This window comes from Arthrobacter antibioticus (assembly GCF_030063205.1).
GTDB lineage: Bacteria > Actinomycetota > Actinomycetes > Actinomycetales > Micrococcaceae > Specibacter.
Genome location: NZ_JASISQ010000001.1, coordinates 408,178 through 465,848, shown reverse-complemented (window position 1 = coordinate 465,848; position 57,671 = coordinate 408,178). Strand labels below are relative to the sequence as shown.

The window sequence follows — 57,671 nt, the reverse complement described above, 5'->3', positions numbered from 1 at the left end:
GGGGACTGGCGCGATGGAAAAATTGGCGAGTCGCTGGTCCTTGATGTACCCGACGGCACAGTCGTTAAAGATAAGGAAGGCAACGTGCTTGCCGACCTTGTCGGGATTGGCACCGAATACATTGCTGCCCAGGGTGGCCAAGGTGGCCTGGGCAACGCGGCCCTTTCCTCGCAGAAGCGCAAAGCTCCCGGCTTTGCGCTGATGGGAATCGAAGGCGACGAGCGCGATGTTGTCCTTGAATTGAAATCGATTGCAGATATTGCCTTAGTAGGGTTCCCCTCAGCCGGGAAATCCAGTTTGATCGCCGCCATGTCCGCGGCGCGGCCAAAGATTGCCGACTACCCGTTCACCACCTTGATCCCCAATTTGGGTGTTGTGCAGGCAGGGGACGTCCGGTTCACCATGGCTGATGTGCCCGGCTTGATTGAAGGAGCCAGTGAAGGCAAAGGCTTGGGTCATAACTTCCTGCGCCACGTTGAGCGGTGTGCGGCCATTGTGCACGTTTTGGACTGCGCCGCACTGGAAGTTGATAGGGATCCCATCAGTGACTTGGCTATAATTGAGCGCGAGCTGGATAACTACTCAGTGGATATGAGCTTCGCCGGCGCCGACGGAGACGTTGTCCCCTTGAATGCACGCCCGCGTCTCATTGCCTTGAACAAGGTAGATTCCCCCGATGGACGGGACATGGCAGGATTTGTCCGCGGTGATTTGGAATCGCGTGGCTACAGAGTCTTTGAAGTTTCAGCGACCAGCCACGAAGGCTTACGACAATTGGGCTTTGCTATGGCTGAGATCGTCAGTGCCGCCCGCCAGAGCGTAATCGACCAGCCTGCAAAGGTTGCGCCGGTCATTCTGCGCCCGCGAGCAGTGAATGAAGCCTCGTTTACAATACATCGTGAAGAAAAGAATTTGGAGCCGTTGTTCCGTGTTCGCGGGGACAAACCTGAACGTTGGGTGCAGCAATGTGACTTCCAAAACGAAGAGGCCATTGGCTACTTGGCAGACAGGTTGGCTAAGATCGGCGTGGAGACAAGCTTGTTTAAAGCTGGTGCCACACCGGGAGACACGGTTGTCATTGGCGGCGAAGACGGCATTGTCTTTGATTGGGAGCCAACCATGATGGGCGGTGCCGAGCATTTGGCGGCACCTCGCGGCACCGATCTACGCCTGTTGGACTTGGGCGACCGCCCAACACGTCAACAGAAGCGCCAAGAGCAGCAGGATCGTCGAGACGCCAAGGCTGCGGCACGAGCGGAACTGGAATCCGAGCGTAAAGCTGGCATCTGGACCGAATCAACCGACCGTCACACAGCCAAAAGCCACGAGATCAAGGCAGACATGGCTGCTGACGAAACCGGAGAAAACACTACCCCTAAGGATCTATGAGCCCGGAAGCTACAACAACTATGGAATATGATCAGGCACTCTCACTGCCGGAACGACAGAGCATGGCGACCGCATCGCGAATCGTGGTGAAGGTCGGATCATCCTCCTTGACCTCAGTCGCTGGCGGCATTTCGGAAGAAGCCCTCAAAGGGCTTGTTGACGTTCTTTCGCAGCGGCATTTGGCGGGAACAGAGATCATCTTGGTTTCCTCCGGCGCTATCTCCGCCGGACTGTTGCCTTTGGGCCTGTCACGGCGGCCCAAAGATCTAGCTACCCAGCAGGCTGCTGCCAGCGTTGGTCAAGGATTGTTGATGGCGCGCTACAGTGAGGCCTTCACCTCGCATGGAGTGACTGCCTCTCAGGTGCTCCTGACGGCCGAGGATTTGGCCAAACGGCGCCAACACGTTAACGCCCACCGCGCCCTTGAACGCCTATTGAACCTAGGCGTCATCCCCATTGTGAACGAAAATGACACAGTGGCTACACGTGAGATTCGCTTCGGCGACAACGACAGGCTCGCTGCCCTGGTGGCGCACCTGATCAAGGCAGACGCGCTGCTGCTACTTTCGGATGTGGATTCCCTGTATGACGGTCCACCGTCGAAGGGCGCAACGCGTATCAGCCAAATTGACTCACCCGATGACCTTGACGGGATTGTTATTGGCAGTGCCGGCGAAGCGGGCGTGGGGACCGGAGGAATGGCCACTAAGGTCCAGGCCGCCATGATTGCAGCAGAAACCGGTATCCCCGCCTTGGTGACGTCCACAGCGCAGGCTGGTGCCGCCCTTGCCGGTGAAGACGTGGGGACATGGTTTGGGGACCACGGCAACCGACGCTCAGTGCGTATGCTTTGGCTTGCCCACTTAGCTGACATTCGAGGGCGCCTGGTCCTGGATGATGGTGCCGTGCGCGCTGTCAGTGAACGTCATAAATCGGTGCTCCCCGCCGGAATCACCGCAGTCTCTGGCATGTTTGAGGCCGGTGACGCCGTTGAGATCTGTGATTCCAGCGGTAAGGTTTTTGCCCACGGCCTGGTTAACTTCCGCAATTCGGACCTACCTCAGATGCTTGGCTACTCCACCAAAGCGCTGGCAAAAGAATTGGGCCAACAGTTTGAACGTGAAGTGGTTCATGTGGACGATCTGGTGGTCCTGAGCATTTAGCTTCTAGCGCAGGGAGAGCTGTGCCACAGCAGCACCGACCCGAGTGCCGTAGGCTTGATGGATGACTGAACCGATTGTTAAAGAAAACATTTCCGCTGAAGTCCAGGCCATCACCGACCGTGCCCGCAGGGCTGCCCGTCGTATGGCCGGAGTCAACAGGGCCTGGAAAGACAAGGGTCTGCGGGCCATTGCCAAGGCGCTGTTGGAAAACCAGGAAACCATCCTCAGCGCTAACGCCAAGGACGTGGCGAACGGGAAAGAAAACGGCACCTCAGTGCCCATGCTTGACAGGTTGACACTGACAAAAGCGCGAGTTCAGGGATTGGCTGATGCTCTTGAGAACTTAGCCACCCTGCCCGATCCCGTCGGGAACGTTGTACGCGGACAAACACTGCCCAACGGTCTGCGGATGCGCCAGATCAACGTTCCCATGGGGGTTGTGGCAGCTATCTACGAAGCCAGGCCCAACGTCACGGTTGACATCGCTGGATTGGCGCTGAAGAGCGGCAACGCCGTCATCTTGCGCGGTGGCACGGCAGCTGCCAACACCAACAAGGCACTGTTGGCAATTTTGCGTGAAGCACTCGATGGCGTTGGCCTACCTGCCGACGCAGTGCAGTCGGTTGACCAGTTTGGACGCGAAGGCGCCAATCTCATCATGAAGGCACGCGGTGCCGTTGATGTGCTCATCCCTCGTGGTGGCCGCGAACTCATCCAGACTGTTGTTGCGAACTCCTCCGTTCCCGTTATTGAAACGGGTGAAGGAAATGTTCACATCTTCATTGACAGTAGCGCCAAAGAAGAGATGAGCGTGGAGATCGTATTGAACTCCAAGACTCATCGCCCCAGCGTATGCAACACGGTTGAGACGCTGATTGTGCACAGGGAAGCTACTGTGATCCCCGCAGTGCTGAGCGCACTGAGCAAGGCGGGGGTGCGCCTACATGTAGACGAGCGTATCCAGGCAATGCTTCCTGCAGGAGTCACGGCGACCTTGGCTACCGATGAAGATTGGGCTACCGAGTACATGGACCTGGATCTTGCCGTGAAGATGGTTGATTCCTTGCCCGAAGCCATCAAACATATCCGTACGTGGACAACGGGTCACACCGAAGCGATTGTGACCAACGACCTAGCCAACGCAGAGAAATTTATTGCTGAAATCGATTCTGCAGCAGTAATTGTCAATGCAAGCACGCGTTTTACCGACGGAGGCGAGCTGGGGCTGGGTGCCGAAGTGGGCATCTCAACGCAAAAGCTACATGCACGTGGTCCCATGGGGCTCACCGAGCTGACAACAACAAAGTGGATTGTCCAAGGTGAAGGCCAAGTACGTAGCTAATACCCGTACCGTCCCGGGTGGCAGCTTAACTGCGGGTCGATGTGCCGGTGTACGCAGATACCACGTACTATTAGAGGGAATTCAAGGAACAACTTGTCTGGCGCAGGCAACACTGCCGCGCTGGCCACGCACCCAAGGGGAGAAATAATGCTGACCCAGCTTGCCGGCGTCGTACTAGCTGCCGCAGAAGAACATGAGCTTGCACCGTTGATTGCACCGCCGCTTGTGATTGGTGGTGTCATGCTTGCGGTGTTGTTGACACTGATGCTTGTCACCGTCTCTTTCATGAACCTGGGCAACCGCCATGAAGCTGTCCAGGCATCTGAGGACCCGCACCGTCAGCACACCAATAAGCACATGCACGACGACGATTCGGCGTCATCCAATCACTGAGGAAACACTTCGGGTGCCTTTGCATGAAGGCACCCGGAACCGTCTCCGAATCGGAGTCATGGGCGGCACTTTTGATCCGATCCACCATGGTCACCTTGTCGCAGCCAGCGAGGTTGCGAGCGTTTTTAAACTTGATGAAGTCATTTTTGTGCCCACCGGCCAGCCATGGCAGAAAGTCAAGAGTGAAGTCAGTGCGGCTGAACATCGCTATTTGATGACTGTTATTGCTACTGCGGCGAACCCACAGTTCACTGTCAGCCGGGTTGATATTGACAGGCCAGGGCCCACGTTTACCATTGATACTTTGCGGGATTTGCGCAGGCTGCGCCCGGATGCGGATCTGTTCTTCATCACAGGAGCCGATGCGATGGCTAAGATCATGTCGTGGAAAGACAGCGACGAACTGTGGGATCTGGCCCATTTTGTGGGAGTCACCCGGCCCGGGCATGTGCTCGATAGCAGGGGCAGGAAGAATGTAAGTTTGTTGGAGGTCCCCGCCATGGCGATTTCCTCCACTGATTGTCGCAAGCGTGTGGCAGAGCAGAACCCTGTCTGGTACCTGGTGCCGGACGGCGTGGTGCAATACATTGCCAAGTACGGCCTATACGTACAACCCGGCGCGTCTGCCAGCGCAGGTCTAGTGCCGGTAGCCTCGAGAACCGAATGAGTATTCAATGAGTAAGGAAAAGGAGCCGATTCGCAGCCGCAGACAATTGCGGGAAGAATCGGCACAAGCAGCGAACACCGTTGGCATCCCCGCGGTGCCGCCCCGCCCTGCGCCCAAAAAAAGTGCTAGTGCCAGTCCGAGCGATCCGGCGAGTGCCTCCAGCGGCGAATCGGCGCCTCCCCGCGGTGAGCGGCAATCCCAGACCAGGGCCCGTGACAGGGCTGCGCTGCGTGCCTACAAGGAACTCGTTGATCCGCCCGGTCTGAATCCGCTACCTTCCAGGCGGGCACTGCGCCAAGCCCAGCTCGACGCCGAACGGGCACCCATCACAGCAATCAACCCGGTTGTGTCCGCAACTGCAGCCCCCAGCGCCGATGCTGGCTCCCCTGTGACGAAGCAGTCACCACAAGTTGAACCGTTTACGCAGCCGGAGCCGGAATCGGAAACAGCGCCAGAGACAGCGCCAGAAACAGCGCTAGAATCGGAGCCAGAAGCCGTAGCTCAGGAGACTGCCGCTGAGCCCGAGGTTGTTGCCCCGGCACCGCCTGTTAAAGCGCCAAAAACGGTATCGCCAACTGCTGGCCGACCCCAAGCCGGCCGACGCGCTGCAGTGTCCACGGCGTCGAATCAGCAGCGCAACCGCCACCCATCGTCACTAGATCAACTACCCGCGGCCAAAACTAAAACTCCAACAGGTGCGCCAGAATCTCCCGTGCCGGAATCTCCCGTGCCGGGGGATTGGCCCAGAACCCGGGCAAACTCCGCGAGTACTCCCGCGGTTGAACAGCCGGATGTACAGCAGCGTGAAGGTAATCCTGCAGGAACCGAGCTGCCAGCGGCCGGTGAGCCAGATACCGCTGCCGATGCGCAGTCCTGGAAGTACCCGCCGTTGCCCGGGCTGGTGCCTGGCGGGAACTATTATCCTGTCTCAGCGGGTCCGCCCGAGGATGGTCCTGCTGTGGTTGCGCCAAGCACAGAAGAACTGCGGATCATGGCTGCTGAACGCGCAGAAGCGGAACGCTCCGCGATCCTTAGCCAGCGCGCATCCGCACGCGAGCGATTAGCCCAAGAGAGCGCTAAAAACCGCAAATTGGCTGCTGATCCAACGGCAACCGATAACCTGGCCATGGTTACCCCCCTGGAGTTCATCGAAGTGGCCGGTACCGACCGTCCCGTCCTACGGCCCCCAACCACCACCCATGTCCCGATCGTCACCCGGTCAACGCCGCATCAAAATGTTGCTAAAACACCTTCGAAAAAAGCGCCTGTACTGCGTGCGGAAGCACAGAGCGGTCAGTCAGGTGCCCATGCCCGCTCCGAAGAAGTCCAGTCAGAGGCTACCCACCTCAGTGCTGAGCGTTTCGATGCCGCACTGGCTGCGCGCCCGGCGGATCACTCACAACCGGACAACCGTTCGCTGACAGGTGGTCACAGCAATACACTTAAGCGGGCACAAGAGATGGCGACAGGTGGGCAAGCAACCGTGCGCCCCGACGCCGGACAGGCGCAGATCATGCGGTCGCAAATGCCGCCCATGCCAGCAGATTATGCCCATGGTCTTGAGCCGCTGGATGCTATTACGGCGGGATTGGGCAGGACTAAACGCAATCTGCTGATCCAGTGGGGCAGCATTATCGTTGGAGGCGCGGCACTTGTTGCCGGCGCCGTCATGTTTATCACAGCACTAGTACGCTAAATTTTCACCAATCAAAGGAAACAGTAGTGACCGCAACAGAACAGTCAATCGAACTAGTACGCGCAGCGGCGCGTGCGGCTTCGGATAAATTGGCCCTCAATGTGACAGCCATCGACGTCAGTGAGCGCTTGGCAATCACGGATATTTTCTTCATTGCCTCGGCGGCTACCGAACGCCAAGTCAATGCCATTGTTGATGGCATTGAAGATGAACTGCACAAGTTTAACTTGCGCCCTGTGCGCCGTGAAGGCCGTTCAGGTGGCCGGTGGGTGCTGCTTGACTATGCGGACATCGTGGTGCATGTCCAGCATGAAGAAGATCGTGTTTTCTACGCTCTGGAACGTCTTTACGGGGACTGCCCCGTCATTGACTTACAGCTTGCTGAGTCGGATCCATCCGCCAAGCACGCTCAGGCAGACGCTGAAGAACCGGTAATCGAAAACTAACCCCTGCCAAGGGCTCAGGAATGGATATTGTCATTTGATGGCTTTTACTTCACCCGAAGGCTCTGTTTTGCAGCCCGTCGGTCCACGCCGGCGGGTCATTTTTTGGCGCCATGGACGCACCTCTTGGAATGCTGCACGCCGTTTTCAAGGTCAAAGCGACATCCCTCTTGATGAGGTGGGAACTTCCCAAGCCAACCGTGCCGCCGCATTGTTGGCTGGGAAGCTTGGCTCCCCAGGCGAGATGGCACTGCCTGTAAGGATAGTTTCCTCGGATCTGGCGCGCGCGTTCTCCACAGCACAAGCGCTGGCGGCACTCACAGGAAACGAGGTGGGTGTAGACCCCCGTCTACGCGAAACCTTCGGTGGAGAGTGGGAAGGGAAAACCTTTGATGAGATCACCACGGATTTCCCTGACCAGATCCACCGATGGCAGCAGGACGAACCCGGTATACGCGCCGGGGGTGGGGAAACCCGGGTCGAAGTAGCTCAACGAATGGTCGATGCCATCTTGGAAGAGGTTCAACTACTGGCCGATGGCGGCACCCTCGTTGTCACAACCCACGGTGGTGCTACCCGAGTTGCGCTGGCTAAACTGCTGGGCTTGCCTGAACACCTTTGGCGGACACTCTCCGGACTCTCGAACTGCCACTGGTCGGTTGTTGAAGCGTCAGCATTGGCGGACTCAGGATCGAATGAAGCACAGTGGCGCTTGCTTGAACATAATGTTGGTACGCTCCCGGAACCGTATGAAAGACCCGAAGATTTAGCCGAGCCCATTGAGGACTAATCTGGTGTTGAGCGCCGATTTGGCAGCAGGCCAGCAGGTGTTCTAAGATAGATAAGTTGCTTCAGCCTAGACCGATGAGTCAAAGCTTTTAGGGCAAGATTGTAAAGTGTTTGGGGCTGTGGCGCAGCTGGTAGCGCACCTGCATGGCATGCAGGGGGTCAGGGGTTCGAGTCCCCTCAGCTCCACCAAACACACTGTTGGAGATAGTTCCTGTGCAGTGGTTTATAACTAAATAGTTTTTATTGTTTTGGGGCTGTGGCGCAGCTGGTAGCGCACCTGCATGGCATGCAGGGGGTCAGGGGTTCGAGTCCCCTCAGCTCCACAAAAATACGGTCCGGTCATCCCTTGTGGGTGGCCGGATTTTTTGCCCTCCGCCAGCAACAGCGCCACACCATTACCGCTTCTGGCACTTCTGGTACTGCAGGAGAAAAGCACACGCAAAGAATGGGACAATGATGGCGTGTCCACGCTAAATCCCGCACCCACTCCCGCCCCCCGCAGTTACGACGCCGTTCTGAACAGTATTGAGGCCGATCTGAGGGATGGGAGGATCAAGGTGGGCGACCAACTGCCCGGTGAGCGCGCGCTGGCGTTGGCCCATGGCATTTCCCGGGCCTCCGTACGGGACGCCATCCGGGTTCTTGACGCCATGGGTTTGGTGCGCACCGGGGTGGGTTCCGGGCCTAACTCAGGGGCGGTGGTGATAGCCAATCCGAGTGCCGGTCTCGGGGCCGCCTTGCGCCTGCATATGGCGACTAACCATTTCCCGGTCGCTGACATAGTCCAGACCCGCATTATGATGGAAAGTTGGGCCGCCCTTGAAGCAGCAGGGCGGGACCGCAATGAGGAACAGGAAAAAAGATTGGCCGAACTGCTCACAGCCATGAATGAGCCGGAGCTGGGTCGGGAAGAATTTCATATTCTCGATGCGGCCTTCCACGTACTTCTGAGTTCCTTGGCCGGAAACACTGTCATCACGGCCATGATGGAATCACTACGCTCGGCGGTGCAATCTTACGTCAGCGGCTCCATTGACAGCGATGCCATGTGGGCCCGGATAGTTCCCTCCTTGCGCGAACAGCACCACGGAATCATGGCTGCTGTATTGGCGAACGACGGCGCTCAGGCAGCCCAAGCGATCAAGGATCACATCGAATTCTTCCACGCCCAAACTCATCCGATGCAATGAGTTGTCCATGCAGAAGTGGCGAGTCGTATGAGAACTGCTGTGCCAAATTCATTGTGACGGCGGTGTTAGCGTTTCCCATCTACCCGCCCACCGCTGAGGCGCTCATGCGCTCTCGTTTCACGGCCTTCGCTATAGGTGACGCCAGCTACCTTCGCCACACCTGGCACCCGGACACCGCACCAGGGACACTTGACCTTGATCCCGACCAGCAGTGGTACTTGCTGGAAATCCTTAGCACCAGCAAAGGGGGGTACTTTGATCAAGAAGGTGTTGTGAGTTTCCGGGCACACTACCGCTCTGCGGCAAACCGAAAACTCAAGGACTCCCTGACGGAAACCAGTGCCTTTTCTCGAGTGGGTAAGCAGTGGCTCTATGTGAAAGCGTTGGAGTGTTAGTAGTCTTCTTCCTCCGCTGGTCCGGGTTCCGTCTGCGGTTCAGGGGGCTCTTGCTCCGCTAGAATCCGGCGCGCATGCAAGATGTCGCCAATGAACCAGTCATAGAGCAAAACACCTATGACGCCACCAACGAGCGGACCAACAATTGGCACCCAAAAATACCAGCTGAAAGCTCCGGGGACTCCTGTGATAGTTCCTGGCATGGCCACATCGCCCCAACCAGCCAGCCAGGCCAGAACGCGGGGGCCGAAGTCACGGGCGGGATTGATGGCATAGCCTGCGTTCGCCCCAAAGGACATGCCGATGGCTGCTACCGCGAAGCCGATCAGCAGCGGACCCAGATTGGCTTTGACAGCCATGTTGCGCATGTCGATGATCGCTACTATCAACATCACCAGAAACGCTGTGCCAACAATCTGATCAATCAGCGGTACTGTCAGGTTTCCTTTGAAATACGGAGCGGGGAACGTGGCAAAGATCGAAAATGTTGCCAGTCCGCCAGCTTCATCGCGCTGGGTTTTGGAAGCCGCATTAAAAGCATCGATGGCGTTGAAATAAAGAACATAAAGAAGGGCGGCTGCAGCGAATGCTCCCACAACCTGGGCCACAACGTAGGGGATGACCTTATTCCAAGGGAATTTTCGGCGTACCGCAAACGCCAATGTCACCGCAGGGTTGAGGTGTGCCCCGCTGACGCCCCCGGCAACATACACACCCAAGGCAACCGCTAACGCCCAGCCCCACGTGATCAGTAACCAGTCCCCAGAGGCCATGAAGATGGTGGTGTCGGTGGCGGCGCGGCCGCTACCGGGCAGCGCCGCGACTGCCATGGCAACCACACCGTCGCCAAAACAAATCAGGACAAAAGTGCCGAGAAACTCAGCCAGAAACTCCCCCCACACCCCACCAACGTTTTTCAGTCCGCTGCCTTCACGTACTCTTCTGCGCAGCGGAGTAATTTCACTCATGATGATCATCCTTCGAGTCGTCGACGACGGCGACGTATCTTTGACTGAGGTGACTGCCCCTATTATACGACGCATGTGATCTGCAGCACCTCTGCCAGTGGCTGTATTTCTGGTAGGTTATTTCCTCCCTGTAGAGTGGAACGGTGGAGGAATACAGCATTTTTGAAGGCATAGAATTTGATTTTTCTCAGTTGCGAAGGTTTCCTGACGTTGAAGCTGAGAACCTCTTTGCATTCGATGCCAGCGATGAGTTGATCCTGCGGGAAAGCGCCACTGGATTGGCCCGGATGGGCCCTGGAAAAGTCAGTATTGTAGGAGACAGGTACGGTGCCCTGACACTCGGTGCCGCCAGCCTGCACAACCTCACAGGTGTCCGAGTGCACCAGGACTCCCTCTCGGGCCAATACGCTCTCAACGCGAATGCCGCACGAGCCGGATTAGCGGATGTCTACGACTCAATGCCGCTAGATGCCAGCCTCTTTTCCGGAGCTGAAGTGGTTCTATGGCAGCTCCCACGCAGCCTGGAAGAAGTTGTTGAAGTCGCCGAGTTGATCAGGGCCCACGCAGCGGCGAGCGTGCAGATCTTTGCTGGCGGTCGCATTAAGCACATGACACTGGCCATGAACTCCGTTCTTGGGACACAGTTTTCGCAGGTTGTGCCGGGCCGAGCCTGGCATAAGTCCCGACCGCTGAAAGTTAGCGGCCCACTTGCCGAGGTCCCGGGGTCGAACTTCCCGCGCAAAGAGCATCACCTGGACCTCAACCTATGGCTTTGCGCACATGGGGCCACCTTTGGGGGTACAAAAGTTGATGCTGGTACCCGTTTCCTCCTGGACTTCATCCCGAAGATGAGCACGGAAGCAACCACCGCCATTGATTTGGGCTCAGGCAACGGAACCATCGCCGCATCCCTAGCCCTGAAAAGACCACACCTACGTGTAGTTGCCACCGACCAATCCTGGGCCGCAGTGGCATCCACAGCTGCGACAGCATTGGCCAACGAGGTGGCGGATCAGATAGATGTGATCCGCGACGACGCATTAGAAAGCTTCGCCACGGCGTCAGCGGAGCTGATTGTGCTTAATCCTCCCTTTCATGTTGGCGCCACCGTCCATGCCGGAATCGCCCTGAAACTCTTTGCTGCCGCCGCCAGGGTCTTGGCCCCCGGCGGAGAGCTGTGGTGTGTTTACAACCGTCATTTGGAGTACAAACAGGTTCTCAGCAAAACAGTGGGTCCCACCCGGGAAGAAGGGCGCAACCACAAGTTCACGGTCACAGTTTCAGTCAAGGCATAGGCACGCACTGGGCCGGCATCCGTGGCGTATCCGCGCATGAGTCCAAGGCGGGGGTAACCTGACAACTGAAGACTGGGGGAGTCAGCTTCAACAACGGTCAATAGAATGTCAAGGAGTCTTACTTTGGGTGTTCCCGAGATTGGTTTGCCGCACCGCCGTCGCGGTACAAATCTTCCCAGGATGGGGGATTTTAACCAAGCCGTCATTTTGGACTCCATCCGCAGGTCCGAGGAAGGCCTGAGCCGGGTGGAACTGGCTGCCTCAACAGGTTTAGCGGCGCAAACAGTCTCCAACATCTGCCGTCGGCTGCTTAACTCCGAGCTCATCATGGAAGCAGGCAAAGAGACCTCCGGCCCGGGGAAACCACGAACGATCTTGCGGTTGAACCCTCGCGGCATGTACGCCATTGGCATCCATATTGACCCGGCACAAACAAGCTATGCGCTTCTTGACGCCGTAGGCACTGTGCTTTTCTCAGCGGATGAACCCACCGATTTGACCAATGATCCCGCAGAGGTAGTGGCTGGCATGGGGGCCAGGGTCACCCGGATCATTAAGGATTCCGGTATCGATGAACAACGGATCGCAGGTCTTGGCGTGGCCACTCCTGGCCCCGTTGATGCGGCCAGCGGAACAGTGGTTGACCCACCCCACATGACAGGCTGGACACGGGTACCTCTACGTGAGATCCTCCATCAGGCCACGGGGCTGGCGGTTGTGGTGGAAAAGGATGTTACGGCTGCGGCCGTTGCGGAACTATGGGCCGGATCTGCCAGCAGTGCAAAGGATTTCATCTACGTTTACGTGGGTACTGGAATCGGTGCCGGGCTGGTCCTGAACGATGAGGTTGTTCGCGGCTCATCGGGGAACGTGGGGGAGATCGGACACATCATTGCCGATCCGTCCGGTCCCGACTGCGACTGTGGACGCAAAGGCTGTGTTAAGGTCACCTGCATGCCCGAAACCCTGGTGGCCCTGGCCCGGAAGGCAGGAGTGTTACCGGCACAGAACCCCTTGGCGCCGGCAACCCTTCTTGAAGACCTAATGGCGCTTGCCTACTCCGCCGAAAACGGTAACCCCGCAGCAGTTGAGTTGATGGCCCAATCCGCACGCAGACTAGCAGGAGCCGTCTCGGTACTGACCAACCTCCTTGATGTGGAACGGGTTGTGTTTGGCGGACCATTCTGGCCCGCATTGGCGAGCAGCTACCTGGCCCAGATGCCGGAGTTGCTGGCTGAACTGAGCGCCACAAGTTGTGTCCATTGCGTAGAAGTGGTGGGAACAATAGTCAACTCAGGTGCGGAAGCCTTCGGCGCGGCCTGCTTGTTCATGGAAAAAGCTTTTAGCCCCAGCGCCACTCAGCTACTGCTGGATTCCAAGCCCTAAGAAGCCCTAGTCAACACTCTCGAAAATCTCCCCAAACGGAATCTCGGGATCCGTCTGGGCCTGGATCACATGAGAATTAAGGACAACATGGACCCCATGGGTCTTCTCTGCCACTGATTGCAATAGCACGGGAAGCACAGTTGCAATAAAGTCGCTGCTGCGACCCTTGAGATATTCTGCATAGGCAACTGGCAATTCACTCATGTTTCATACTTTAGACCCAGCCCGTCCCGGCCGATAGGTGTTCATGGGAAGTTCTCCCCATTGCCGGAGCGCGCAAGATCCGATGTGCTGATCATTGGGGTACATTCCTTAGAGCGCCAACAAAGACAGTCCCAACGAAAGGCTTAGATCTTGCTCTCCACCAGTGCCAATCCCCACATCGACCCTGCGGAGTTGGCCCACGCACAGCAGGTGGTGCACAGCATCTCGCAGAGTTTCGAAAAAAAGGTGGTTGGCCAGGCACTTTTGCGCGAAACGTTGCTGATCTCCTTGATGACAGGGGGCCACGTGTTGTTGGAGTCGGTGCCGGGTCTGGCGAAGACCACTGCGGCGCAAACCTTGGCCAATTCAATCAGTGCTCTCTTTCACCGGATCCAATGCACCCCGGATCTTTTGCCCAGTGACATAGTTGGCACTCAGATCTACGACGCCGCCCATGGCAGTTTTGTGACTGCGCTTGGACCTGTGCACGCTAACATTGTGCTCCTTGATGAGATCAACCGCTCAAGTGCCAAGACTCAGTCGGCCATGCTTGAGGCCATGGCGGAACGCCAGACAACTATTGGTGGGCAGGTTTATCCATTGCCTTCGCCCTTTATGGTCATGGCCACCCAGAACCCGATTGAGCAGGAAGGCACGTACCAGCTTCCCGAAGCGCAGATGGACCGTTTCATGCTCAAGGACGTCCTGGACTACCCAAGCCCCGCGGAGGAAGCGGAGATCATCAGGCGCATAGACGCCGGAGTGTTCCTTGCGGGAGCCACGCCTTCCCCGGTGGCAACCCTTGAGCAGGTGGTGGCACTGCAGGAAACTGCTAAAAAGGTTTACCTCGATCCATCCTTGGTGAATTATATTGTGGGTCTTGTGTACGTCACCCGGCATGCGCGGGACTACATTGATCCTGCCCTGGCCGGGCTGATCGAATTTGGTGCCAGCCCCCGCGGCAGCATTGCCTTCACTTCGGCCGCGCGCGCACTTGCCCTGCTTCACGGCCGTGACCATGTGATCCCGGAAGATGTGAAGGCCTTGGCAGAGCGGGTTTTGCGGCACAGGCTCATCCTAGGATTTGAGGCCGTGGCACAAAATGTACGAGTGGAAACGATCATTTCCGCCATTGTCGATTCAGTGCAGACACCCTAGGCAGCGGTGGCTAGCTTACTGACGGCGGTGAAATCGAAGATGTTCATTGTGGCTCACCGCAAGGCCCGGGGCATGCTGGAGGGTGAATATGGAGCAATATTTCATGGGCGCAGCCAGGACTTTGAAGACCTGCGCGGCTATGTCCCGGGGGATGAGATTCGTGACATTGATTGGAAAGCCACAGCCCGGACGGGTTCGCCGCTGATCAAACGCTACATAGCCACGCGTAGTCAGCAGCTACTTTTTGTCAGTGACAGTGGCCGGAATATGGCTGCCCAGGCGCGCGGTGGCGAGTTGAAGAAGGATATCGCCGTGATGGCGATGGGTGTCATCGGCTTGCTTGCCATCCGCCACGGTGATTCAGTGGCGCTTGTTCACGGTGACGGAGAAAATTCTATTGCGCTGCCGGCCAAGGGTACGGAGGCGCACCTGGAGCAACTTCTGAAGGGCATGGACGGTGCCTGCCTGACTCGCGGGCCAAGCCAATTGTGCTCCCGGCTGGAATATGTGGCCGCGCACTATAAACAACGCATGCTGCTGGTGGTTGTGGCCGATGAGCTCACTGCAGAGCCGCGCCTTGCCAAGGTGCTGCGCAGGCTCTGTGCCCAACATGAAATCCTATGGCTGCAGATTCAGGATGCTACTTTGGCCGGCCCCGAGGCTGTCTCTGGGGTAGGCGTTGATGTTGCAGGCATGGACACCGTTCTGATGCTGTTGGCGAAGGACCCTGATCTTGCACGCAGCTATTTCAAGGCCGTGGCCCTTCGCGCCCAGGAGCTGGAGACGCTGCTTGGTTCCTGCGGTATTGCCATCTCCAGCGTCGCTGCCACCACCGAAGTTGTGGCGAAGGTGTTTACCCTCTTGGAGAGGCACCGGCGTGGCCGCTGACGGTGTTTTCTTTGCCCCCGTTGGATACTCAATCTGGTGGCCGCTGACGGGTGCTGCCCTGGTGCTGATGTGTCTTGGCTGGATCGTGTGGGTATGGGTTTCCACCAGTGAGCGGGCCACCACCGGCGTGCCTGACTTTGTGCCACCCCGCTATCCCGGGTCTGTGCGGAACAAGTACTTGCAGCTAATCACGGACGTTGAGAACAAGTACGACGTCGGCACCATAGACCAGCGTGCCGCTCACCTTGAGCTGAGCCTGGCAGTGCGAGGCTTTGTTCATGAAGTGACGGGGTTGCCAGCCCAGCGCATGACTCTGACGCAACTAAGAGGAGCGCAGCTTGCTGTGGCTGCTGACGCGGTTGAACTGTTTTATCCCGGCGAGTTCACGGCTCACGGTGGGGGGCTTACGGTCACCGAGGCAACCGGTACAGCGCGGAACGTGGTGGCATCGTGGCACTGAAATATTGGTGGCTGCTGCCCCTGGCCCTGGCCATGATTGTCGCCGTGGCAGTGATTTTCTGGCGCCGAGGCGACTCCACCGTGCCGCGCACGCCAGTGGCCCACGTGGACAGGCTCACCGCACTGCCCGCATACAAGAGAGCCGTGGCGCAGCGCAGGAAATGGTTGCTTGTGGCGCTGGCCGCGCTGGCTGTTCTTGGCCTCTCGCTAGCCGTGGCTGCCGCACGTCCCATCAAAGAAGAAACCTTCAATCCCGAACACGTGAACAGGGACATCATGCTGTGCCTTGACGTATCCGGTTCCATGCTTGGCACCGATGAAGCGATTGTGAGTGTTTTTTCAAAACTTGTTGGCAACTTCAGGGGCGAACGCATTGGCTTGACCATCTTTGATTCCAGCGCAGTCATGGTGTTCCCTTTGACAGATGACTATGAGTTTGTCACCGGTGAGCTCACTGTGGCGCAAAAGGCCTTGGGCATGGACACCTCAACTTTTGAATATTTCGCGGGCACCTATGAAGCGCCCGGATCGTCCTTGATTGGCGATGGTTTAGCGTCCTGCGTCAATGGTTTCCCCGCCACGGCTGATCCTCAACGATCACGATCAATTATTTTTGCCACTGACAACATGCTGGCGGGCAAACCCATTTTTGCACTCTCAGAAGCAGCTTTGCTGGCAAAAAATACGGGTATCCGGGTGTACTCTCTGAATCCCAACGACTTTGGTTCAAAAACGGCGTTTGGTCAGGCCGCTGACGGCCTCAAGAAGACGAGCAGCGGCACAGGCGGCAGTTACCATGCGCTGGAGTCAGACGCGGCAGTTGAGTCCATTGTGAACCAGGTACAAGCCACCGAGAGCTCAAAGTTGCAGGGGGCACCGCAAATCACTGTCCTTGACCAGCCGGGCGGCCCGCTGGGTGCAGCACTGGTGTCGCTGCTACTTTTGGGTGCTGCGACATGGCGGCTGCGCCGATGACCATGACGCCTATCCTGACACCGTGGCTGTTCTGGCCGCTGAGCGTACTCCTTCTAGCGGCAGCTGTGTTGCTAGTTTGGCGCAATCGCAGCTCCGCCAGTTGGCGGTACGCCGCACTGGTGGTATTGCTGATTCTGGCCGGCATGCGTCCAGGTCTCACGGGTGCTACTGCACCCGTGGCCAACACCGAGCTGAACGTATTTTTTGTTGTGGATATGACTCCTAGCTCCTCCGCCGAGGACTACAATTCCAGCTCCCCACGACTTACGGGAATGAAGACGGACATCATGGCGTTGGCCGATGAACTGAGCGGTGCGCGGTTCTCATTGATCACCTTTGACAGCGAAGCTAAAGTTGCGCTGCCACTGACAACTGATGCAACGGCATTGCGAACACTCACACAGGTCATGGCACCGCGCTCCGCTTTCGCTTCGCACGGTAGCAGTATCAGCGTTGCCGATGAGGTGCTGGCGCAGCGACTTACCTCTGCGGAAGCGAGCCACCCTGAAAGGCCGCGGCTTGTCTACTACCTCGGCGATGGTGAACAAACAGCAGCCACCGCCCCAGAACCGTTCACTGAAGCGACGGCCCTCATCGATGGGGGTGCCGTGCTCGGGTACGGAAGCACTGCCGGGGCGAAGATGCGTGATTACTCTTTTGGCACTGACAAACCCGGGCCCTACATTCTGGATAAGAGTGCCGACTATGCCCCTGCCCTGTCAAGGATCGATGAAAAATCGTTAAACAAGATAGCCTCCCAGCTCAATGTCCCCTATATCCACAGGACGGGTCCGGGCTCCATCAGCGGCGCTCTGATCAAGTCAGCACCGCACGCCGCCTCAAAAGCACCAGCACACGCTGACCGGGAGGGCGCTGGACGGTGGGAAGTGTATTGGATATTTGCTTTGGCGGCCTTTGCCGTGGTGCTGTGGGAGTTGGCTGCGCTCACTCGCGCATGGCGCCAGTTGCCGCGTCCTGAAAAAGGTGCACCATGAGCCATCACAATATCCGGCAGAGCTTAAGGCGGCGGCGACGGCGCCTGCTGTGGGGGTCGGCACCCCTGCTGCTATTGGCGATGCTGCTCGCCGTGAAGCTGCTCAGCCTGCCCGTTTCCGCTGGACTGGCGGCTACCGCCTACGCCAATGGAAATGCCGGTGGGACTACGCAGGCTGGTGCACTCATGGGGAGTGCAAATGTTGTTGAACGGTACAAGGCCCACTTCGCACTTGGTGACGGCTTTGTCTTGCACGGGGATTTCGAACAGGCCCGGAAACAGTTTCTCCGTGCCCTGGAGCTTGTCCCCGCTGCCGAGTCCTGCAAGGTACGCGTGAACCTGGTGCTGAGTCTGGAAAAGCTCGGTGATGAGCAAAAAAAAGGCGGCAATACGCCCTCGGCCAAGGAATTTTACGCTCAGGGCAGTGAAGTAGTGGCCCAATCCCCGCGGGACTGCTTCGCACCCAATAGCAAAAATAATAAGGACGGCGAGTCAGCAGCGCTCAAGGATGCCCAAGAGCGCCTGGCCCAGAAGCTCTCAGCCAGCAAGGACGACGGTGATGGCTCGGGCCCGTCTGATTCCGGCACGGAAGAGGATGCCTCAAAACCTCCCTCGGACAGTAAACAAGAGGAACTTGCTGAGACTGGAAAGAAAGCGCAAAAGCAACGCAGCAAGTCTCAGAAGTTGACCGAGGACTACAACGACCCGGAGCCTGAGCAGTACGCCAAACCGTGGTAATCGGCTCATTTTGTGTGAGCTTCCAGACGCCTCGGGTGCAGATAGTTCGGTCAAAGGGCGCAAACTGTGCTCATAGCCGAACGTAATGCATGACATATTCCGTAAACTGAAGACGTAATTCGATGATGACTTGTTATCGCAAGAAAGTCGTGACTAAGCTTGGTCGTACGTTAGTTCCTCAACGTGTGTCAGCGACCTTCTGTTGAATCGAAGGTGTGGGTGCCCCCATGTGGGCCTGACATTTGCTGGCGGATCCAGCTCCTCATGACTGTTTTCTAGGCAGTGTGCTGAGTTGTGAACGCCCCCTCACGAATCAAAGATCGGCTTGTCTTTACCTGTACGGAACAGACGTGTTCTCGCTATGGGTAGAGATCACCGACCCACCCTCAAGGACCAAGCAAATGTCTCCTCCGAGCCTTATTCGGGTGTCGGCGCCATGGACTCAAAGTGCGCCGATAGCCCTGTCTTACGAACTTTTTCCACCCAAAAATGATGTTGCCGAAGTGACGCTGTGGGACACCATTAGGGAGCTGGAGACCACCAACCCTGACTATGTTTCAGTCACCTACGGAGCCAACGGGAGTAACCGGAGCACTGCGGTTGAGCTGCTGAACCGGCTCTTGCATGAAACATCGTTGTTGCCGCTGGCCCACCTGACGTGTGTTGGCAACACTGCCGATGAGCTTGCCAGTATTATCTCCGAACTCCTTGACCACGGTGTCCGTGGCATCCTGGCCCTGCGTGGGGATCTACCCAAGGAATTACCATCAGCGACACGGGCGGGATCACTTAGCTATGCCCAAGACTTGATCGAATTGATCCGCCGCGTGGAGCAGGGCCGTTCGGCGCTGCTCTGCGCCGGCAAGGTTGCCATTGGTGTGGCGGCATACCCGTCGCAGCACCCGGAGTCACCCTCGGTTGAACATGATGTGGAAGTCCTGCTGGCCAAACAGCGCTCGGGGGCGGACTTTGCCATCACCCAAGTGTTCTTCCACGCAAATCAGTACAAGGACCTGCTCAGGCGTGCACGGCGGGCAGGGGTGAGTATCCCCATCATTCCCGGGGTCATGCCGTTCACAAGTCTGCGCCGCGTGCAGCGCTTGGGTGATCTGACAGGTGTTGCTCCTTCAACCTCGCTGCTTGATTCGCTGGGACGTGCCGACAGCGCTGTTGAATGTAGGCGAATTGGCGTATCCGCAACAGTAGATCTAGCCCGTGCGGCACTGGATGCCGGAGCCCCCGGCATCCACCTCTACACCTTCAACGAGCATGCCGCCGCTCTCGAAGTCCTTGACAAGCTTCAGCTCCTGCGTCCGGGGCGGCCGCGCATGGCACCCCGGAATCCAGCCCCCAGCGCTGCACGGTTGGTTACGGCCTAGCCCAGGCGGTCCCAGCTCCGCATATTCTTCACATTTTTCGCCTAAAATATTATTAAGGATCCCACTATGTCCACTGCCCTTGTTTTCCCCTCAGCCTCTTTGCTGGGCTACCCCCGGATTGGCCGCCGTCGCGAATTAAAGAAGGCCGTTGAAGCATTCTGGGCAGGAAAGATTGATCAGAGTGCACTGGAAACCGCCGGTCAAGACATTGCCCTAGGCACCGCCCGCCGTCTCTCTGAACTGGGCTTGACTGAACCTGCCGCGATCCCTGGCACCTTCTCCTTCTACGATCAGGTGCTCGATGCAGCCACTCATATAGGTGCTGTCCCTGCGCGCTTTGGTGAGTTGCGCAATGAAAACGGCCAGCTGGATCTCAACGCCTACTTCACTCTTGCCCGGGGCACAGTGGAGATTCAGCCGCTGGAAATGACTAAATTCTTTGACACCAACTACCACTACCTGGTGCCGGAAGTTGGTCCGGAAACCAACTTCTCGGTGACGTCCAACCGCATTGTTGAACAGTTCGAGTTTGCCCTAGCTAACGGTTTCGAAACACGTCCCTACTTGGTAGGTCCTGTCACCTTCCTGCTGCTGAGCAAGGCATCCGAGGATGCCCCGGCCGGTTTCAACCCGCTTTCACGCCTTGAAGATGTCCTTGAGGTGTACGCGCAACTGCTCACCCGTCTTGGTGCTGCCGGTGCCAGCTGGGTGCAGTTGGATGAGCCAGCCCTTGTCAGTGATCAGGATGTTCCGCTGGCCGAAATCCAGGCAGCAGTCGCCCGGGCGTATGACGTTCTTGGCGATGCCCCAGAGCGCCCGGCGATCCTTGTCTCCACTCCTTTTGGAGCGCTCACAGAACTGCTCCCAACCCTGGCCGCGACGAAGATCCAGGCACTGCACATTGACGTGTTCAAGGGAGCAGTACCTTGCGCTGACAAGCTGGCCCTGCTTGCTGGCAAAATAGTGGTTGCCGGCGTGGTTGACGGCCATAATATTTGGCGCAACGACCTCGCCGAATCGATCAACCGTTTGGAGGCCTTGGCCAGCGCCGGCCTCACAGTGACGGTGTCCACCTCCACCTCCACCCAGCACGTTCCTCATGACGTCACCGAAGAAACCCAGCTTTCAACGCAGCTACGCAGCTGGCTGGCATTCGCAGACCAGAAGGTCACCGAAGTGGTGACGCTGGCAGCGCACCTGGTGGACCCGGCGTCGTCCGCTGCCGCCGTAGCTGAAGCCACAGCCAGCATCGCCTCCCGCGCTGGCGCCAAGGGCGTCAGGCGCCCCGAAGTGCGTGCACGCGTGGCCGCCCTGACCCCAGCAGATTTTAGCCGTTCAGAATACTCGGTTCGTGTTGCTGCCCAAGAAAAGTCACTGGACTTGCCGGCACTACCAACCACCACCATTGGCTCGTTCCCCCAGACAGGGGAGATCCGCTCAGCCCGTGCCCGCGCCAACAGGGGTGCTATCACCGGCGAAGAATACGCGCGGTTGATGAGAGAGGAAATCAAGCGTGTGGTTGACCTCCAGGAAGAACTCGACTTTGACGTGCTGGTTCATGGCGAGCCCGAACGCAACGACATGGTCCAGTACTTTGCTGAGAACCTGGAAGGCTTCGACGTCACTGTTCACGGCTGGGTTCAGTCGTACGGCAGCCGTTGCACCCGCCCCTCAATCCTTTGGGGTGATGTCACCCGCGAGAAGGCAATCACAGTCCAGTGGGCAGAATACGCACAGTCGCTGACGGCCAAACCCATGAAGGGCATGCTCACAGGCCCCGTCACGATCCTTGCCTGGTCCTTCGTCCGTGACGACCAGCCTCTGGGTGACACAGCCAACCAAGTAGGACTGGCCCTACGCGATGAAATCGCTGACCTGGAAGCCGCCGGCATCAAAGTGATTCAGGTGGATGAACCGGCACTTCGCGAACTGCTTCCTCTGCGCCGGGCAGACCAGGGTGCTTACCTTGACTGGTCAGTGAACTCCTTCCGTCTCTCCACCGCAGGCGCCAGCGACGGCACACAGATTCACACCCACCTTTGCTATTCCGAGTTTGGTGTCATTATTGACGCCATTGATGGTCTGGATGCTGATGTAACCTCCATCGAGGCTGCACGTTCCCGCATGGAGGTTGTCAACGACCTGGAAAACCACGGCTTCGGCCGTGGCGTGGGCCCGGGCGTCTACGACATCCACAGCCCCCGCGTCCCCGGACTAAATGAAGTCCGTGAACTGTTGGACACAGCAGTCAAGCACGTCCCTGCCCGCCAGCTCTGGGTCAACCCGGACTGCGGACTAAAGACCCGCGGCTACGCAGAGACCGAAGAGTCACTGCGCAACCTGGTGGCCGCCACCAAGGAAGTCCGCGCGCAGCTGGTCTAGTTCCCGCCCCATCAGTGCAAAACTGTGCCCAAGCCGTCAGTGAGCTGTTCTCCAACAACTTACTGACGGCTTGGCTGCACCACGCGTTACTGCTGTTTGGACGGCGCGGGTAGATTAGGGGCATGAGCGTACAAGAAACCGTGGCTGCGGCAAGAGAAGTTTTCACCAGTGGAAGAACTAAGCCCCTTGCGTGGAGGCTGCGAGAACTCAAAGCCATGAACCAGATGCTGCTGGATCATCAAGATGACTTCAGTGCAGCCCTGGCAGCCGATCTGGGTAAACACCCGGCGGAGGCGTGGCTGACTGAACTGGGTTTCCTTACTGCTGAGATCGCCCACACCATCAAGCACCTGCCCGAGTGGTTAAAGCCACGCAAGGCTGCCGTGCCGTTGGCGCTGCAACCGGCCCATGCCTCAACCGTGCTTGATCCCCTGGGCGTGGTGCTTGTGATTGCCCCGTGGAACTACCCCATTCAGTTGCTTTTAGCTCCGATGATAGGTGCGTTGGCAGCAGGGAACACGGTGGTTGGCAAACCAAGTGAGATGGCACCGGCCTGCTCGGCAGTCCTTGCCCGATGGGTGCCGGAGTACCTTGGCGGTGCTGTGAGCCTTATTGAAGGTGGAGTGCCGGAAACTACTGAGTTGCTGGAGCAGCGCTTTGATCATATCTTCTACACCGGGAACGGGCGCGTGGGCAGAATAGTTATGGCCGCAGCCGCCAAGCACCTGACCCCTGTGACGCTAGAACTGGGCGGGAAGTCTCCTGTTTACATAGATGAGAGCGTTGACATGGTGGCGGCGGCGCGCAGGATTGCCTGGGGCAAGTTCATGAATGCCGGCCAAACCTGTGTGGCCCCTGACTACGTCTTGGGCACTGACACCGCCCTGGCCAAACTTGCCAAGGAACTGCCCGAAGCCATCAATGACCTTTACGGTGTCGAGCCTTCCCACAGTTTGGCCTATGGCCGGATTATCAACGACAGTGCTTATACCCGTTTAGCTGGACTTCTCGCTCATGACCTCCATGACGACGCCGGGTCCGCCCTTGTCAGCGGGGGAGGCATGGATGCCGCCACCCGCTACATTGAACCCACTGTGATCCACGTGGACGCTGAAGCGAAGTTGATGGAGGAGGAGATCTTTGGTCCAGTGTTGCCCCTGATCACTATTGGCTCCGCTGCGCAAGCAATCGACTTCATCAACTGCCGTCACAAGCCACTGGCCCTGTATGTCTTTAGCGAAGATGAAGGTGTGCGCCAGGACTTCCTTGAGCAGACGTCGTCGGGCGCGCTGAGCTTTGGTGTACCAGCGGCACACCTGCTGGTTCCAGGGCTGCCGTTTGGCGGAGTAGGGGAGAGCGGCATGGGCAGCTACCATGGGCAGCATTCCATCGAAACGTTCTCACACCGCAAGGCCGTGCTCCGCAAGTCGCTCTCACCGGACACGCTCTCGCTGATCTACCCGCCGTTTACGTCACTGAAGAAGCAACTCATCAAACGCCTCATCGCACCGGCCCGGAAGTTCGCCAAGGACTAAGAGCCTGAGTGCCTAAGTGCCTAAAGAGCCTAAGTGCCTAAAGAGCCTAAGTGTCAGGGGGTCAGGTCCACCGTGCTGGTGCCTGTCAGTTCCTGGAGGATGTGGGCCAACTTGTCAACGAATACCTCCACACGTGCCGTGCGGTTGTCATTGATGAGCAGGGCAAAGATGTTCCTGGCCAGCCGAATCTCAGGAACGTCCAAAACCACCACGTTATCTGGCCTGCCCGCAAGGGCCAGTTCTGGAACCAGGGCGGCACCCAGGCCCACGCTGGCCATCTGCAGACTGGCGTTGAAGTCATCACTGTAGGAGACCACCCGGGGGTGTAGGTTGCAACTGGCAAAGAGCCGCTCAATCACGGTGGCATCGCTTGTCCCGGGGTGGTGCATGATCCACGGCATATCGGAGAGGTGGGTCGCCTCAACCACCGAACCTGAACGGATACCCCAGGACTTGGGCAAGACCACCCTGAACTTATCGTCCCCAATCCACTGCCGATTGATGGTGTGCGGCCACGCCAACCCGGACTGTCCTACCTGGTAAACCAGCGCAACATCTAATTCGCCACCGGTTCGCAAGCCCCCAATGGTCTGCTGCGGTTCACCCACAGAAACGTGCAAGTTAATGCCAAGACCGGGCCAGTCAGGGCTTCGCAATAGCCGTGGCAGTACATGAGTTGCCAGAGATGGGAAGATACCAAGCCGGAGTTCCTGGCTGGTCCCCTCTTCCGTTCTGGCGCTCGCCGCAAGCAGCGCATCAATGTCTGTAAGAACTTTGGCAGCATGGCGGGACATGACAAGGGCGGCGTCGGTGGGCAGGACGCTGCGGGCCGAGCGGTGGAACAACTTCACGCCGCTGTCACGCTCAAGTGTTGACATCTGCTGTGAAACGGCCGACGCCGTGTACCCCAATTGTGTGGCCGCGGCGGCAAAGGACCCACGGCGAACAACTTCCAACAGGGTCCGCAAATGCACAGGATTGATCACAAGACTCTCTTCTCCAACGGGGACTGAACTTCTTAGCAAGCATAGATTGCCGGTGAGTGCTATCTGCGGCCCCCGCCCAGCACCGACACGCCGGGCACCGTCGACACGCCGCACTATTTTTTGTGGCTAAGTACTGCACACCCTGTGGACAGCTAAGAATCCGCCTTGATTTCTCGCGCTTTTAAATGGATTGGCCTGTGGACGAACGGTGCATAAAATGACATACTTGTAATACATCATGTAGGGGTCAACCTTGGGTGGCTGCACTACATGTAGTATCTATTACAGAATTCAAGTGGTTCCAAAGGAGCCGCTGGAACAGCTCGAACAGCTGGCGAGACCCTGACGCGAACCGTTGGTCCCACAGGCAGCGAGTTAGCCGTTCTTGGCAGCCACAGGCAGTTATATACAAAGGGGATCTCCATCATGACCGTCACGGTTTACACCAAACCTGCATGTGTCCAGTGCAACGCAACGTACCGTGCGTTGGATAAAAAAGGCATCACATATCAGAGCGTGGATATCTCAACTGATCCCGCCGCTCTTGAGCATGTGCTCAGCCTGGGCTACCAGCAGGCACCTGTTGTTATCACGGACGCCGATCACTGGTCAGGATTCCGCCCGGATAAGATTGCCGAATTGGCTGCAGCCGTCGATGGCGCTGCCTTCAACGTCGCGTAGTGAGTATGCAGGCTGTAGCCTGCAAGCTCACCATAATTTTACGTGCGCATAGCGCACACAAGTGGGGCTAATCCAACAAGCGGTTGGCCCCACAACCGCAAGTAAGTAGTTGGAAAGCGAAAGCCATGTCAGCCGTTGCAGCAGAACCCGCAGTAACAGCGATAACTTCTCGATACACCAGCAGCCGATTGATTTATTTCTCGTCAGCTTCCGATAACACCCACCGTTTCGTCATGAAATTGGGGTTGGAAGCGGCGCGGTTGCCGATTTATACCTCTGAAGAAACCCTTCTGGCGCAGGAACCCTTCGTTTTGATCTTGCCCACCTATGGTGGGGAAACTCGGCGAGGAGCCGTGCCAAAACAGGTCATCAAATTCCTTAACGTGGCGGACAATCGAAAGCTAATCCGTGGCGTTATCGGCGCAGGGAACACAAATTTTGGCGAAACCTATTGCCTCGCCGGTGACATAGTCGCCGAGAAGTGCAATGTACAGCATTTATACCGTTTTGAACTCATGGGCACATCTGAGGATGTGGACCGCGTTCACGAAGGATTGGAAGAATTTTGGACACGATTGTCTCAGAACAAGACTCAACAATGAAGTCCTCTAAGGACATGCCGGCAGCTTGGGAAGGACTTGGCTACCACGAGCTCAACGCCATGTTGAACTTGTACAACGCCGACGGCGATATCCAGTTCGATGCTGACAAAGCGGCTGCTCGGCAGTACTTCCTGCAGCATGTGAATAACAACACCGTGTTCTTCCACGACCTGGAAGAAAAGCTGGAATACCTGGTGAAAAACCAGTACTATGAGCGCGAAACGCTTGACCAATACTCAATGAACTTCACCCGTGAGCTCTTCCAGCGCGCTTACAAGAAGAAGTTCCGCTTCGAGACCTTTCTGGGCGCGTTTAAGTTCTACACGTCCTACACGCTGAAAACTTTTGACGGCAACCGCTTCCTGGAGCGCTACGAAGACCGTGTGTGCATGGTTGCCCTGCACCTGGCCCGCGGCAATGAGGAACTGGCCAACAGCATCGTCGATGAAATCATTGGTGGCCGCTTCCAGCCGGCCACCCCCACCTTCTTGAACGCCGGCAAGGCTCAGCGCGGCGAGCTCGTCTCCTGCTTCCTGTTGCGCATCGAAGATAACATGGAGTCCATTGGCCGCTCCATCAACTCCGCGTTGCAGCTGTCCAAGCGTGGTGGCGGCGTTGCTTTTGCCCTCACTAACATCCGCGAAGTTGGCGCACCCATCAAGCAGATCGAGAACCAGTCCTCCGGGGTCATCCCGGTGATGAAGCTTCTCGAGGACAGCTTCTCCTACGCCAACCAGCTCGGTGCACGCCAGGGTGCAGGCGCCGTTTACCTGCACGCCCACCACCCGGATATCAACCGCTTCTTGGACACCAAGCGCGAGAACGCCGACGAGAAGGTCCGCATTAAGACCCTCTCCTTGGGTGTTGTTGTCCCGGACATCACCTTTGATTTGGCCAAGCGCGACGAGGATATGTACCTGTTCTCCCCGTACGACGTTGAAAAGGTGTACGGCGTTCCGTTCTCTGATATCTCGGTCACCGAGAAGTACTACGAAATGGTGGACGACGCACGGATCAAGAAGACCAAGATCAAGGCACGCGAGTTCTTCCAGACGCTCGCCGAGATCCAGTTTGAATCCGGCTACCCGTACATCATGTTTGAAGACACGGTGAACCGCGAAAACCCCATTGAAGGCAAGATCATCATGAGCAACTTGTGCTCTGAGATCCTCCAGGTTTCCGCTCCCACCACGTACAACGATGACCTCTCCTACGCTGAGACCGGCAAAGACATTTCCTGCAACCTGGGCTCGTTGAACATTGCCAAGGCCATGGATTCACCGGACTTTGGCGGCACCATCGAGACGGCCATTCGCACGCTGACAGCCGTCTCTGACATGTCAAACATCACCAGCGTCCCGTCCATCGCCAAGGGCAACCGCCAGTCGCGCGCCATCGGTTTGGGCCAGATGAACCTGCACGGCTACCTTGCCCGTGAGCGGGTCCACTACGGTTCCGAAGAGGGCCTGGACTTCACCAACATTTACTTCTACACGGTGGTGTACCACTGCATCCGGGCCTCGAACCTGTTGGCGATTGAAAACGATTCCACCTTCATCAACTTCGAGAACTCCAAGTACGCCTCGGGTGAATTCTTCGACAAGTACACGGACCAGGAATGGCTGCCGCAGACCGCCCGCGTTGCCGAGCTGTTTGAGGGTATGCACATCCCCACCCAGGATGACTGGCGTGCGCTGAAGGCTTCGGTTATGGAGCACGGTATCTACAACCAGAACCTGCAGGCTGTCCCGCCCACGGGCTCCATCAGCTACATCAACAACTCCACGTCCTCGATCCACCCGATCGCCTCCATGATCGAGATTCGCAAGGAAGGCAAGCTGGGCCGCGTCTACTACCCTGCCCCTTACCTGACCAACAACAACGTTGAGTTCTACAAGGACGCGTACGAGATCGGGTTTGAGAAGATCATCGACACCTACGCCGCTGCCACCCAGCACGTGGATCAGGGTCTGTCGCTGACGTTGTTCTTCAAGGACACGGCCACCACGCGTGATATCAACAAGGCGCAGATTTACGCCTGGCGCAAGGGCATTAAGACCATCTACTACATCCGCCTCCGCCAGCTCGCGCTGGAAGGGACGGAAGTTGAGGGTTGCGTCAGCTGCGCACTCTAACACCGCATAACTGAAGAGCGCGACGGCGGGGGAGACCCGCCGTCGTGCCTTCGGCTTAAGATTGACTAGGCCCCTGCGGCCATAAAATTTTCACAAGGAGAGAAGCAGCGATGACACCGGAAAAGCTGAAGTTGGCGAGCCACGTAAAGGCCATCAACTGGAACCGCATCGAGGACGATAAGGACGTGGAAGTCTGGAACCGCCTCTGCAACAACTTCTGGCTGCCGGAGAAGGTGCCGCTGTCCAACGACGTCCAGTCCTGGGCCACGTTGACACCGGATGAGCAGCTGCTGACCATGCGCGTATTCACCGGGCTGACCTTGCTGGACACCCTGCAGGGTACCGTGGGTGCCGTCTCGCTGATCCCGGATGCCATCACCCCGCATGAGGAGGCTGTTTACACGAACATTGCATTCATGGAATCGGTGCACGCCAAGAGCTACTCCTCGATCTTCTCCACCTTGGCTTCCACGAAGGAAATCGATGAGGCTTTCCGCTGGTCGGTAGAGAACGTGAACTTGCAGAAGAAGGCCCAGATCATTGAGGGCTACTACTATGGTGACGATCCGCTGAAGCGCAAAATTGCTTCGACCTTGTTGGAGTCATTTCTGTTCTACTCGGGCTTCTACCTGCCCATGTACTGGTCTTCACGGGCCAAGCTGACAAACACCGCCGACATGATCCGTCTGATCATCCGCGACGAGGCCGTGCACGGCTACTACATTGGCTACAAGTACCAGAAAGGCTTGGAAGGCCTCTCGGTAGAGCGCAAGGAAGAGTTGAAGGCGTACACCTTCGAGCTCCTCTTTGAACTCTACGAAAACGAGGTCCAGTACACGCACGATCTCTACGACTCCGTCGGCCTGGCCGAGGACGTTAAGAAGTTCCTGCACTACAACGCCAACAAAGCTCTGATGAACTTGGGCTACGAAGCAATGTTCCCCTCGGCCGTCACCGATGTGAACCCGGCCATTCTGTCCGCGCTCTCACCGAACGCCGATGAGAACCATGACTTCTTCTCCGGCTCAGGATCCTCTTATGTCATTGGTAAGGCAGTCAACACCGAAGACGACGACTGGGACTTCTAACTCTTGTCTACACATGATCCCGCAGCCGCAGCAGCCCGTTTCACCCGGGATGCTGCGGCTGTTGTGCGTCCGGGGCACCTGGGCAACGACCGCGATCCCGGCGATGCCTGGGTGACAGGGGAGCAGGGCAGCTTTTGGGGAAAGTTTGGTTCTGCTGGCCTGTTGGTGTTCGACGCCGGCCGTGGAGTCTTGCTGCAGCACCGGGCACTCTGGTCTCACCACGGCGGCACATGGGGTCTGCCCGGCGGCGCCCTCAACCAAGGCGAAACCGCAGTGGATGGAGCACTGCGTGAGGCGTGGGAAGAAGCAGCTGTTCCGCGGGAGAACGTTGAGCTGATGTTCACCTCCGTCTATGACGTTGGCTATTGGAGTTACACCACGGTGGTTGTTACTGCAGTGGTGCCCTTTGAAGCTGTCATCAGTGATCCGGAAAGCATGGCGTTGGAATGGTTCGCACCTGAAACGCTCGACTCCCTAAACTTGCATCCAGGATTTAGTGCAGCTTGGCCCGTCCTGCGCGAACGCCTCCCGCGCTAACCACCCCCTGACGCTCGCTCACTTCACGTCGTATTTTTGCTAACGCTCGCTCACTGAATCAGACGATGTCTGTCGCAGGCACAACACGAAATAGGGGTTGCTACCAGCGAATCTTCTCGAAGTCCCGGCGCAAGCGTATTGCGCGAGTGGGGTTGAGGAACTCAAGCCACGTGATCCTGCCCAACAAGTGGGCACGAAAATCCGTGTGCCCAGCCTGGTTCTGAGTTTCTGGGCCGTGCACCACGCAATTGTGCAGGGTAGCTTTCAAGGCATCAAAGTCGCGGCGGGGCATATTGGTACGCTGGTTCACCACAATGCCCGTGACCTGTTGACGGGTACTGGCCGAGCGCACCCGCGTTTTTCTTTCATTGAGCAGGTGTCCCTCGTCAGCAACTATCACGCTCACGCCACGAATGAAGCTGTCTGCCCGTTGAATCAACGAAGTACCGCCGCTGAAACTCAGGTCATCGGCGTAGCGCGTATAACGCGTATCTGCCTTCTCAGCCCAACCTTGGAGCCGTGAATCCAGTCGTCGTAGTGCCAGGTTGGCCAACATGGGAGACGCAGGTGCGCCCTGTGGCAGATGGGGAATCCGCAATGACTGCGCTAAAGCAAATCGTTCAGCGGAGCTTCCTCCGGCTGGCATTGACGTGATGACCCATGGTGGAACTACATGGGTGCTTAGACCAGTTAGGGTATGAGCCACTGCTTCTGGATAGCCGGCCTGCCGCAGGATCCCGAACACTTTGCCAGCGGTGACTGTGGCAAAGAAACTCGTTAGATCCAGTGAAATGACAGTGTCACTGCCTACATGTTGGGTGGCTCCGCTGACCGCGCTGCGGCCGGGGACAAAACCGTGAGCGCCGTCGTGTAAGGGGAGAGGGCTCAGCAGTTCCTGCAAAACCTTGCGCTGGATTGCCCGCAGGCGCAGCCCTGGAATTTCCAACAACCGTGGCGTTCTGCCCGGACGCACTAGCCATTTGTACCGGTAATGCTGAAGAGGCCCCTTGCCAGCGAGCCGATTCCAGTGGCCGGTATCGGCAAACCACTCCAATTGACCCAGCGTCAGTCCCAGAACTCTAGCTAATTGTGCAAGCCCGGCAATGGCTGGAACGGGGTGGGTTCCTTGGCGTTGCTCGGGCTCGGCGAGTACGTAACGCGCTATCCGTAGAGGCTTTCGCTGGGTGAGGGCCTTAGCGACCGCTCCGGCGAAGGAATCACTTTGGCCAATGTAGGCTGCGAGTTCGCGGGGAGCGTCGGCAGGCTTGTAGTGATAAGCGCCGATGACTGAACTCACCAGCGGTCCCAGCCATCGCCGTCGGACACCCAAAACTTGCGTACCAGCAGCGATTAGCCCGTCAGCGGTCCACGCCGGGGCGGCTAAGAATGCGTGGGCCAGCGCCGCTGCTACGGTTGCCGACGACGGGTGAGGGGTATGGCCACGGAGATGGAAATGGCCGCCTGGAACGTCTCGGCTGGCCGTTTCCGAGTCCGTGCCGTGGGCCTGGCTGTGGACCATGGGTCGATGCCATCCCTTCGTGGTGCCGCAATAGGACGGTGAAGGCCTCAAGACGACTCATCTGTCGGTGCGGGTGGGCTGCTGCGCGAAGCGCAGAGACCCACTCGCGGTGCTTGCTCGAGCAATACTGCGTGCCCCGGGGTATCCCCGGAGAGGAGAGCCCAACATGTGCCTCTCCACCTCGTCGGGAGACCTTCACCTGAATCCACGGTAACCGATGCGTGCGCCGACGTGCAGAGATGTCGCGGTGGCAGTCTCGGCGCCCCGGGGCGAGAGCAGCCGGCTCCACAGTAGGGATCGGCGCGGACCCGGATACCCCCGCTACCCGGATACCCCGGGCGAGGCAGGCCCCGGGCTAGGCAGGCGAGACGGATGATGAGCGGTTGAACTTCTTGAAAAGTGAGCGGCAAATAGAACCGGCAGTGGCTATTGCTGCGGCCACAACCAATGGGGCCAATGAGCCTGAACGGTAGTCTATGAAGTTCAGGAATGAGCTTGCACCGAGTTTCGCCATTTCAGCGGGCTGATAGGCAAGGACACGACTGCCAGCGGCAATACTGATAGCGGCGAACAGGGCAGGTCCAAACCACAGCACGATGAGGCTGAATCCTGCAGCAAGCAAACGAGCTGTTGACATGGAGACCGACCAGGCAATCGCCAGCCCCACTACAACGGCCGGGAACCAGTGGATCAGACCAAGCGTGAAGGAGTTCGGTGACGTTGTCACGTCATTGAGCGGTATGAGGAGTGCTCTAAGCCATGGTGCGAGGGCCACGGCGGCGAAGCTTGCTCCGATCACAGCACCGGAGGCAGGGGCACGCGAAATAAGGAACAGGACCAGGACGCCAACCATGATGGAGGCAATTGTGCCCGCTAATAGTGCAGACAGGTAAAGCTCAGCGGCCTGGTTATCCAGTAATCCGGCTGATACCGTCAGGCTGGCCTGGAGCGTGGCGGCAAGCTGCACACCCAAGAGTCCAATGACCGCTGCCGTGGCGCCAAAGCGGGGAAGTCGTGAACGTCTCAGGCGTAGAATTCCTCCAGCAATGGCCGATCCCGTGATGATGAGCCCGGCAATAAGAGTAAGCATGTACTGGCTAAAGGGGAGAAGTGATATTGGCATTTGACCCGGTGGGGTACTGGTTGCCCAGAGGTTCTGCAGCGACAGACGCATCCCCGTAACGAGCCATGGCAAGAATCCTGCGATGGCCGCCGCTACGCCGATGAAAAGGTAAGCAACTACGTAGCTATTGCTCTTATTACCTGCGTGTTTAGTGTCTGTGCGCATAGTTGGAGAACCCCAGTATCTCAATGGTGAACAAGACTTTTTGTGCGCTAGCTTTTCACAGCTCAAAAGCAGAGCCTATCCCAGTGTCACGGCTACAGTCCCAGTAGCTCGATGGTTCGCTGCCGCATGTCCATCTTGCGGACCTTCCCCGTGACCGTCATGGGGAATTCATCCACCACCAATACATAGCGGGGGACCTTGTGGCGAGAGAGGTGACCGGCACAATATACGCCGATGGCCTCGGCATCCAAGGGTATGGCACCGGGTTTCATCAGAAGCCAGGCGCACAACTCCTCGCCGTAGCGCTCATCCGGCACTCCAATCACCTGGACATCGGCAATGTCGGGATGATGGTACAAAAACTCCTCAATCTCCCGTGGATAGAGATTTTCACCGCCCCGGATGACCATGTCCTTGATGCGGCCCACAATGTTCACGTAACCGTCATTATTCATCACGGCGAGGTCGCCGGTATGCATCCAGCGCTCCTGATCGATGGCCCCGGCAGTCTTCTCAGAATCATTCCAATAGCCCAGCATGACGGAGTAGCCGCGGGTACAAAACTCCCCTGACTCTCCACGGGGGACAGTCTCCCCGGTGGAAGGATCCACGATTTTGACCTCAAGGTGAGGTTGCACCCGTCCCACTGTCTCGGTTCGGTGGGCCACGTCGTCGTCCATTAACGTTTGCATCGACACCGGCGAGGTTTCCGTCATGCCGTACGCAATGGAAACACCTTCCATATGCATCTCGGTCATGCACCGCTTCATGACTTCCACGGGGCACGGAGAACCAGCCATGATGCCGGTGCGTAAACTACTCAAGTCATAACTGGCAAAGTCCGGCACATTTTGTGCGGCGATGAACATGGTGGGTACCCCGTACAGGGCTGTGCAGCGTTCCTCCTGGACGGCACGCAAGGTGGCGGCAGGATCGAACGCGGCCGCCGGAATGACCACGGCGGCCCCATGAGTCGACGCGCCCAGATTACCCATGACCATGCCGAAGCAGTGATAGAACGGCACAGGAACGCAGAGCTTGTCATGCTCGGTGAAGCCGATTGTTTCCGTCACAAAGTAGCCATTATTGAGGATGTTGCGGTGGCTCAACGTGGCGCCCTTGGGGTAGCCGGTGGTCCCTGAGGTGTACTGGATATTGATGGGATCATCTGGAGTCAGGGCGTTCATGGCACGCTCGACGGCGTCAGCTGGCACTGACTGCCCGCCAGCCACGAGCTCGTCCCAGGAAGGCGTGCCGATGTAGATTGCCGCCGTGAGGTCCGGGCAGTCGGGACGGATCTGATTGATCATGGCTCGGTAGTCTGAGCCTTTGAAGTCAGGCAGCGCCACGATCATCGACATCCCGGATTGTGAGATGGCGTACTTAAGTTCATGGACCCGGTATGACGGATTGACGTTGACCAAGATGGCACCGATCTTGGCGGTGGCGAATTGCAGGATCACCCATTCAGGCACGTTGGGTGCCCAAATGCCTATGCGATCGCCGGTGACTATCCCGGCGGCGAGCAGCCCGCGGGCCAGAGCATCGACGTCGTCATTTAGCTGGGCATAGCTCCACCGCCGGCCCGAGGGCCTGTCAATGAGGGCCTCCCGAGCAGGAAATCGTGCGGCCGTGCGCTGGAAGTTCGCACCAATGGTGCTCTCCAAAAGAGGAGTTGTGGAGGTGCCGGACGTGTAGGAAGCCTGAACATCGGTGGTCATCTTCCGATGCTAACGCCCAAATCAGTTAATGTGTACTAACTCACGTGAGCAGGTTGTTTGTGTCCTGAAAACCAGCTGCCCTGCGCCTGGTCGTCCCGGTGGAAGCGATCATTGTCACCGGAACATAATTAGGGCAACCTCACCAGTCTTCGCTACTATAAGAGAAGACCAATAGGCCACAGTTGTGTGGCCAAATTCTGTTCTGCACCCAGGGGGTAGCGCACGCTCATGATGGACAGCATCCTCTCCTTACCTTTTGTCTGGGCCTTCCTGATTCTGTTCGTTATAGTCATGCTTCGCTCCAACGCAACTTACTGGGTCGGCCGCGGTCTGGCTGCCGGCGGCCGAAAGACCGCGCTGGCGAAACATTTAGACTCCGCAGCTGTGCAGCGGGCCGAGAAAATCATTGCACGCTGGGGAGCACCGGCCGTGAGCGTGAGCTTCCTGACCATCGGGGTGCAAACAGCTATCAACATGGCTGCAGGCCTTGGCCGCATGCCTTTGCGCCGCTATATTCCAGCCACGGTGGCAGGGTCCATCGCGTGGGCTTGCATCTACGCAACAATCGGTTTGGCCGCGTTCGAGGCAGCCCTTGCCGCTGCGGCGGGATCACCGTGGGCCTTGATTACGTTGGTGCTCGGCGTTGGCGTTATAGGTTTGGCTATCCACTTGTTGCGAGTCTCCCGGACCCGCAAACTGGACCAGAGTGCCGTGGATGATTGCCCCGTTATGACTCCCGAGACAGCCGTGCGTCCAACTCTGCAGGCCTAAGAGAAATTGCTGTGGCAGGCGCTGCTGCCGGTAGAGTCGTAGCCATGTCGCAGACCACCACGGGCGCAGCCGCTGACACCGCTGACGCCCATACATTCCCCGTTGACAGTAATTCTTACTACCGCCACCTCGGTGAGAACCGCTACGAATCAACCGTGCATGCCCAGGGTGCTTGGAACTCGCACGAACAGCATATGGCCCCGGTCACGGGCATCATGGTTCACGCCTTGGAGCAATACCGGCCACGCGATGACATGCGTCTGGCCCGGTTGAGCTTTGATATTTTGGGCTTGATTCCCGCCGGAGAATTCACTATCGAAACCATGCTCCTACGTCCTGGGCGGACCATTGAGCTACTCCAGGCGGAGCTGATTGCCGAGGGTCGGGTTGCAGTGCGCGTCACGGCATGGCGTCTGCAAAAAAATGACACAACCGCTGTTGAAGCCTACGCGGATGAACCCCTCGATAGCCTTGAGAGATCCATCCCCTGGGACGGCATGACTATCTGGCCAGGGGGTTTCATCAAAACTCTCGAGGGCCGTTCTTGCCCCGGACATGCCCCGGGCCGGGGGCGGGCCTGGTTACACAGTCCGTTTACCATGCTCGACGGCGGAGAGCACTCTTCTGCGTTGGTGCGGCTGCTGGGGCTGGCCGATAGCGCCAATGGGGTTTCCGCGCGCATGACGCCGGAGCCGGGCGGCTATATGTTCCCCAATGTGGACCTTTCCATCCACATCTACCGTGAACCGGTAGGGCAGTGGCTGGGACTGGACACCCATGTCAGTCTCGGCGCAGATGGGATCGGATTGACCTCCTCGGTACTTAACGATGTGAACGGCCCCTTTGGGCGAACGGAACAGATATTAACAGTTCGTCCTATTCCACTGAGCAAGTGAACCGGATTGTTGCTCCGCGGTTGGAGGTCCGCAAGCAGCTCATAAATCTTGGCGCTGAGGCTGATCTACACCACGCTCTGGACCTTCTGGGCCAAGTGAAAACGGGCCTGCAGGGGGATATGCTGCGTTTCTACCGGCCAGAACCCACAGTAGCTTTTGGCCAGCGCGACACAAGGCTGGCAGGATTTTCCGCCGCGGAACAAGCATCAAGGGACAACGGTTTTATGCCGGCCGTGCGCCGTGCCGGCGGGCGGGCTGCCGCCTATCATCAGGGCACGTTGATTGTTGACCACATCCAGCATGAGAACGATTCCATAGCCGGCGCCAAGGGCCGTTTTGGTTTCTTCGGCGACCTCTTTACCCAAGCCCTGCGCTCCCTCGGGGTGGATGCCGGCGTGGGAGAGATCCCCGGGGAATACTGTCCGGGAGAATTCAGCGTCTTTGGTCGCTCTGCCTCAAGCAACGTCAAGCTGGTGGGTACGGCTCAACGGGTTGTGGCGGGCGCCTGGCTGTTTAGTTCAGTGATTGTCGTGGAAAACTCAGCTCCAATCCGCAAGGTCCTTGTTGACAGCTATGCGGCACTTGAGCTGCAGTGGGACCCTGCCACGGCGGGTGCCGTAGAAGATCTGCGCCCAGGATTGAGCGTGGAGGATGTAGAAGCAGCTATTTTGGCGGTTTATGCCAAGCACACAGAGCTGTTCGAGTCATAACGGGAGTCTGCGTACTTGTATTGACCGTTGAGGTTGGAGATGATGACACTCCATCGTCCTCTGGGGTGTCATCATCTCCAACCTCAACGGCGGATACCACAGGTGCTGTTACTGCTGATCAGCCAGGATTCCTGGAGTCTCCGCAGCAATAGTTGTTGAGTCACCGTGGCCGGTGTTGACTATTGTTTCGCCCGGCAACACCAGCAACCGACTCTTGATAGAGGTAACGATCGTGGGGAAGTCGCTATAGGAACGTCCCGTAGCTCCCGGACCACCATTGAATAAGGTATCACCGGAAAAGACTGTCCCCAGCCCTAGTGCATGGAAGCACGTGGACCCGGGGGAGTGCCCGGGGGTGTGCAATGCAAGCAACCGTATGCCGGCTACTTCAAAGCTGTCACCGTCCGCGATGGGCGCATCCGGAGTTGTCCCCGGGTAGATCTTCTCCCACAGCATCTGGTCCTCCGGATTCATCAGCACGGGCGCACCCACCAGCGTCGCAAAATCGCGGGCGTGGCGGATATGGTCGTCATGACCGTGCGTGAGCAATACAGCCTTGACTTTCCTGGTGCCAACAGCCGTCGCGATAGCCTCAGGATCATGGGCCGGGTCAATGACATAGACCTCTGTGTCATCACCAACGATCCAAACGTTGTTCTCTACATCCCAGGTGCCGCCGTCGAGCGAGAATGTCCCGGAAGTAACTAAACGTTCAATGCGCGCGCTCATGCCATTTCCACCACTGAGCGCAGTACGGAGCCTTCGCCCATCTTGGTGAAGGCCGCTTCAATGTCGTTAATGGTGATCCGCTCACTCACAAAGGTGTCCAGATCCAACTTGCCCTGCTTGTACAGGTCTACGAGCATGGGGAAGTCACGCGAAGGCAGGCAATCTCCGTACCACGAGGACTTCAATGAGCCGCCGCGCCCAAACACGTCCAGCAGAGGCAGCTCCAATGTCATCTCAGGCGTTGGAACTCCCACCAAAACCACTGTTCCGGCCAGATCGCGGGCATAGAAGGCCTGCTTGTATGTTTCGGGACGTCCGACGGCGTCAATCACCACATCTGCGCCGAACCCGCCCGTGTGGTTTTGGATGGCGAGGACAGCGTCCTGCTTTGTGGAATCCACAGTGTGTGTGGCGCCGAGTGCCAAAGCACCCTTGAGCTTCTTGGGATCCCTGTCAACAGCGATCACAGTTGTTGCCCCGGCGAGGACCGCCCCGGCGATGGCTGCGGAGCCGACGCCGCCGCAACCAATGACGGCCACAGAATCCCCACGCTTAATGGCGCCGGTGTTGATGGCCGCACCGATACCTGCCATGACTCCGCAGCCTAAAAGGCCTACAGCACCAGGGTCAACCTCGGGGTCAACTTTGGTGCACTGCCCGGCAGCCACAAGCGTCTTTTCAATGAACGCACCAATACCCAACGCCGGAGTCAGGACCGTGCCGTCCTCGAGCGTCATTTTCTGGGTGGCATTCTCCGTGTCAAAGCAATACTGGGGTTGGCCCTTGGCGCAGGCCCGACACGTTCCGCAGACAGCGCGCCAGTTCAAAATGACGCGGTCACCTGGCACAACATTTGTGACACCCGCACCTACTGCGTTGACTACACCCGTAGCCTCATGACCTAGCAAGAAGGGGAAGTCATCATTGATTCCGCCTTGTTTATAATGCAAATCGGTGTGGCAGACACCACTGGTGAGGATGTCAACCAGAGCTTCACCGGGGCCGGGGTCCGGCACCAAGATGGTCTCCAATGTGACCGGGGCGTTCTTACTGAGCACCACGGCGCCCTTAACTTTATGAACCTTGTTAACCATGAAAAGCTCCTTAGCAGCGGTATTCCTGTCGGGAACGGCCATTGGGGTCCTGACAGGCTACACGGATTGAGGGGGTGGGGCGGGTTTTACCTAAACGCCGAGCCGTTCCTTAACGTCCTTGAGGGAAGGATTCGTTGCGGCTGTGCCGTCGGGGAACAAAATAGTGGGGACCGTTTGGTTACCATTGTTCAGGCTCTCAACAAGTTCGGCAGTGCCGGGGACATCTTCGATGTTTATTTCCGTATAGCCGATCCCGGAGGCGTCCAGTTGTTTCTTTAGACGCTTGCAATAGCCACACCAAGTGGTTGAAAACATCGTGATAGTACCGGCGTCGGGGGTAAAGTCCACGTCAAATGCTCCTTGCAGAATAAGTTTTTATGTTTCTACTTTGTTCAACGCTACCGGTGCGGGTACATATTCCTTATTTTGTGCCACGATGGACACCATGTGCGGACGATACGTGATGGCCAGGGCTGTTGGAGATTTGGTTGCAGAACTGGAGGCGGAGGCTGATGCGTCCCTAGAACTGCGTGCCTCTTACAACGTTGCCCCCACAGCCGATGTACCCATTGTCCTTGAAAGGCTTATTGACGGGGTAAAGCACCGCCAGATTCACATGGCTACGTGGGGACTGGTGCCTGGGTGGGCGAAGGACCCTGCGGTGGGTGTGCGTGCCTTCAACGCACGTAGTGAAACCGCAGCTGAGAAGCCCACTTTTCGTGCCGCCATGAAGTCGAAGCGTTGCTGCGTGCCTGTACAGGGCTATTACGAGTGGAAGAAATCACCCGATGGCAAGACCAAGCAGCCATACTTTGTGCATTCCTTGGATGGTTCGCTGATCACTTTTGCCGGGCTCTATGAGTGGTGGAAAGATCCCTTGAAGGAAAATGGCTCACCGGAGCAGTGGCTGCTGTCCTGCACCATTTTAACTATGGCAGCACCGCCGGAAGGTGAATTGGCCATGCTACATGACAGGCTGCCAGTGCCGCTGAGTCAGGAGGGGTTAGCGGATTGGTTGGATCCGCAGAACAAGGAAGTTGCCCCGCTTCTCAAGACGGCACTTGGAGAAGCGTGGGCTTTGGCTGAGGGTTGGATGCTTTACGCTGTTTCCACAGATGTTGGAAATGTGCGCAATAACTCACCCGAGTTGATTGTTCCGCTAGCTCAGTGACTAACTCAGTGATTAGCTCAGCGACTAGGGCATTAGGGGTAGGGGCAAAAGCGAGAAAGCCTTAGTCGTCAGTTTCTTCTGGTGACCAGCGATGGAAGTCAAGGGATAGATAAAGTGCCAACGCGGCGGAGTTGGTGGCTTCAACCCGCAAGGCCACATCGCTTTGGCCCTCGTTGAAAAGAGTGTCCAAAGTGGCAAGGACCAAGTCTTCGGCGAGGCCTTGGCGGCGGTGCCCTCGGTCGGTAATAAGTTCGATGATGAACGGCGCATCGGGAGTGTCTTCGCCAATAGCGCGTTCCACAACCAATACTGCGGCCACAATTTTGCCCTGGTCATCTAACGCTACGTGGGAAGCTTCGGGGAGAAATCGGCCATATTTTCCTGCCATCGAGGCCTGGATATCGGCTAGTGCAACCTCGATAGACTCGCCAGCCAGTCCAGCGTCATAAGCGGTGAAATAAAGTTCACCGAGGCGGGGGATGTCAGTTTCCAGCACAGTTCTTGATGCTGTTTTGAGGTCGCGTTCCAACGGATTGGTTTTAGCGATGAGGGTGACCATGTCAGTCATGGAACGCTCCTTTGAAATCGGTGTGGCGCCAGCAGTCCGGCTAAGACAATGGCCATAAGGCCATGCTAGACGCCTGTTGCGTTGTCAGCTATCTACTTAACGCTTTCTGTGCGGAAGAATTCCCGCCTCGCGTTACTTCCCAATTGGCGGTTACTTTCCGCGTGAAGATGAGCGTACACTTAAATCCATTAGTATATATGTACTAATACGTTTGACGCACCTAGGACATGTCGTGTGTTTAGGGTGAGGACGGAGATCGCGCATGGGTATCTTTAGTGAGGCTATCACCGTGCTGACCTCATCTGATGGTGTGCCGTTGCAGTTGTGGTGGCGGGAGGAATTTTATGCCATTTCGGCTGATCCCCTGTGCTGGTATGAGCGCCGATCCTGGTGGGAGAGCGAGAAACGCGTGCGTCCGGGGGAAGGAGTAGGGGTTGTTGACAGGCAAATGTGGCGGTTGCAGGTCCATCGGGAAGAGGCAGGGCAAGGTCCTGCAGAAGCTGCACATGAAAGTTTAACCGTTGATGTGGTGCGCTACCGGCCTAGTGAACGGTGGCGCGTCATAAAGATATATGACGCTGTGGATGAGTTGTTTATGGAGGAGCAGGGCGGTGCGTAACTTTGTCCATTTGCATAGCTACTCCGCCTACAGTGCCCACTTTGGGGTTTCCTGGCCCGACGATCTTGCCCAAACGGCCGCAGTGGACGGTGATGCGCTGGCTGTCACCGACCGGGACGGTCTTTATGGCTCGGTAAAACATGTTAAAGCGTGCATGGCCGCTGGAATAGACCCAATCATTGGTGTGGACCTTGCCGTTTTGGAAGAAGGCTCGGAGGGTCTTGAAAAAGTGGGAAGGGTGGTTGTCCTAGCCCATGGAAACGCTTGTATGGCCCCGGGGGCAGGATACGCCGCCCTGTGCAGCCTGATCTCGGCCGCCCATAACCAGCCGGTGGTGGGGATCACGCTGGAGCAGCTGGCTGCCGGTGTGCTTGATCCGGAGACTCAGAAGCCGGCGTTGACAGTATTGTTGGGTCCCTACTCACCCGTTGGCAGGTCGTTGAACGGGCGCAAGTATTTACTTCCGCGCACAAAATTTTTGGCGTGGCGCAACGCCATGCCAGCAGGGTCAATGGTTGTTGAGATCCTCAGCCATCTCAGTACCCCTGGCGCTCCCATGAGCACAGCTCACGCGGTGCGGATGCTAAAGCTGGCGCAGGAATTCGGTGTTCCTGCCGTTCTGAGCAACGCGGCGCGCTACACCCGTGAGGAGGACGCGCCTACAGCAGATGTTCTGGATGCTGCGCGGAACATTGCCCCTCTTGAGCGTCTCCACGATTTGCAACCTACGGGTCAGGCCTGGCTTAAAAGCGCCGCCCAGATGGCCGCAGTAGCTAAAGAAATTGTGTACCAAAGCGGCTACGGCAGTGCCGAGCTGGAACAGCTGTGGGCCAACACAGCCCAGTTGGCTGACAAGTGCAGGCTGGACCCGGCCAGCGATCTGGGCTGGAAAAAACCAACCACCCCTGAACTGGATGTTTTGGGACTGTCCCAGCCGGCGGGCATCGAACTACGCCAGCGCAGCGAAGCAGGGCTTGTTCAACGGTTTGGGGACCTCCGTGGTGAGAAGCTGCACAAAGTCCGCAACCGGCTTGAGATGGAACTGGCCACTATTGGTGGGCTGGGTTTCGAATCGTACTTTCTGACTGTGGCCGAAGTCTCTGAAATGATTCGCGAAATGGGGGTGCGCCGGGCAGCAAGAGGTTCCGGGGCGTCGTCGTTGGTTAATTATGTTTTGGGCGTTAGCGCTGTTGACCCTATAGCCAACGACCTCCTTTTTGAAAGATTTCTTTCCAGTGACAGGTCTACGCTGCCTGACATTGATCTTGATGTGGAAAGTGCTCAACGCCATAACGTGTATAGGCGAATATTTTCTCGTTTTGGTGCCAAACGAGTCACCTTGATGAGTATGCAAAATAGTTATCGTGCTCGCGGTGCTGTGAGGGACGCGGGGCTGGCGTTGGGGATAGAAAAACGGGAAATTGATCAAATTGCCAAGCAATTGTGGCGTTTCTCGGCGGGTTCTTTCAGGGAAGCGTTGGAGGAGAAGCCTGAACTGCGAGATTTTGCGGATCAAGTCCGGCAGTCTCGCTACAACCAAGAAGGTGGAGACCCTGAGGGGGAGGAGCGCGAAGAGTTCAGTCAAGCCGGCGGCGCCCGGGAACGCGGTGGCCAGTTGGATCTACTGGTTGACCTCACCGAGCGTCTGGACAGGCTGCCCAGGCATATTTCAATGCACCCGTGTGGAGTGATCTTGGGGGATTCCTCGTTGCTGAGCCGCACGCCTGTCCAGCCCAGTGGGATGGGGCTGCCCATGAGCCAGTTCGACAAACATGACATGGATGCAATGGGAATGCTCAAACTCGACGTCCTGGGTGTGCGCATGCAAAGTGCCATGGCTTATGCGGTGCGAGAAGTCATCCGGTTACACCCGTCGAAGAAGGCTGTGGCAGCTGAAGGCGGGCATACCCCTGACGCCCCTTTCATCGGCGAGGATGGTGGGATCGATCTTGACGCCGTCCCGCTCGACGACGAACCCACTTTTGAGCTGATCCGCAGCACCCACACGCTGGGTTGCTTTCAAATTGAGTCACCGGGGCAGCGGGAGCTGGTGGGAAAAATGGCCCCCACAGAGTTCAGTGACCTTGTCATTGACATTTCGCTGTTCCGACCTGGGCCCATGAAATCAAATATGGTGAAACCTTTTTTAGAGAGCCGGGCAGGTTTCGCGCAAGCACACTACGCTCATTCGGACCTCATACCAGTGCTGCAGGAAACCCATGGAGTGACGGTTTTTCACGAACAGGTACTGCGCACCTTCAGCACTATGACCAAGTGCACATTGTCCCGGGCGGACGAGTTTAGGCGTCAGCTGGGGAACCCAATGTTGGAACCGGTTGTGGAAAAGTACTTTAGGGACAACTCGGCAGAGCATGGCTACAGCCAGGCCGTCATTGAGGAGGTGTGGGAGACGCTGAGGGCCTTTGGAAGCTTTGGTTTTTGCAAGGCCCATGGTGCTGCTTTCGCCATTCCGACCTACCAATCCGCTTGGCTAAAAGCACACCACCCTGCGGAGTTTTTGGCAGGCTTGTGGGAACACGATCCAGGTATGTACCCGCGGCGTTTATTGGTTTCCGAGGCCAGACGCCTGGGCATACCCATCCTTGCCCTTGATATCAATGCAAGCACCGGGGAGTACCGGGCGGAGCGGGTTATTAAGGATGTGGTGGGCAGGTATGTCAGTGGTAAGGATGCTGAGGGCGAGGCTGTGACCGGCATCCGGCTAAGTCTGGCCGGGGTATACGGCGTTTCGGGTACAGAACTCAAACGCATTGTGGCCGGTCAACCCTATGAATCTCTAGCGGACCTGCGTGACCGGGCCAAAATGAGCCGACCAACCTTGAAACGCTTGGCCCAGCTGGGAGCCCTGGATTCCCTGCACCGTCAGGCACAAGTTGGGACAGGGAATACGGCCAACAGGGCGGACCTCGTTGCACACGTCAATAGCCTGCCGGCGCATAAGTCAAATAAACGAACCCAAGCTATTACCGGACAGTTGGCATTGCCCTTAGAGGATATTGAACTGGGCAGCCTTCAGGCGATCCACTCGCCAGCAGATTTGGCGCAGACGGTGGGTACGGAACTGGATTTGTTGTCCTTGGATGTCAGTGGACACCTGATGGATAGTTATGCCCCACTGTTGGACCGGCTGGGTGTGATCCGAGCCGAACACTTGCTGGCTCTGCGCAATAATACGGAAGTCTTGGTGGCGGGGGTGCGGGTGGCAACCCAAACACCGCCCATGCGGGGCGGGAAACGGGTAGTGTTCATCAGCATCGATGACGGCACTGGGTGTGTGGATACAACGTTCTTCACCGAGGCGCAGGAAAAGTCCGGACCATTGCTTTTTGGTACCCGAATACTGCTCATTCGCGGGCTCACGCGACGCACAGGTCCACGTGGGATCACGGTGCAAGCGTTGGAAGCCTGGGATCTACAAAACACCCATCTACTCCCGGAGCCGCCCGTGTTGGTTGGTGCCCCGGCAAACCGATACCATCAAAGAGGCTCACAGCAACCCCCGTATGTTGCTTAAACATGGAGTCACACCGGAGCAATCAAGGAGTCAAGCGTGCCAGTGGAAACAGAAATCACCATCAATGTCGAGGGCGTTACGACTTCGGTGGCCACCGGCACCACAGGCGCTGAACTGTTCTTTGAACGCCGCGAAGTCGTTGTTATGCGTGTTGGCGGGGTTTTAAAGGACCTCTCGGCAGTACTTGAGGCTGATGCGAGCGTTGAAGGCGTCACTATTGACTCCGCAGACGGCTTGGATGTCCTACGGCACTCGACCGCCCACGTCATGGCCCAGGCAGTACAGGCGTTGCGTCCCGATGCGAAGCTTGGAATTGGCCCGTACATCACCGACGGGTTCTACTTTGATTTTGATGTTGCCGAGCCCTTCACTCCTGAGGACCTGAAAACGCTTGAGAAGATGATGCTCAAGATCGTGAATCAAAACCAAAAGTTTGCTCGCCGCGTCGTTTCCGAGGATGAGGCGCGTCAGGCTATGGCCAACGAGCCTTATAAGCTTGAGCTTTTGGGCAAGAAGAACGACGGCGACACCGCCGAGGGCGTCAATGTTGAGGTTGGTGCCGGTGAGATCACGATTTATGAGAACATCGATCGCAAGAGTGGGGACATGGTGTGGTGCGATCTATGTCGCGGCCCACATCTGCAGAACACCAAGTTGATTTCCAACGCTTTCGCGCTGACCCGCACCTCCGCAGCCTACTGGTTGGGTAACCAAAACAACCAGCAGTTGCAGCGCATCTACGGCACAGCTTGGCCCACCAAGGAAGCCTTGAAGGCCTACCAGGAGCGTATCGCCGAAGCTGAGCGCCGCGACCATCGCAAGCTCGGTGTTGAACTGGACTTGTTTTCCTTCCCGGATGAGCTGGGCTCAGGTCTGCCGGTCTTCCACCCCAAGGGTGGGATCATCCGCAAGGAAATGGAAGACTACTCGCGTAAACGCCACGTTGAGGCCGGTTACGACTTTGTGTACACCCCACACATCACAAAGGCCAACCTTTACGAAGTCTCCGGCCACCTTGACTGGTACAAGGACGGGATGTTCCCGCCCATGCATGTGGATGCCGAGCTCAACGAGGACGGCACGGTGCGCAAGCCCGGCCAGGATTACTACCTCAAACCCATGAACTGCCCCATGCACAACCTGATCTTCCGCTCCCGTGGACGCTCATACCGTGAACTGCCGCTGCGGCTCTTTGAATTTGGTTCTGTATACCGCTACGAAAAGTCCGGTGTGGTACACGGTCTCACCCGTGTTCGTGGCATGACACAAGATGATGCGCACATCTACTGCACCAAGGAGCAGATGAAGGATGAACTCACCGAGACCTTGAATTTTGTTCTTTCACTGCTGAAGGACTACGGCCTGGATGACTTCTATCTGGAGCTCTCCACTAAAGATCCAGAAAAGTTTGTTGGAGATGACGTTATTTGGGAAGAAGCCACCCAAACACTAGAAGAAGTGGCTCAGGCATCGGGATTGGAGCTGGTTGCCGATCCCGGAGGGGCAGCTTTCTACGGCCCCAAGATCTCCGTGCAGGCCAAGGATGCCTTGGGCCGCACCTGGCAAATGTCAACCATTCAGCTTGATTTCAACCTGCCTGAGCGCTTCGAACTTGAATACCAGGCAGCAGACGGGACGCGTCAGCGGCCCGTTATGATTCACCGTGCCCTCTTCGGTTCAGTGGAGCGTTTCATGGGAGTTCTGACGGAGCATTACGCCGGCGCGTTCCCGGCCTGGCTTTCCCCCGTACAGGTTGTTGCCATCCCAGTTGCGGAGGCTTTCAATGACTACATGTACTGCGTCGTTGCCAAACTCAAGGCAGAGGGTATCCGCGCTGAAGTGGATATCTCAAGCGACAGGTTCCCGAAGAAGATCAGAACAGCGAGCAAGGATAAGATCCCGTTTGTCCTCATTGCAGGCGGGGACGACGTTGACGCTAACGCTGTCTCGTTCCGCTTCCGTGACGGTAGCCAGGACAATGCCGTGCCCGTCGATGAAGCGGTGCAACGCATCGTTGAAGCCGTCCGAAACCGGACAGCGTAAGCCCAACAAGCAGCGGAATAAGGAAGTACAGCGTGAGTGAGCAAGGTGCGGTGTCCAACGCCGTAGAGGATGACTTTGAACTCCCAGGAGTTCCTGATGCCTTTCAGCGGCTTTGGACCCCGCACCGGCTCGCCTACGTAAAAAAAGGTGAGCAGGTCACCAGTTCCCACGATTGTCCCTTCTGTGCGGCCCCCGGACGCGAAGATGAGGAGTCTTTGATTGTCCACCGTGGCAAGCTCGCCTACGTGGTGTTGAACCTTTTCCCATACAACCCGGGACATCTGCTGGTGTGTCCTTACCGGCACATCCCGGACTACACCGATTTGACCGTGGCTGAGACAGCCGAATTTGCCGCGTTGGCCCAACAGGGAATGCGGGTGCTGCGGGCCGTGTCCAACCCTTCAGGTTTCAACTTGGGCATGAACCAGGGGGTTACCGGCGGAGCTGGTATTGCTGCCCATCTGCACCAGCACATCGTCCCGCGCTGGGGAGGGGACGGAAACTTCCTACCCATTATTGCTGGCACCAAGGCCATTACACAGACATTGGGCGAGGTCCGGGAACAGGTCGCGGCGGCGTGGGAGAACACGCCACACACACCGACCGACGCATCAACTGGTGCTAAGGAAAGCAATGCTTAATAAGTACGCGCGTGCGCTCTTTGCTGCCATTTTTACTCCGGTTGCGGCCCTTCTAGTCCGTCTGAAGGTTTCACCTGACGCAGTCACCATTGTTGGCACGCTGGGTGTAGCAGCGGGGGCGCTGATCGGTTACCCGCTAGGTGAGCTGTTTTGGGGGACAGTTGTCATCACAGTCTTTGTCTTCTCCGACATAGTGGACGGGCTCATGGCGCGGATGCTGGGCCGCTCCGGTAAATGGGGGGCGTTCCTTGACTCCACACTTGATCGGGTGGGTGACGGAGCCGTTTTTGCTGGCATCGTCATCTGGTTTTACACAGGCGGAAGCAATCACTTCATCGCCGCCATGGCACTGACCTGCCTGGTCCTGGGATCCATCGTCTCCTACGCGAAGGCACGAGCCGAAGGCCTCGGCATGAGCGCCAACGTTGGTATCGCAGAACGCTCTGATCGACTTGTTGTAGTACTTGTGGCGACCGGGCTGGTAGGTCTGGGGATCCCTGAGGCCGTGCTCGCCGTCGTACTTGTCCTGCTGGCCATCGCAAGCCTTGTCACGGTGTTCCAACGGATCGGAACTGTGCGGCGCCAAGCATTTGCGGCGAGTGTGCACGTTGGACCCCCAGAGGGGCAGTAACACTCGTTTCAAATGATGCACACCCCCGGAATATACTGAGGCCACCCGTGCTGCGGATCACGTTCACGGGCCCAATTAGTCGTTCCTTTCCAGAGGGGTTTTTGTGTCTACACCCGATGTAACACCGGTGACCGGCAGCAACCGAGTCAAGCGCGGCATGGCGGACATGCTCAAGGGCGGCGTCATCATGGACGTCGTTAACGTTGAACAGGCCAAGATCGCAGAAGATGCCGGCGCGGTCGCCGTCATGGCGCTGGAGCGCGTCCCTGCTGACATTCGTGCCCAGGGCGGAGTCTCACGCGCCAGCGATCCGGACATGATTGACGCCATTATTGCCGCTGTCTCCATTCCCGTCATGGCCAAGGCCCGGATAGGCCACTTCGTGGAGGCTCAGGTTCTCGAGTCCTTGGGTGTTGACTACGTGGACGAGTCCGAGGTCCTGACCCCGGCTGACTACGAGCACCACATCGACAAGTGGAACTTCAAGGTGCCTTTTGTTTGTGGCGCAACCAACCTCGGTGAGGCCCTGCGCCGCATCAATGAAGGTGCTGCAATGATCCGCTCCAAGGGTGAAGCAGGCACTGGAGACGTCTCCAACGCCACCGGGCACATGCGCAAGATCCGCGCCCAGATCGCAAAGCTGGCCGCCCTGCCAGAAGATGAGTTGTACGTGGCTGCCAAGGAATTGGCCGCACCGTATGAGCTGGTCAAGGAAATCGCAGCCACCGGCAAACTCCCGGTCGTGCTCTTTACCGCCGGTGGTATTGCTACCCCGGCTGACGCCGCCATGATGATGCAGCTGGGAGCCGACGGCGTGTTTGTTGGTTCGGGAATCTTCAAGTCAGGCAACCCGGCCCAACGCGCGGCAGCCGTGGTCAAGGCCACCACGTTCTTCGATGACCCTGCTGTCATCGCCGATGTCTCCCGCGGCTTGGGTGAGGCGATGGTGGGGATCAACGTAGCTGATATCCCCGCACCGCACCGCCTTGCCGAGCGCGGCTGGTAAACCCAACTAAAGAAAGGCGGCACCGGACTCACACCTCCAAGTGAGTCCGGTGCCGCTCTCCTTCCGACGCTCGCTCACTCCACGTCGTGTTTTTTCCTACGCTCGCTCACTCCACGTTGTCATTTTCCCGACGCTCGCTCACTTAAGATTGCCTTCCATGACTCAGTTGTTCTCAGGGCTTCTGGCCTACCCCATCACACCATTGATGCCCGACGCCGAAATTGACTTTGCTGCCTTGACCCACCAGGTCCGAAACGCGGCCCAGGCAGGAGTAAACGGGGTGACTGTCCTTGCGACTTCCGGAGCGGGTGTGAGCTTTGACCGGGGAGAGCGGCATGATGTAACAGCCGCTGCCGTTGATGCCACAGCCAGTATGAGCCAACCGAATTCGGCTACCGTTCCCGTTTATGTGGCCATCAGTGCTGCATCCACTCGTGAAGTGGTTCACCTGGCTCGAGATGCTCAGAGTGCAGGGGCGCAAGGTTTACTGCTGGCACCCTTTTCCTACTTGCCGCTCTCCGATCTGGAAGTCAGGTCACTGTTCGAAACAGTTTCTGACGCCACCAATCTCCCCTTGTGCTTCTATAACAAACCGGTTCAGACACAATACGATGTATCGCCGGAAATGCTGGCTGAATTGGCTGCCTCTGCCAATCTTCTGGGAGTCAAGGAAACCATGCGTCGGCCCAATGTGGCAGAGCGTGTTTCAGCGTTCCGTGATGCTGTTGGGTCTGATTTCTCTATAGGATTAAGCGCCGACGTGCAGCTCTTGTCCTTGTTGCCGCAAGTCGATGCATGGCATACGGGGTTAGCGGCGCTACTGCCCGATGACTATGCAGAGGTGTGGAGGAGTGCCAGGGCTGGTACGTTGCAAGGAATCCCTTTGAAACGTCTCCTGATCATTGCCCAAGCTGTTTCCGAGAGTAAGGCGCCGTTGGGGGCACTGCACGCGCTGGCAAATATTCTGGGACTCGAGACACCGCAGCCCAGAGGCCCCTTTGCCTCAGCAAGCCAATCGGATGTGGCAGCTTTGGGACGTGCCGTGGAATCAGTTAATGGTTCTAAATAGCCGGCACTAGCAGTGAGCGAGCGTGCCCGAAAACACGACGTGGAGTGAGCGAGCGTGCCCGAAAACACGACGTGGAGTGAGCGAGCGTCGGGGCGGGGTTAGCGAGGTGGATGGAACCACCAGGTTTGTCCTTTGCCGATGAGCTCAAAACCATGCTGACGGTACAGTCGTTGGCCATCCGGGGTGGCGTTGAGCAGCAAGTGCTCAGCACCTGCATTGAAGGCCGCCTCTGAAAGCTCATTCAGCAAGGATGTGCCGATTCCGCTGCGGCGATGCTCAGGGGCTACCTCCATGTCAAAAATTCCGGCCAGGTGTTTGTCGCCCTGTTCAGGTGGCAGGAAGGCATAGGATCGTCCGGCCCACTCTTCCTTGATGCGGGCCGTTGCAAGCCACACCTGGTTATCCACCACGGCTGTCAGTCCGATGCGCTCGTCAAGGGCATCACTGGCTTTGGAAACGCTCTCGAGATCAAGGGCCCGAGTCATCCACCATGGTTTCCAGCCGGGATCGAATCCGTACTCAGGCAGGAGACCTTCCCGGACTGAGGCGTTTAGCCAGATCCCAACAGATGAGGCTCCCCGGCGTTCAGCTTCGCTCAGGGCAGGTTTCAGCCCCGCGGCAGTGATCTCGGTAGGGAACATGCAGAGCATTTCCCGAGTCTCAGGTAGCCATACCCAATCCATCTTGTGGGTGGAGAATGCCCTACCCCCTGTTGCCTGGGCCAAGGCTTGGAACCATGCATGCTGTGTGCGTTGGCAGTCTGCTAACGTCACCATGCGCTTAGACCAGCCCCCGACGGGCGAGCAGGGGCAGGGTATTGGCGTCTCGGCCAGCAAAGTCGTGGAAGGCTCTCAGGGGGTCAACGGAGAAACCACGGCACAGCAGGGTGTTGCGGAAGTGCTCTCCATTGGATCGTGTCAGCCCGCCATTGGCCTTAAACCACGCCACTGTGTCTGCGTCGAGCACCTCGGACCAGATATATGAGTAGTATCCGGCAGCATAACCACCGGCGAAAATATGACTGAAGTAGCCCGTCCTGTAGCGCGGCGGCAGAGCCGGAATATCGAGTCCCACAGCGGCAAGTGCCGTCGTCTCAAAAGCTGGCGGGTCGCTGACAACCGAGCCTGGAGCTAGCTCGTGCCACGCCAGATCAAGTAGCGCAGCGCCTAAATATTCTGCGGTGGCAAAGCCTTGTCCCCACAGTGCAGCATCGGTCAATTTTTTGGCCGTGCCAGCAGGTAGGGGCTCCCCGGTGAGATGATGCGTGGCATAGTTCTCAAGTACCTCTGGCCACAAGATCCACATCTCATTGACCTGAGAGGGGTATTCCACAAAATCTCGCGGTACATTTGTGCCCGAAAAAGTGGGGTAGGTAACGTCGGAGAAAAGTCCGTGCAGGGCATGACCAAATTCATGGAAGCACGTCACCACTTCATCAAAAGTCAGCAGCGTGGGTTCACCGAAAGGTGGCTTCGGGATGTTTAGGTTGTTAACCACGACGGCGGTGGTTCCCTCAAGAGCCGATTGCTCGACGAAGGAATTCATCCAGGCACCGCCGCGTTTGGTGTCCCGGGTGTAATAGTCGCCAAGAAATAGCCCCAGCGCGGAACCGTCAGCGTTGAATACTTCCCACACGCGCACATCGGGGTGGTAACCAGCCAAATCTGTTCGCTCGGTAAAAGAAACTCCGTACAGGCGAGTTGCAGCATAGAACACGCCTTTGCGCAGCACGGATTCAAGTTCAAACCACGGGCGCAGAGCTGCCAGATCAACGCCGTATTCATCCCGACGAATTTGCTCAGCATAAAACGCCGTGTCCCATGCTTCAAGGTCGTGGCCGGCAACCTCGCGCAGTCTCTTCGCCTCGGACGCCGCGTTATGGGCAGCAGCCGCGGTGATGGGGGAGAGCATCTCATGGACAGCCTCCAATGAGGGTGCCGTCTGGGACTCGATGGTGCGTTCAGCCTCGGAAGCAAAGCCAAGGAGTTCGGCTCTCTCGGCGCGCAACGCCGCCATTGTTGCGGCTAGCTCCAGCACCACAGTGGCGCCGTCGGACTCGTTGTCAGAGTCCGCAGCGGCGCCGCCGCGCCCAACAGAAGCAAGATGCAGTCTGCGCCTGGTGTCTCTGTTGGTGAGTACCTTCAAGGCTGGCTGGGCGGTGGGCAGAATCAAGGTGAGCAAGTATCCACCAGAGTGCCCGGCTGTAATGGCTGCCGCAGCCGCCGTCGCAAGGTCATCCGCACTGAGCCCATCCAGCTCGGTCGGATCCTGTACATGGATAGCAGCCTCGTTACCTGCCTGCATGACCAGTTGAGAAAACTCTGTGCTGAGAGAAGCCAGCTGCCCGTTGAGCTCACGCAGACGGTCTTGATCAGCAGCAGTCAGGGCTACGCCAGCGAGCGTGAAAGTCTTCTGCCATTCGGAGAGGAGCCGAGCGGACTCAGCGTCCAGCCCATCGGCGGGCACGTCAAGGAACCGCCCGTAAAGAGCGCCATTGAGTAGCACCGAGTCGTCATGGGCGGAAACCCGCGGACCAATATGCGTCTCCAGTTCCTGTATGACTGGGGTGGCATTGGCCCCTGCCATGTTGAAAAACGCATTAGCAACACGCGTCAGAATCGCGCCGCTGCGCTCCATCGCCGCAACGGTGTTGGCAAACGAGGCGGGCTCTGGATTCTCTGTGATGGCGTGAACTTCCGCCAACTGCTGCGCAAACCCCGCTTCGAAGCCGGCCACATAGTCTTCGGGCCCGATGGCAGCAAAATTAGGTAACTGGTGGGGGAGTTCACTCGGTGCCAGAAACGGGTTGGTTGAGTTCTCGACGGTCATTCTTTGACTCTTTCATGGTTTAACGTAAGGACGACGGCGAAACGAGAGTTTCGCCGTCGTCCTTGGTTTGCTTCGTTGCCCGACCTGCGGAGGGACTACTTTTGGGTGAACACCAGAGACATCGGAGTGGTCTCGGTGGTCTGTCCCTGTGGGTTGTCACGGAAGATGTCCTCAAGGACTGCCGTGGTCAGGGCGGTGTCATGGCCCAAGGCAACAACTCCCAGATCGTTGGCGTCCATGATGGCTGTTCCCGCAAAGGTTGCTGCGAACTCTGCCGGAACGCTTGCCCGCACCAAGGCGCTCAAGCGGGCTGCTACGCCGTCGGGGTCGATAGGGGCGTACTTTACCGAGTGGGTTGAGGTGCCAACCTGGTATCCGGCGGCACCATCGATGGCGTTGATATTGTGGCCCACCACTTCGTAAAATACCCCGGATTTTCCTTGGAGCTTACCGATGACGCTGCGGGCCGAGGCGTACATAATGCGCGGCAAACCCACCTCGTCGATGGCAAGCTGCATTGACCATGGACTGGCTAATCCAATGCCGCCCGGGTTGCGGGTTACAAACTTACTGAAAAAGCGTGCAGCATTGCTGACCTTGATGTCCCAGACAGGAATGGAGCGGCCCTGGGTCATGGCAACAATCTTTTCAGAGACAAACAAGTACCACGGTGTGTCAGCAGTGGCCGTGCCATGGTCCCCGCCAGCTGTGGGCAGGCCATCAAAAAAGCGTTTCACATACGTCATGGCCGTGGGATCAAAGTCGGTTTCTTTGTAGAAAACCTCTGTGCGCAGCGGGTAACGTCGGAAAGTTCCGGCACCGCCTGGCACGCTGATGTTTAATTGCTTGTCCGCGTTGGGAATGTAATCGCTCTTACCCTCAATGCCGGCCTTGATTTCAGGCTCGTCAAAGAACTCGCGCAACCACAACTCAGTGTTGATCAAACGCCAGAACACCATGGTGGAACCTGAGCTCTTGCCGCTGAGGAGTTCCTCGAACGCGTAAATAACCGCGTCCTGGTTCCAGTACGGGCGGGCACCAAAGGAGCTGGAAAGGAAGATCTCATAGATCTTCTCTTTCATGTGTGAAAACCATTCAGCTTCAGGAGTGGTGAAACCAATTTTGTTGCGACGGTTGCTGATCATTTCCGGGAGCAAGTCTCGTGTAGCATCGCGCAAGATCCGCTTGTTCCAACCGCCTTTGATGATTGACTCATCGTCAAGGCTGAACAGGAACTTCACCACTTCTTTGTCCAAGAACGGCACGCGGCCCTCCAAGGAAAATCGCATGGTGTTCTTGTCTTCATAACGCAGCACAGCAGGCAATGACTTGTGGAACAGGTCATCGATGAGGCGCAGCTTCAAGTTATCGGCGATGTTGGCGAATTTTTCGGCCTTGTATTTTGCCGTGAACTTCTTATCCAGCAGGGCAGAAATGCCCACTTCTTTCTTAAAGGTGAGCTTGCCTTGAATCCGGAAACGAGCGAGCCGGAACAGGATATCTGAACTCGCCACAAGCTCCTTGGCAAGTTTCGCGTTCTGGCCGTTCTTTTTGAGCTGGCGCAAGTAGGCGAAGTAATAGGGGATGTATCCGGCCATCATCTCATCGGCGCCCTGACCATCAAGCAGCACTGAGACATGCTTGGAGGCCTCGCGCATGACCTGATACTGGGCATAAGGACCCGAGGAGATGACAGGCTCCTCCATGGTCCGCACAAAATCTTCCAGATCTTCAACAAACTCACTTGGCTGCGGCAAAATCTTGTGGCTGATGACATTGCCCTCGCACCGGGCGAGGACGGCATCTGCGTATTTCTCTTCATCATTGATGGAGTTTGGGAACACAGCCGAAAATGTTTGCTGCTTGGCGCCCAAAGAATCAGTTGCGGCAGCATTTTCCTGCATGAGCTTGTTGATAGTTGCCACGACGGCGGAAGAGTCCAGGCCCCCTGACAAGGCGGTGCCTACGGGGACTTCTGACTGCAGACGCAGGCGCACACCTTCGGTGAAACGGTCCCGGTACTCGTCAATGACAGCCTGTGAGTACGGGGTTTCAATCTTGGCGAGCTCCGCGAGTTCTTCTTTGAACCGAGTGTAAGAACTGATGCGCACGGTCCCGGCTACTCCAGCCTCGGAATCTGCGGTATTGACCACCAGTTTCTCCCCTGGCATCAGCTTCTGCACGCCGGCAAAGAACGTGGCTGGCTCGTCGTCGTGGATTCTAAACTGCAGGTAGCGGAACAAAATGCGCTCATCAACACTGCGTTCAAGCTTGTTGGTGGCCAACAAGGGCTTGATTTCTGAGCCAAAGAGCAGGGTGGGAGCCTCGGCAGTACCTGCCGTGGCGTAGTACAGAGGTTTGATGCCGAAGTGATCGCGGGCTAGCACCAGACGGTTGTTTTTGAGGTCATGAATGGCGAAACCAAACATTCCGTTAAATTTATCGAAGGCCGCGTCCCCCCACTGCTCGTAGGATTGCAACACAACTTCGGTGTCCGATTGGGTGGTGAAAACTCGTCCCAGGGCTTCTAGCTCGGCTCGCAGGTCGAGGTAGTTGTACACTTCGCCGTTGTAGACCAGAACTGTCTGCCCGTCCGCGCTGTACATTGGCTCCTGGCCGTGGGCCACATCAATGATGGAAAGACGGCGATGGGCCAGTCCTACGTTGCCGTGCGTGTACACACCCTCACCATCGGGGCCGCGGTGCACCATGCACGCATTCATCTGCTGTAACAGGGATAGATCTTCCCCATAACCGTAGTAACCAGCGATTCCGCACATACTCTAAGTTCCTCGTCTCTGTAGTACGTCAGTCCTGCGGACAATGCTACTTGCTTGCAGAGCTACGCGGTCCATCCGCTCCGGCGCGTAGACGAAGTTCCCTGTGTGAGATGAGGCCCATCTATGATGAAACGGTGACTTTTAAAACCACTTCCGCCACCTCGTCCGGACCAACTATTGGCATTTTGGCATTGCAAGGCGACGTCAGAGAGCACGCGAATGCGCTGATGGATTGCGGTGCAAAGGCAGTGGGGGTGCGCCGTCCGAGTGAACTGGCCGGGGTTGACGGGCTGGTGATCCCGGGTGGGGAGTCAACCACGATCGATAAACTCAGCCGCATTTTTGGCATGCGCGAGCCGCTGATTGACCGTATTGCAGCAGGAATGCCCGTTTACGGCAGCTGCGCGGGCATGATCCTGCTTGCAGATGAAATCGCCGATCCCGCGACCGACGGGTCCGGGAATCCGCAATGTACCTTCGGTGGCCTGGACATTACAGTGCGCCGCAACGCCTTTGGCCGGCAGGTGGATTCCTTTGAAACCGAACTTCAGTTCCACGGTCTAACCCAGCCGGGGGAGCCCGAAATTCCTCTACATGCTGTGTTCATCCGGGCACCCTGGGTCGAGCGTGTGGGGCCCAACGTGGAAGTGCTGGCCACTGTGAAACCGCCCCGAGCTGCACTAAACGATAGGATTGATTTAGAAGTTCGTGCAGTCGCCGTTCGTACCAGGCATTTGCTGGCCACCTCCTTCCACCCGGAAGTGACAGGGGAGCGCCGCATCCATGAACTGTTTATTCGGATGATTAAAGGAGAAGCGTAACTATGTCAGGCCACTCCAAATGGGCAACGACCAAGCACAAAAAGGCCATTCTTGATAGCCGCCGAGCAAAGTCGTTTGCCAAGCTCATCAAGACCATTGAAGTTGCTGCACGTGGTGGTGGAGCTGACTTGGTGGGCAACCCTGCCCTTGAACTCGCCGTCACGAAAGCCAAAAAGACGTCAGTTCCGGCAGATAACATCGAACGCGCCATCAAACGCGGTTCCGGCCAGCTCGGTGACGCAGTTGACTACCAGACCATCATGTATGAAGGTTACGGTCCGCAAGGTTCGGCCATCCTGATTGAATGTCTCACCGATAATAAGAATCGTGCAGCTTCCGAGGTCCGCCTCGCGGTGGGCCGCAACGGAGGCAACATGGGTGACCCCGGATCCGTTGCCTACATGTTTACTCGCAAGGGCATTGTTGGTTTGCAGAAGAATGACCTGACCGAAGATGACTTGCTCATGGCCGTGCTGGATGCAGGCGCAGAAGAGGTCAAGGATCATGGGGAGAGCTTTGAAGTTATCTCCGATCCGCAGGATCTGCCATCCGTCCGTGAAGCTCTAACAGCCGCTGGCATCGAATACGAAAGTGACGAAGCGGGTTTCGTTCCCTCCATGCAGGTGGAACTTGATGTGGAGAACGCGCGCAAATTTATGAAACTCTACGACGCGCTGGAAGACCTGGATGACGTCCAAAATATCTACTCAAATGCAGACATGAGCGCCGATGTCCTGGCCGCTCTGGAAGAAGACAAAGAAGACTAAGAAGTTTCAGAATCTCGTAGAAGATAAAAAGGAAAAGGACCCAAAACTGCGTGTTTTAGGTGTTGACCCGGGTCTAACCCGGTGTGGGCTCGGCGTGGTTGACGTGGCCCCCAACCGCACGGCCACCTTGGTGGGGGTTGGGGTGGTGGGGAGTTCACATGAGCTTTCCCTTGACGCCCGGCTACTGGTGATCGCGGATGCGGTTGATCAGTGGCTGGACGCGTTTAAGCCTGATGTTTTGGCGATAGAGCGTGTGTTTGCCCAAACCAACCTCAGTACGGTGATGGGCGTGGCCCAAGTGTCAGGGGTGGTGATGGTGGCCGCCGCGCGCCGTGGGATTCCCGTGGCCATGCACACTCCCTCCGAGGTCAAGGCGGCTGTCACCGGCAATGGGCGGGCCGATAAGGAACACGTCACGGCTATGGTTACCCGGTTGTTAAGGCTGGATGAGCCGCCCCGCCCCGCCGACGCAGCCGATGCGCTGGCCCTTGCTATTGCCCATGCCTGGCGCAGCGGTGGCTCTTTTTCTACAAACTCCCAAAGTTCGACGGCGGCGCAACAGCTTTGGCGTGAGGCTGAAAGTAAGGCAAGAGTTAAGAAAAACAA

Annotated in this window: 53 protein-coding genes and 2 tRNA genes (2 of these 55 only partly in view); 42 read left to right on the top strand and 13 right to left on the bottom strand. The window is 57.4% G+C overall.

Going from position 1 to position 57,671, the window contains the following annotated elements; genetic code table 11:
• From obgE to QMG40_RS02105, 12 genes are all read left to right on the top strand, one after another.
• Positions 1-1,389, top strand: partial view of a GTPase ObgE gene (gene obgE / locus QMG40_RS02160; RefSeq protein ID WP_283527444.1) — the 3' portion only. 225 nt of this gene lie to the left of the window's left edge; only the last 1,389 of its 1,614 coding nucleotides appear in the window; its start codon lies beyond the left edge, outside the window; it ends in the stop codon at positions 1,387-1,389.
• A gap of 20 nt (positions 1,390-1,409) precedes the next feature.
• On the top strand, positions 1,410-2,552 hold the full coding sequence (proB, locus tag QMG40_RS02155; RefSeq protein ID WP_283528581.1) for a glutamate 5-kinase: 1,143 nt from the start codon (positions 1,410-1,412) through the stop codon (positions 2,550-2,552).
• Positions 2,553-2,613: 61 nt separating this feature from the next.
• A complete protein-coding gene (locus QMG40_RS02150; protein ID WP_283527442.1) occupies positions 2,614-3,894 on the top strand; it encodes a glutamate-5-semialdehyde dehydrogenase in 1,281 nt (426 codons plus the stop codon).
• A gap of 147 nt (positions 3,895-4,041) precedes the next feature.
• Positions 4,042-4,287: a hypothetical protein gene (locus QMG40_RS02145; protein ID WP_283527440.1), complete on the top strand. Its 246-nt coding sequence runs from the start codon at positions 4,042-4,044 to the stop codon at positions 4,285-4,287.
• Complete coding sequence (gene nadD, locus QMG40_RS02140; RefSeq protein ID WP_459252941.1) at positions 4,199-4,954, top strand: nicotinate-nucleotide adenylyltransferase; 756 nt, start codon at positions 4,199-4,201, stop codon at positions 4,952-4,954. The genes QMG40_RS02145 and nadD overlap by 89 nt, the downstream gene beginning before the upstream one ends.
• A gap of 7 nt (positions 4,955-4,961) precedes the next feature.
• A complete protein-coding gene (locus tag QMG40_RS02135) occupies positions 4,962-6,650 on the top strand; it encodes a hypothetical protein (RefSeq protein ID WP_283527435.1) in 1,689 nt (562 codons plus the stop codon).
• A 26-nt stretch (positions 6,651-6,676) separates the two neighbouring features.
• A complete protein-coding gene (rsfS, locus tag QMG40_RS02130) occupies positions 6,677-7,096 on the top strand; it encodes a ribosome silencing factor (RefSeq protein WP_283527433.1) in 420 nt (139 codons plus the stop codon).
• 37 nt (positions 7,097-7,133) lie between these two features.
• Complete coding sequence (locus QMG40_RS02125) at positions 7,134-7,883, top strand: histidine phosphatase family protein (protein ID WP_283527431.1); 750 nt, start codon at positions 7,134-7,136, stop codon at positions 7,881-7,883.
• 112 nt (positions 7,884-7,995) lie between these two features.
• A tRNA-Ala gene (locus QMG40_RS02120) sits at positions 7,996-8,071 on the top strand.
• Positions 8,072-8,132: 61 nt separating this feature from the next.
• Positions 8,133-8,205, top strand: a tRNA-Ala gene (locus QMG40_RS02115).
• Positions 8,206-8,343: 138 nt separating this feature from the next.
• Positions 8,344-9,072: a FadR/GntR family transcriptional regulator gene (locus QMG40_RS02110; RefSeq protein ID WP_283527428.1), complete on the top strand. Its 729-nt coding sequence runs from the start codon at positions 8,344-8,346 to the stop codon at positions 9,070-9,072.
• A 62-nt stretch (positions 9,073-9,134) separates the two neighbouring features.
• On the top strand, positions 9,135-9,467 hold the full coding sequence (locus QMG40_RS02105; RefSeq protein ID WP_283527426.1) for a YchJ family protein: 333 nt from the start codon (positions 9,135-9,137) through the stop codon (positions 9,465-9,467).
• Here the strand turns inward: QMG40_RS02105 and QMG40_RS02100 are convergent.
• Positions 9,464-10,435 (bottom strand): MIP/aquaporin family protein, encoded by a 972-nt coding sequence (locus QMG40_RS02100; RefSeq protein WP_283527424.1) that lies wholly within the window; start codon positions 10,433-10,435, stop codon positions 9,464-9,466. The genes QMG40_RS02105 and QMG40_RS02100 overlap by 4 nt on opposite strands.
• A 143-nt stretch (positions 10,436-10,578) precedes the next feature.
• Between QMG40_RS02100 and QMG40_RS02095 the strand changes: the two genes are divergently transcribed.
• Positions 10,579-11,730: a class I SAM-dependent methyltransferase gene (locus QMG40_RS02095; protein WP_283527422.1), complete on the top strand. Its 1,152-nt coding sequence runs from the start codon at positions 10,579-10,581 to the stop codon at positions 11,728-11,730.
• 180 nt (positions 11,731-11,910) lie between these two features.
• Positions 11,911-13,116: an ROK family transcriptional regulator gene (locus QMG40_RS02090; protein ID WP_283528579.1), complete on the top strand. Its 1,206-nt coding sequence runs from the start codon at positions 11,911-11,913 to the stop codon at positions 13,114-13,116.
• 6 nt (positions 13,117-13,122) lie between these two features.
• On the opposite strand, the gene QMG40_RS02085 is transcribed toward QMG40_RS02090, so the two are convergent.
• Positions 13,123-13,320, bottom strand: a complete 198-nt coding sequence (locus QMG40_RS02085; protein WP_283527420.1) for a hypothetical protein — start codon at positions 13,318-13,320, stop codon at positions 13,123-13,125.
• 150 nt (positions 13,321-13,470) lie between these two features.
• On the opposite strand from QMG40_RS02085, the gene QMG40_RS02080 reads away from it, so the two are divergent.
• From QMG40_RS02080 to QMG40_RS02040, 9 genes are all read left to right on the top strand, one after another.
• The gene (locus tag QMG40_RS02080) at positions 13,471-14,478 is read left to right on the top strand and encodes an AAA family ATPase (protein WP_283527418.1); all 1,008 of its coding nucleotides are present in this window, start codon (positions 13,471-13,473) and stop codon (positions 14,476-14,478) included.
• 27 nt (positions 14,479-14,505) lie between these two features.
• Positions 14,506-15,366 carry a DUF58 domain-containing protein gene (locus tag QMG40_RS02075; protein ID WP_349361584.1) on the top strand — a complete coding sequence of 287 codons (861 nt, stop codon included), beginning with the start codon at positions 14,506-14,508 and terminating at the stop codon, positions 15,364-15,366.
• Positions 15,356-15,826: a hypothetical protein gene (locus QMG40_RS02070; protein WP_283527414.1), complete on the top strand. Its 471-nt coding sequence runs from the start codon at positions 15,356-15,358 to the stop codon at positions 15,824-15,826. Before QMG40_RS02075 ends, QMG40_RS02070 begins: the two co-directional genes overlap by 11 nt.
• Entirely contained in the window at positions 15,817-16,800 is a 984-nt protein-coding gene (locus QMG40_RS02065; RefSeq protein ID WP_283527412.1) for a VWA domain-containing protein, read from the top strand. The genes QMG40_RS02070 and QMG40_RS02065 overlap by 10 nt, the downstream gene beginning before the upstream one ends.
• On the top strand, positions 16,797-17,795 hold the full coding sequence (locus QMG40_RS02060) for a VWA domain-containing protein (protein ID WP_283527410.1): 999 nt from the start codon (positions 16,797-16,799) through the stop codon (positions 17,793-17,795). Before QMG40_RS02065 ends, QMG40_RS02060 begins: the two co-directional genes overlap by 4 nt.
• Positions 17,792-18,532, top strand: coding sequence for a tetratricopeptide repeat protein (locus QMG40_RS02055; protein WP_283527408.1), 741 nt, complete (start codon positions 17,792-17,794; stop codon positions 18,530-18,532). The genes QMG40_RS02060 and QMG40_RS02055 overlap by 4 nt, the downstream gene beginning before the upstream one ends.
• Positions 18,533-18,933: 401 nt before the next feature.
• Complete coding sequence (locus QMG40_RS02050) at positions 18,934-19,911, top strand: methylenetetrahydrofolate reductase (RefSeq protein WP_283527406.1); 978 nt, start codon at positions 18,934-18,936, stop codon at positions 19,909-19,911.
• A 66-nt stretch (positions 19,912-19,977) separates the two neighbouring features.
• Complete coding sequence (gene metE, locus QMG40_RS02045; RefSeq protein WP_283527404.1) at positions 19,978-22,293, top strand: 5-methyltetrahydropteroyltriglutamate--homocysteine S-methyltransferase; 2,316 nt, start codon at positions 19,978-19,980, stop codon at positions 22,291-22,293.
• 122 nt (positions 22,294-22,415) lie between these two features.
• Positions 22,416-23,828, top strand: a complete 1,413-nt coding sequence (locus tag QMG40_RS02040; protein WP_283527402.1) for an aldehyde dehydrogenase family protein — start codon at positions 22,416-22,418, stop codon at positions 23,826-23,828.
• 53 nt (positions 23,829-23,881) lie between these two features.
• On the opposite strand, the gene QMG40_RS02035 is transcribed toward QMG40_RS02040, so the two are convergent.
• Complete coding sequence (locus tag QMG40_RS02035) at positions 23,882-24,814, bottom strand: LysR family transcriptional regulator (RefSeq protein WP_283527400.1); 933 nt, start codon at positions 24,812-24,814, stop codon at positions 23,882-23,884.
• Between the two features lie 426 nt (positions 24,815-25,240).
• Between QMG40_RS02035 and nrdH the strand changes: the two genes are divergently transcribed.
• From nrdH to QMG40_RS02010, 5 genes are all read left to right on the top strand, one after another.
• The gene (gene nrdH / locus QMG40_RS02030; RefSeq protein WP_283527397.1) at positions 25,241-25,495 is read left to right on the top strand and encodes a glutaredoxin-like protein NrdH; all 255 of its coding nucleotides are present in this window, start codon (positions 25,241-25,243) and stop codon (positions 25,493-25,495) included.
• A 125-nt stretch (positions 25,496-25,620) separates the two neighbouring features.
• Complete coding sequence (nrdI, locus tag QMG40_RS02025) at positions 25,621-26,097, top strand: class Ib ribonucleoside-diphosphate reductase assembly flavoprotein NrdI (RefSeq protein ID WP_283527395.1); 477 nt, start codon at positions 25,621-25,623, stop codon at positions 26,095-26,097.
• Positions 26,098-26,111: 14 nt separating this feature from the next.
• A complete protein-coding gene (gene nrdE / locus QMG40_RS02020; RefSeq protein ID WP_283528577.1) occupies positions 26,112-28,232 on the top strand; it encodes a class 1b ribonucleoside-diphosphate reductase subunit alpha in 2,121 nt (706 codons plus the stop codon).
• A 110-nt stretch (positions 28,233-28,342) separates the two neighbouring features.
• On the top strand, positions 28,343-29,320 hold the full coding sequence (gene nrdF, locus QMG40_RS02015; RefSeq protein ID WP_283527394.1) for a class 1b ribonucleoside-diphosphate reductase subunit beta: 978 nt from the start codon (positions 28,343-28,345) through the stop codon (positions 29,318-29,320).
• 63 nt (positions 29,321-29,383) lie between these two features.
• Entirely contained in the window at positions 29,384-29,857 is a 474-nt protein-coding gene (locus tag QMG40_RS02010; RefSeq protein WP_283528575.1) for an NUDIX domain-containing protein, read from the top strand.
• A gap of 100 nt (positions 29,858-29,957) precedes the next feature.
• On the opposite strand, the gene QMG40_RS02005 is transcribed toward QMG40_RS02010, so the two are convergent.
• The 3 genes from QMG40_RS02005 to QMG40_RS01995 all read right to left on the bottom strand — a co-directional run bounded on the left by QMG40_RS02005 (position 29,958) and on the right by QMG40_RS01995 (position 34,385).
• On the bottom strand, positions 29,958-31,376 hold the full coding sequence (locus QMG40_RS02005) for a reverse transcriptase family protein (protein ID WP_283527392.1): 1,419 nt from the start codon (positions 31,374-31,376) through the stop codon (positions 29,958-29,960).
• A gap of 355 nt (positions 31,377-31,731) precedes the next feature.
• On the bottom strand, positions 31,732-32,664 hold the full coding sequence (locus tag QMG40_RS02000; protein WP_283527390.1) for a hypothetical protein: 933 nt from the start codon (positions 32,662-32,664) through the stop codon (positions 31,732-31,734).
• A gap of 92 nt (positions 32,665-32,756) precedes the next feature.
• A complete protein-coding gene (locus QMG40_RS01995) occupies positions 32,757-34,385 on the bottom strand; it encodes an AMP-binding protein (protein ID WP_283527388.1) in 1,629 nt (542 codons plus the stop codon).
• Between the two features lie 228 nt (positions 34,386-34,613).
• Between QMG40_RS01995 and QMG40_RS01990 the strand changes: the two genes are divergently transcribed.
• From QMG40_RS01990 to QMG40_RS01980, 3 genes are read left to right on the top strand one after another with little or no spacing between them, the layout of a single operon-like run.
• Positions 34,614-35,156, top strand: a complete 543-nt coding sequence (locus QMG40_RS01990; protein ID WP_283527386.1) for a DedA family protein — start codon at positions 34,614-34,616, stop codon at positions 35,154-35,156.
• 44 nt (positions 35,157-35,200) lie between these two features.
• Positions 35,201-36,052 (top strand): thioesterase family protein, encoded by an 852-nt coding sequence (locus tag QMG40_RS01985; protein ID WP_283527384.1) that lies wholly within the window; start codon positions 35,201-35,203, stop codon positions 36,050-36,052.
• Positions 36,049-36,762 carry a lipoate--protein ligase family protein gene (locus QMG40_RS01980; protein WP_283527381.1) on the top strand — a complete coding sequence of 238 codons (714 nt, stop codon included), beginning with the start codon at positions 36,049-36,051 and terminating at the stop codon, positions 36,760-36,762. Before QMG40_RS01985 ends, QMG40_RS01980 begins: the two co-directional genes overlap by 4 nt.
• 108 nt (positions 36,763-36,870) lie before the next feature.
• Here the strand turns inward: QMG40_RS01980 and QMG40_RS01975 are convergent, their stop codons facing one another.
• From QMG40_RS01975 to QMG40_RS01965, 3 genes are all read right to left on the bottom strand, one after another.
• Positions 36,871-37,491, bottom strand: a complete 621-nt coding sequence (locus QMG40_RS01975; protein ID WP_283527379.1) for an MBL fold metallo-hydrolase — start codon at positions 37,489-37,491, stop codon at positions 36,871-36,873.
• Positions 37,488-38,585 carry an S-(hydroxymethyl)mycothiol dehydrogenase gene (locus QMG40_RS01970; protein WP_283527377.1) on the bottom strand — a complete coding sequence of 366 codons (1,098 nt, stop codon included), beginning with the start codon at positions 38,583-38,585 and terminating at the stop codon, positions 37,488-37,490. Before QMG40_RS01970 ends, QMG40_RS01975 begins: the two co-directional genes overlap by 4 nt.
• A 90-nt stretch (positions 38,586-38,675) precedes the next feature.
• Positions 38,676-38,933: a mycoredoxin gene (locus tag QMG40_RS01965; RefSeq protein ID WP_283527375.1), complete on the bottom strand. Its 258-nt coding sequence runs from the start codon at positions 38,931-38,933 to the stop codon at positions 38,676-38,678.
• Positions 38,934-39,030: 97 nt separating this feature from the next.
• Here QMG40_RS01965 and QMG40_RS01960 point away from each other — a divergent pair, with 97 nt between their 5' ends.
• Complete coding sequence (locus tag QMG40_RS01960) at positions 39,031-39,756, top strand: SOS response-associated peptidase (RefSeq protein WP_283527373.1); 726 nt, start codon at positions 39,031-39,033, stop codon at positions 39,754-39,756.
• A 61-nt stretch (positions 39,757-39,817) separates the two neighbouring features.
• On the opposite strand, the gene QMG40_RS01955 is transcribed toward QMG40_RS01960, so the two are convergent.
• Positions 39,818-40,324 (bottom strand): GNAT family N-acetyltransferase, encoded by a 507-nt coding sequence (locus QMG40_RS01955; RefSeq protein ID WP_283527371.1) that lies wholly within the window; start codon positions 40,322-40,324, stop codon positions 39,818-39,820.
• 262 nt (positions 40,325-40,586) lie between these two features.
• Between QMG40_RS01955 and QMG40_RS01950 the strand changes: the two genes are divergently transcribed.
• The 7 genes from QMG40_RS01950 to QMG40_RS01920 all read left to right on the top strand — a co-directional run bounded on the left by QMG40_RS01950 (position 40,587) and on the right by QMG40_RS01920 (position 49,868).
• Positions 40,587-40,943 (top strand): DUF6504 family protein, encoded by a 357-nt coding sequence (locus QMG40_RS01950; RefSeq protein ID WP_283527369.1) that lies wholly within the window; start codon positions 40,587-40,589, stop codon positions 40,941-40,943.
• Complete coding sequence (locus QMG40_RS01945; RefSeq protein WP_283527367.1) at positions 40,936-44,478, top strand: DNA polymerase III subunit alpha; 3,543 nt, start codon at positions 40,936-40,938, stop codon at positions 44,476-44,478. Before QMG40_RS01950 ends, QMG40_RS01945 begins: the two co-directional genes overlap by 8 nt.
• A 36-nt stretch (positions 44,479-44,514) precedes the next feature.
• Complete coding sequence (thrS, locus tag QMG40_RS01940; RefSeq protein WP_283527365.1) at positions 44,515-46,521, top strand: threonine--tRNA ligase; 2,007 nt, start codon at positions 44,515-44,517, stop codon at positions 46,519-46,521.
• A gap of 32 nt (positions 46,522-46,553) precedes the next feature.
• Entirely contained in the window at positions 46,554-47,162 is a 609-nt protein-coding gene (locus QMG40_RS01935; RefSeq protein ID WP_283527363.1) for an HIT family protein, read from the top strand.
• Entirely contained in the window at positions 47,155-47,793 is a 639-nt protein-coding gene (pgsA, locus tag QMG40_RS01930) for a phosphatidylinositol phosphate synthase (RefSeq protein WP_283527361.1), read from the top strand. Before QMG40_RS01935 ends, pgsA begins: the two co-directional genes overlap by 8 nt.
• A 103-nt stretch (positions 47,794-47,896) precedes the next feature.
• Positions 47,897-48,799, top strand: coding sequence for a pyridoxal 5'-phosphate synthase lyase subunit PdxS (gene pdxS / locus QMG40_RS01925; protein ID WP_283527358.1), 903 nt, complete (start codon positions 47,897-47,899; stop codon positions 48,797-48,799).
• Between the two features lie 157 nt (positions 48,800-48,956).
• The gene (locus tag QMG40_RS01920; RefSeq protein WP_283527356.1) at positions 48,957-49,868 is read left to right on the top strand and encodes a dihydrodipicolinate synthase family protein; all 912 of its coding nucleotides are present in this window, start codon (positions 48,957-48,959) and stop codon (positions 49,866-49,868) included.
• Positions 49,869-49,966: 98 nt separating this feature from the next.
• Here the strand turns inward: QMG40_RS01920 and QMG40_RS01915 are convergent, their stop codons facing one another.
• The 3 genes from QMG40_RS01915 to asnB all read right to left on the bottom strand — a co-directional run bounded on the left by QMG40_RS01915 (position 49,967) and on the right by asnB (position 55,477).
• On the bottom strand, positions 49,967-50,644 hold the full coding sequence (locus QMG40_RS01915) for a GNAT family N-acetyltransferase (RefSeq protein WP_283527354.1): 678 nt from the start codon (positions 50,642-50,644) through the stop codon (positions 49,967-49,969).
• A 4-nt stretch (positions 50,645-50,648) separates the two neighbouring features.
• Positions 50,649-52,697: a M3 family metallopeptidase gene (locus tag QMG40_RS01910; RefSeq protein WP_283527352.1), complete on the bottom strand. Its 2,049-nt coding sequence runs from the start codon at positions 52,695-52,697 to the stop codon at positions 50,649-50,651.
• A gap of 95 nt (positions 52,698-52,792) precedes the next feature.
• A complete protein-coding gene (asnB, locus tag QMG40_RS01905) occupies positions 52,793-55,477 on the bottom strand; it encodes an asparagine synthase (glutamine-hydrolyzing) (RefSeq protein WP_283527351.1) in 2,685 nt (894 codons plus the stop codon).
• Positions 55,478-55,587: 110 nt separating this feature from the next.
• On the opposite strand from asnB, the gene pdxT reads away from it, so the two are divergent.
• The 3 genes in view from pdxT to ruvC are tightly spaced (at most 2 nt apart) and all read left to right on the top strand, a layout consistent with a single transcriptional unit that may run on beyond the window.
• Positions 55,588-56,298, top strand: a complete 711-nt coding sequence (gene pdxT, locus QMG40_RS01900; RefSeq protein WP_459252940.1) for a pyridoxal 5'-phosphate synthase glutaminase subunit PdxT — start codon at positions 55,588-55,590, stop codon at positions 56,296-56,298.
• Positions 56,299-56,300: 2 nt separating this feature from the next.
• Positions 56,301-57,065 carry a YebC/PmpR family DNA-binding transcriptional regulator gene (locus QMG40_RS01895; protein ID WP_283527349.1) on the top strand — a complete coding sequence of 255 codons (765 nt, stop codon included), beginning with the start codon at positions 56,301-56,303 and terminating at the stop codon, positions 57,063-57,065.
• A protein-coding gene (gene ruvC / locus QMG40_RS01890) for a crossover junction endodeoxyribonuclease RuvC (protein ID WP_283527348.1) crosses the window boundary here: on the top strand, positions 57,028-57,671 show its 5' portion. Its footprint extends 28 nt past the window's final position; only the first 644 of its 672 coding nucleotides appear in the window; the start codon lies at positions 57,028-57,030; its stop codon lies beyond the right edge, outside the window. The genes QMG40_RS01895 and ruvC overlap by 38 nt, the downstream gene beginning before the upstream one ends.

What these genes read in the sequence shown, in the direction of transcription:
- proB (WP_283528581.1), top strand. Translation starts at nt 1,410, where the DNA reads ATGGAATATGATCAGGCACTCTCACTGCCGGAACGACAGAGCATGGCG.
- QMG40_RS02150 (WP_283527442.1), top strand. Translation starts at nt 2,614, where the DNA reads ATGACTGAACCGATTGTTAAAGAAAACATTTCCGCTGAAGTCCAGGCC.
- QMG40_RS02145 (WP_283527440.1), top strand. Translation starts at nt 4,042, where the DNA reads ATGCTGACCCAGCTTGCCGGCGTCGTACTAGCTGCCGCAGAAGAACAT.
- nadD (WP_459252941.1), top strand. Translation starts at nt 4,199, where the DNA reads ATGAAGCTGTCCAGGCATCTGAGGACCCGCACCGTCAGCACACCAATA.
- QMG40_RS02135 (WP_283527435.1), top strand. Translation starts at nt 4,962, where the DNA reads ATGAGTAAGGAAAAGGAGCCGATTCGCAGCCGCAGACAATTGCGGGAA.
- QMG40_RS02125 (WP_283527431.1), top strand. Translation starts at nt 7,134, where the DNA reads ATGGCTTTTACTTCACCCGAAGGCTCTGTTTTGCAGCCCGTCGGTCCA.
- QMG40_RS02100 (WP_283527424.1), bottom strand. Translation starts at nt 10,435, where the DNA reads ATGAGTGAAATTACTCCGCTGCGCAGAAGAGTACGTGAAGGCAGCGGA.
- QMG40_RS02090 (WP_283528579.1), top strand. Translation starts at nt 11,911, where the DNA reads ATGGGGGATTTTAACCAAGCCGTCATTTTGGACTCCATCCGCAGGTCC.
- QMG40_RS02085 (WP_283527420.1), bottom strand. Translation starts at nt 13,320, where the DNA reads ATGAGTGAATTGCCAGTTGCCTATGCAGAATATCTCAAGGGTCGCAGC.
- QMG40_RS02060 (WP_283527410.1), top strand. Translation starts at nt 16,797, where the DNA reads ATGACCATGACGCCTATCCTGACACCGTGGCTGTTCTGGCCGCTGAGC.
- QMG40_RS02055 (WP_283527408.1), top strand. Translation starts at nt 17,792, where the DNA reads ATGAGCCATCACAATATCCGGCAGAGCTTAAGGCGGCGGCGACGGCGC.
- QMG40_RS02050 (WP_283527406.1), top strand. Translation starts at nt 18,934, where the DNA reads ATGTCTCCTCCGAGCCTTATTCGGGTGTCGGCGCCATGGACTCAAAGT.
- metE (WP_283527404.1), top strand. Translation starts at nt 19,978, where the DNA reads ATGTCCACTGCCCTTGTTTTCCCCTCAGCCTCTTTGCTGGGCTACCCC.
- QMG40_RS02040 (WP_283527402.1), top strand. Translation starts at nt 22,416, where the DNA reads ATGAGCGTACAAGAAACCGTGGCTGCGGCAAGAGAAGTTTTCACCAGT.
- nrdH (WP_283527397.1), top strand. Translation starts at nt 25,241, where the DNA reads ATGACCGTCACGGTTTACACCAAACCTGCATGTGTCCAGTGCAACGCA.
- nrdI (WP_283527395.1), top strand. Translation starts at nt 25,621, where the DNA reads ATGTCAGCCGTTGCAGCAGAACCCGCAGTAACAGCGATAACTTCTCGA.
- nrdE (WP_283528577.1), top strand. Translation starts at nt 26,112, where the DNA reads ATGCCGGCAGCTTGGGAAGGACTTGGCTACCACGAGCTCAACGCCATG.
- nrdF (WP_283527394.1), top strand. Translation starts at nt 28,343, where the DNA reads ATGACACCGGAAAAGCTGAAGTTGGCGAGCCACGTAAAGGCCATCAAC.
- QMG40_RS02005 (WP_283527392.1), bottom strand. Translation starts at nt 31,376, where the DNA reads ATGGTCCACAGCCAGGCCCACGGCACGGACTCGGAAACGGCCAGCCGA.
- QMG40_RS02000 (WP_283527390.1), bottom strand. Translation starts at nt 32,664, where the DNA reads ATGCGCACAGACACTAAACACGCAGGTAATAAGAGCAATAGCTACGTA.
- QMG40_RS01995 (WP_283527388.1), bottom strand. Translation starts at nt 34,385, where the DNA reads ATGACCACCGATGTTCAGGCTTCCTACACGTCCGGCACCTCCACAACT.
- QMG40_RS01990 (WP_283527386.1), top strand. Translation starts at nt 34,614, where the DNA reads ATGATGGACAGCATCCTCTCCTTACCTTTTGTCTGGGCCTTCCTGATT.
- QMG40_RS01985 (WP_283527384.1), top strand. Translation starts at nt 35,201, where the DNA reads ATGTCGCAGACCACCACGGGCGCAGCCGCTGACACCGCTGACGCCCAT.
- QMG40_RS01975 (WP_283527379.1), bottom strand. Translation starts at nt 37,491, where the DNA reads ATGAGCGCGCGCATTGAACGTTTAGTTACTTCCGGGACATTCTCGCTC.
- QMG40_RS01970 (WP_283527377.1), bottom strand. Translation starts at nt 38,585, where the DNA reads ATGGTTAACAAGGTTCATAAAGTTAAGGGCGCCGTGGTGCTCAGTAAG.
- QMG40_RS01960 (WP_283527373.1), top strand. Translation starts at nt 39,031, where the DNA reads ATGTGCGGACGATACGTGATGGCCAGGGCTGTTGGAGATTTGGTTGCA.
- QMG40_RS01955 (WP_283527371.1), bottom strand. Translation starts at nt 40,324, where the DNA reads ATGACTGACATGGTCACCCTCATCGCTAAAACCAATCCGTTGGAACGC.
- QMG40_RS01950 (WP_283527369.1), top strand. Translation starts at nt 40,587, where the DNA reads ATGGGTATCTTTAGTGAGGCTATCACCGTGCTGACCTCATCTGATGGT.
- pgsA (WP_283527361.1), top strand. Translation starts at nt 47,155, where the DNA reads ATGCTTAATAAGTACGCGCGTGCGCTCTTTGCTGCCATTTTTACTCCG.
- QMG40_RS01920 (WP_283527356.1), top strand. Translation starts at nt 48,957, where the DNA reads ATGACTCAGTTGTTCTCAGGGCTTCTGGCCTACCCCATCACACCATTG.
- QMG40_RS01915 (WP_283527354.1), bottom strand. Translation starts at nt 50,644, where the DNA reads ATGGTGACGTTAGCAGACTGCCAACGCACACAGCATGCATGGTTCCAA.
- QMG40_RS01910 (WP_283527352.1), bottom strand. Translation starts at nt 52,697, where the DNA reads ATGACCGTCGAGAACTCAACCAACCCGTTTCTGGCACCGAGTGAACTC.
- asnB (WP_283527351.1), bottom strand. Translation starts at nt 55,477, where the DNA reads ATGTGCGGAATCGCTGGTTACTACGGTTATGGGGAAGATCTATCCCTG.
- pdxT (WP_459252940.1), top strand. Translation starts at nt 55,588, where the DNA reads ATGAGGCCCATCTATGATGAAACGGTGACTTTTAAAACCACTTCCGCC.
- QMG40_RS01895 (WP_283527349.1), top strand. Translation starts at nt 56,301, where the DNA reads ATGTCAGGCCACTCCAAATGGGCAACGACCAAGCACAAAAAGGCCATT.